Source organism: Psychrobacter sp. 1Y4, from assembly GCF_051847555.1.
Map to the genome: position 1 here is coordinate 1 of NZ_JBPYDE010000010.1, position 57,671 is coordinate 57,671.

Consider the following 57,671-nt stretch of genomic DNA (forward strand, 5'->3'; position numbering starts at 1 on the left):
ATGTTTGGCATATCTATTAAGTAAGTAGAGTTCAATAATATACGTTGTGTCTTATAATTACTTTTGCAAGAGGTCTAATTTATTTTTAGCCAGCCAATACCATTTTTTACTTCTGACGTAACAACCATTGATACAAAATCCTAAATTTGTAATTTAAGATTATATAGGCTTATGGGTTTTTATAAAAACATGAGTGATGAAAGTTAACTATTATAAATAACAGTTTGATAGTAAGTTCTAAAAATAAATTTAATAAAATTATTAAAGGATAGTATAAGTATGGATATAGTCGTTTAATAAAAATTATGACTATATCCATGCTATTTTTATATATTATTCCATAAAAGTTAATCTTTAAAAGTAGGTTTGCGTTTTTCTATAAAAGCATTAACGCCTTCGATCATATTGTCTGTCTTAAATAGTTGAGCCCATTGTTCTGATTCTATTTCTAAACCTTTTTCTAAGGTTGTTGCCATACCTTCATTAACAGCTGTAATAGTTGCTTTGATAGATTCTGGGCTTTTATTGAGAGCAATTGATTCCGCCAGTTTTTTCGTTTCATCCATTAATTCTGCAAGTGGCACTGATTTATTAACGAGACCTATTTTTTCTGCCTCTTCTCCACTTAAAAATTGTCCAGTTAGTATGAGTTCTAATGCTTTTGCTTTATTTGTTATACGTGGAAGCCTTTGAGTCCCGCCGAACCCAGGTATCAAACCTAAGTTTAACTCTGGTTGACCCAATTTCGCTTCATTGGCTGCAATACGTAAATGACAGCTCATGGCGAGCTCTAACCCTCCACCTAAACAAGCGCCATTAATTGATGCAATAACGAGTTTTTTAGACGACTCAATTGTATTCATAACGGCTTGTGCATCTTGTGATAACTTCTTTCCTTTTTCTTCATCATGAAAAGCGTCAGTAAATTCTTTTATATCTGCACCAGCAACAAACATTTTCCCTTTACCGGTTATCACGATTACCTTAATGCTTTGTTCTGCTTCCACATAGTCAAAACACTCAGATAATCCGCTGATTGTTGTAGTGCTTAATGTATTAGCAGGTGGGCTATCAATAGTTATGTAGCCAATTCCGTTTTCTGTACTTAAATTGATATTAGAAAATTCTTTAGTTTCCATTGCTCTTTCTACTCCGTTTAGATTATATTTACCTGCGTACGAAAAGCCATAGCAGATCTTTTTGATAGCTGCATGCCTAGTAGTCAAAGGCAGAGGCAGCAACGTCCAGCCTTTAATACAGACCGAAGAATGAATCAGGATTTAGAACACCTAAGTAGGTGTTCTAGGATAAATGTTCTACGACATAGTCTAGCGCTGCTATTAGTACGATCCTTCAATTTGTGAGTCATCGACCGAATCCACAGTATCTGCTCTAGCATGACTGGTATCATAGAGAATGGCTTTTATAAGGGACACTCCCATGAGCACCATGACAAAACTAAAAGGTAGGGCACCGATCACCATAGCCGTTTTGATTGCGCCGAGTCCTCCGCTAGTCAGTAGAACTCCAACCACCAAGGCTAGTATCACGCCCCAAAAGATAATATGTGGACGGCCTTTTGGACCTTCGTTACCCGCTGAATTAATCGTATTGATAACTAGAATGGCCGAATCTAAAGTGGTAACTAAGTAGGTCAATAGTAAGATCAAAACCAAGATCGCCATGGCCCATGCGAAACCTGAGGACAACATCACATCCAGCATTGCCAATAGTTGAGCTTCTTGACCCACTCCTGAAATAGCATCACCAGCGATACCATTAAGCGTTAAATCAATCGCGGTGCCACCTACCACTGAGAACCAGATAAAACACATTAGGGCAGGTAAGACTACGGTACCAAATAGATAAGATCGAATACTACGACCCCGTGAGATACGCGCAAAGAACACCCCAACGAAGGGACCAAAAGCAATCCACCATGCCCAATAAAACACTGACCAGTCTTTTTGCCAAGTGGCAAGCGTGTCGCCGACTTGTGTGCCGTCTGGCTGCCAGACCGTAATTAGTAGCTCAGGAAGCGCGACGACATAGTCGAATAGACCTACGAAAAAAGCTTGTAAGCCAAAGAAGGTCGAACCAAATATTAAGAAAAATGCAAACAAAACAAAGCTCAAACCCATATTGATATTAGATAGCCATTTGATACCTTTACCGACCCCAGAAAGCGCAGATAGGGTCGCAACACCAACGATGACGGCAAGGGCAACGATGATAGCTGCTGTTGACGATTTGCCATCAGCGTTCAGTAACCAATCGCCCAATCCAACACGGTGCATGCTAGATACAAATTGTTCAACTCCAAATCCTAATGTTTGTGCAACGCCCAAAATAGTAGCAATGACGGCGACGATATCGATAGCATTACCAAGTTTGCCTGACAATCTCTTACCAAATAACGGCGCTAGACCTGAACGAATGGTGAGGGGTAGCTTACGTCGAAAAGCAAAGTAGGCCATAGATAATCCGACTAGGGAATAACAAATCCATGCGCTAAATCCCCAATGTAGAAAGGCCCATTTATAAGCATAGCGAACATTGTCAGCACCAGAACCTGTCGCCATACCCTGGATCACTTCAGGATTATTGGCAAAGTGATACATCGGTTCTGCGGTTGCAAAGGTCAACATACCAACGCCAATACCAGCTCCAAAGATCATAGAAAACCATGAAAAGTTGGAGAACTCAGGCTTATCCTCTTTATCTCCTAAAACCAGCTTTCCATAGCGCGGTATAACAGCCAGAACTAAAGCTAAAATTAAGAAAAAAGCGACGGAAAAGATATACCAGATTGAAAAATTATTAAGTAAAAAGCTATTGATTGACCCCAAAACAGCCATTGAGTTTTCTGGAAATACGACGGCCCAAACGATGAGCAGACCCAGTAAAATTTTAGCGGTAATCGTAACGTCTTTATTAAACCCCTCATAAAAACCTGATGTTGCGACTTCAATTGGCAACTTAGTCAAAGGTTTTTTATCTGTACGTTTCATGTCTAATCCTTTAGATAGTCTTTCACTCGTTTATTTAAATAGGTATCAAGCATTACAATCCTTTATTGACTTGATACCTATCGTTTCTTAACTCGGTAAAAACTCACTGCTCCAACTATCGCTCAGCTCACCACTCGCAATACTGGCTTCAATCTCTGCCTCGCTATAACCAAGCTCCAGCATTATTTGACGCGTGGATTGCCCAAACTTTTCAGGACGAGGTAGTGCATATACGATGCTATGCGAAGGACGAATAGCATAGGGATCAAGCTGCGTCACCTTATGACCACTGGGATGATTCTCATAAATTGAAAAAGAATAACTACCACGATCAGTACCTGACGTGCCATCTGCTACGCGACTATATTCAGCGCGTAACGCATTGATATCAGCACAGACTACAGCCGCAATATCAGCCGCTTGCAAGCGCTCAATCCAATCATGAGCGGGCGCTTTTTGAAAGGTATTCGATAAAAATACTGCACGCTCACTTTTGTCAAGCTCTCCAAACCCTTCTAAACCTTCAACGTTTTCAAAGTTTTTTATATCGATCTCATAAGCGTTTAATAACAAGTAGTTCCCTGAAGAGGTATAGTAAAAACGCGTCAACTCATCATGACCATTGGTTTCGCGGCCTGATGGCTCATCGAACAGACCACGTTTTTCAAAGTCATAACAATAGGGGATTTGAAGTAAGGCACTATTTGCGACTAACGAGGTACAACCGCGTCCAATACGACCTGTACGATATTTTTGATATAGCGCCACGCCAATACTCATCGCGCCACCAAAGCCGCACATCACATCAATAGTACCGACGTGAGCATGCTCCTCTGGCGTATCCATCGCGCCGCCGCAGCGTAACATGATGCCAGTAGACGCCTGTACCACATCGTCATAGCCTATAAAGTCACTACATGGACCCTTGCGGACACCGCTAAAACAATCAAGCTTGCAGAATATAGCCGTAGGGTTTAGGCTTTTTAAGCCTTCAGCATCTAAGCCCATTTTTTTGATTTGGGTATCTGTCGCATTCCAAACAATGATGTCAACGGATTGGACTAACCTCTCAAATACTTCTCGTCCTTTTCCGTGACGAATATCAGCGAGTATGGAACGTTTACCTGTCATTTGAGACATACCGTAAATAACAGTGTTCCAACTGTCATAAAATGGAGAGGCAGGATCAAGCTTAATGACTTCTGCTCCAAAACGCGCTAAATAAGCTGCCGAATGGGGACCAGCAATCACATTACAAAGATCAAGTACCTTAACGCCATCTAGCCAACCACTCTTTTCATTAAGATTATTGACTGAGGGCAACTTGGTTTTGATAGCCTTCAGTTCTCTCAACGCCGTATCAAAGTCAGTAGGCTCTGGGGGCTTGGGTTGTAACATCATCTCACCACATTCTTCTAACCAAACAATGGGGCCTGGCTGAATCATCTTGCCATAAGTCGGATCATCGACCTCAATCATGAGTCCTGCGGTTTCAGCATGATCATCACGGATCCATTCTTGTAGCCAACGCTGCGGCGCTCCAGGTATACCGCGTTTCCCAAAAATCTTTTGCCACTCTTTTGAGGTACGCTGTAAAAAAGCACCTTTCATTTTTTCAGCAATACGATCTGCCCAATGCTTTGGCATAGGATAAACGCCAAGCGAGGTATCAGACGTCCACTGACTTGAAGGCAAGTAGGTGTCTTCTTCTTCGGTCAATCCTTCCTCAATTAATTCATCGTATAACCCTAAGACTTGCAAACAACGCTTAGCATGATCCTTATGACTAGGGCATACTACATAGAGCATACGCCCATCTTTACACATATAACTGCGGTAAAAAGGATCGAGCAACTCTTGCAGTGCTTCGTAGTCCATGTTCATAGGAATACCTTCAACGCGGCGACGTTGAATCTCAACTTCACGTTGGGTCAAGTATCGCTTAGGTAGATCCTCGATCTCTATTGAGTTGTAGCAAAGGCCTTCCATGACAGCAGCAGCAAGAGGAACTTCAATAGCATCGCCGAGCCCAGTATTTTCACGTGCTTGTAGTGCAAAAACGACTGAAGAACCTGCCAGCATGGCACCATAAGCAGAGGGAAGCGGGAGAGGAGAAAACGATGGGTTGATTCCCATTAGTACACGGTTTAAACCCATGTCAGTAAACACACCTGAGCTCGCTGATACAATGCTTTCATAGGCACGTAGCTCACGGCGCTGTTCATCATTCGATGCAAATCCAGGGATGGACAATGTGATCAATTGCGGACGTTCTTCGCGCAGTGCTACCAGATCGAGCCCCATTTCTGCCATTTTCCCAGGACGGAAACCTTCAATAACGATGTCACTTTCCAAAATTAATTGCTTAGCCTGTGCTAGTCCTTCATTTGTTTTAAGATCGAGTCTCAGCATCAATTTATTACGATTTAATACAGCATTAGCTGGACTTTGCCATTTTGGACCTGACGGTGGGTCTATATGAACCACGGTTGCGCCTAAGTCGCCAAGCATCATACCTACAGCAGGCCCAGCGATATATTGACCAAAATCGATTACTTTGACACCGACGAGTGGCAATTCATGAGTTGCTTGCATAGTCATCCATCCTTAGAATTTTATTATGCTATTACTATTAAAAATTAGAACTATTAAAAATCAAAATTTAGTTAGGAGCGATATCATAGAGACCAGTAGCTACTAAACTATATATTCAGAGTGCCTGCGATCCATTCACCAGTGGGGTGAGAAAGAAGCAAGCACAAATTGTTCACATACAAACTACTGCGTTTAAGAGCACTTATAGAATAATGCTCTTAATAGGGGATATGATTAAGTTGGCATAGAGAATTGCTTTTCATCTCTCACTGCCGCGCTTGGCCAGCGTTGCGTTATGGTTTTGCGTCGAGTAAAGAATCTCACGCCATCTGGCCCATACATGGCCAAGTCGCCAAATAATGACCGTTTCCAGCCACCAAAGCTTTGAGACGCTACAGGTACCGGTAGTGGAATATTGACACCAACCATGCCGACTTCAATATTATCGATAAAGTGACGCGCCGCTTCTCCGTCTCGGGTATAAATACAAGTACCGTTACCATATTCATGTTCATTAATAAGCTGTACCGCCTCGCTCATGGTCTGAACACGGATGACTTGTAAGACAGGACCAAAAATCTCGGCTTTGTAACTGTCCATTTCTTTAGTGACATGGTCGATCAGTGTTGGACCGACAAAAAACCCGTGTTCATAACCTTCTGGAGTAGCATCAGAGCCATCAATAATCAATTCTGCACCTTGGTCGGCAGCACTGTTGATATGCTCTACTACTTTAGATTTATGCGCCTTGGTAATGACAGGACCGAAGTCGTTGCTTTTTTCTGAATGAACGCCAAATTTTAGTGCTTCAATAGCAGGCTGCAATGCTGCAATCATCTTATCGGCCGTTTCATCACCGACAGCTACTGCAACAGATAACGCCATACAACGCTCTCCTGATGAGCCGAAAGCTGCACCTAACAATGAGGTCACTACATTGTCTAAGTCCGCATCTGGCATAACAATCGCATGGTTTTTTGCACCGCCTAAAGCTTGGCAGCGTTTGCCTTGTGCGGCAGCGGTCGTATAAATGTATTCAGCAATAGGGGTAGAGCCGACAAAGCTCACAGCTTTAACATCCGGATGATGCAAAATAGCATCGACAGCTTCTTTACCACCATTTACTACATTGATTACACCTTCTGGAAGACCAGCTTTTTGCAATAGCTGGGCAATAAATAGCGTAGAGCTTGGGTCGCGCTCAGACGGTTTTAAGATAAAAGTGTTGCCACAAACGATAGCCATAGGGAACATCCATAGTGGCACCATTGCAGGGAAGTTAAAGGGTGTTATACCTGCGACAACGCCTAGCGGATGAAACTCACTCCAAGAGTCAATATTTGTGCTGACATTACGACTGTGCTCGCCTTTGAGAAGCTCAGGTGCACCGCAAGCATATTCAACGTTTTCAATACCGCGTTGTAGCTCGCCTGCAGCATCGTGAACAATTTTTCCATGCTCTTCGCCAATCAAGCGGCAAATTTCATCTGCATTTTGCTCGAGCAATTCTTTGAATTTGAACATGACACGCGCGCGCTTTAATGGTGACGTTTTGCTCCATGCGGGAAAAGCAGCTTTAGCAGCAGCTACTGCTTCACCGATTGTTTTTTCACCACCTAAAGCAACCTTCTTGCTAACTTCACCAGTTGAGGGGTTGTAAACATCTTGAGTCTGGATGTCATTATTTACTAAGCTACCGTTAATAAAGTGTCCGATAGTTTGCATAGTTTATTTCCTTTAAACATGTGTGTTATTGATGGGTTTGGATTAAATGAAGACGACTTTAGTTTTATGAGTGATTCGTACTACTGTTATCCCATAGCATGGTATAAAGCTGAGTCATTTCTTCATGATTGGGTATTCGAGGGTTGTTGTTGGGCGAGCCTGACGCGAAGGCTTGCTCACACATCGTATCGATGAGGGCATCAAAATCCGCTTTTTGAACCCCAAATTGTGCCAATGTGGGAACATGAAGTTCATCGTTTAAGTTTTTTAAGTAATTGACCAAACTGACGTTTGCCTGATCATCTGTTTCGCTATGATCAGATATTCCTAGTGCGCGCGCGCAGTCCGCATAACGATCGGGTGCACTAGAGATGCCAAACTCGGTAATCGTTGGTAGTAGCATGGCGTTTGATAAACCATGCGGTACATGAAAAAAAGCACCAATTGGACGACTCATACCATGCACTAAGGCAACTGACGAATTACAAAACGCAATACCTGCCAAAGTAGAGCCAAGCATCATCGCTTCACGAGCTGTTTCATCTTTGCCGTTGTGATAAGCAGTTTGGATATTGGGTCCAATTAAGCGTAGAGCTGCGAGTGCCTGTTGGTCGCTATAAGCATTACGTTTTGGGCTGATATACGCTTCGATAGCATGGGTCATCGCATCGATACCTGTATCCGCGGTAGTGCGCGGCGGTACGCTGAGCGTGAGGCTATAATCGATAATGGCCGCGATGGGCATAAATCCCATACCGACACACAATAATTTTTCGTTGTTATCGTCGTCAGTGATGATGGTAAAGCGTGTGACTTCTGATCCTGTTCCAGCCGTAGTAGGTATGGCAACAATAGGTAAGCCAGTTTCATCTACTTGACGAGGGAACTTATAATCACGCATGACCCCGCCAAACTTACCTAAGATGGAAATAGCTTTAGCACTATCGATAGGACTGCCGCCACCTAAGGCAATCAGACCATCATAATCTTGCGCTTTGACTTGAGAGACGCCTGCTTCAATAGAGCTTTCGGTAGGTTCGGGTACCGTATTTGAAAACACATCAGCATTGATTTGAGCTTCTTTCAAAATAGCCTGTACATTATCGACATAGCCGAGTTTAACCATCATTTCGTCAGTGATAATCAGCGGTTTTTTTATCCCTAAGCTGGCTAGTATTGCTGGTAGCTTTTTGCAGGCATCGCGTCCAATTTCCATCGTCCTTGGGAGTAGAATACTGTGTGACATAGTTATTCATCCTTGAATTAATGACTTCAGATATAAGCTTGGTAGTAGCTCAATCCTGATACGCACTATTCACAAAAGTGGATAGTATTTAAATATTAATTTCACATAATGATAAAAATCTTATCGTTATGTGAAAAGTAACAGAATATTTTTATAATAGCAAGACGCAAAAGCGTAAATTTTATCGTTATAATAAATAAATTTATTCGCTGAGAATCAGCTAGAGGTTTAAACGAAATAATGAGTAATACTAAAAAGAAGGGCTCAAGTGTTGAGCGTGTTTTACAGATAGTAGAAGTGCTTGCTCGCTCGCAAAGACCAATGAGTGTCAGCGACCTAGCTGAAACACTAGAAGTGCCGGTGCCTAGTATGTATCGGTTATTAGATCAATTGCAGGATCTTGGATTCGTTCAGTTAGATTTACCAGGGAAGGTAACTTGCGGAAAACGCACGTATAAGCTTGCCATGAACTTACTACAAAACAGTGATTTCAAAAACGAAAGATTAGCCATACTGAATGAGCTGTCAGCAAAAATAGGAGAGACGGTAGGTATTTCGATTTTACAAGACTTAGATGTGGTTTATATCGATCGCGTTATGTCGGATTGGCCGCTACAAATATTTTTACCGTCGGGCACTCATGTTCCTGTTTGGGCTAGTGCCAGTGGTAAATTATTGTTATCACAGCTATCGGATGAGAAGTGTGGGCGCATCGTTGAGAAAATGTCGTTACACGCACTAACGACCAAAACTCAGACCGATAAGAAGCAATTAATGCAAACGATCGCTGCAACGCGTGAGACGGGAGTAGGCGTAGATAATGAGGAGTTTATTCCAGGTATGGTAGCGTGTGCAGTCATGATTCCCAATGGGGATCAACAATCATTTGCCACAGTGTTTACACATGGTCCGACAGTGAGAAAAAGTCTAGAAGAGTTGCTCAGCTATGTACCTCTTATGCAAGAGGCTGCTAATGAGCTATCAGTTATTTTCAATCAAAACTATGAATAAAGTTATTGACGATATAATAGGATGATACGTTAAGAAAAATTCTAATCTACTCTTCATTAGCTAAGATGAGTAAATTTTATAGGGCTCTCGTTAACTGGTAGTTCTTTCTCTTTGTCATGACTTGGCCTTAAAGGCGTGAAGAGGTTTCAACAGTAAAACCTAAAATAGCAACCGTATAGTAATGCTGCCAAGTAACAATAACCTCTTGTAGCGCGTGGCATACAAGGGGTTATTATTGTGTATTGTTATATATAACTGGTGCGCCCACCAAGAGTAGGTGATGGTCTTAAGAGTCTTTGATATAAAGACATTATTCAGTTTCCTAAATAGTTTTAACAACATATTTATCAACTTTATAAAGCTCTCATACTCGCTCGAATCTTGATATTATGCTTGTTTTTACTCTTTTAAATTCAAGTTTATAATGAGTCAAAGTCCTAGGTTTTTTAAATCAAATACCTGACCCACAGGTGATACTTTTTTCTTTAGTATTAAATTTTAAAAAAGTATAAGCACCACTTATATGCTCATACCCTAAACTATTATTTTCAACGACCTCTGAATACTCATCTACCTTTGGAGGTTCAAACTGCGATCTTAGTTTTACAAAATCACTATCTTTAAAAAATAGTTTTATGCGACTTCACTCGTACCCTCCCAGATGTTCGATGCTAGCAATAGAATATCCAAAAGCTATTGTATCCTTTAACTTATAAGTAGTTGCAAAACTATCCTCTTCAAACCCCAATATTAATAAAGCCACCTGACTACTTCTAAAAACAATAAGAATCCGCTAAGACATGGCAGTAGATGCCTAGTGGTTTTATTTATATATATAAAAGAAGTCCATCGCTGTGATTTTGACAACGCTTTTATTAATTATTCTATAACCTCAAAAATCATGATGTTGCTATGGTCAGTCCTAAATAAAAGAAGTACATAAATTATAATGCACTACTGGAATAAATTTTCCTTGCTTGCTGTGCCTACGCTGCTCGATGCTGCGCAAAATTTATCTCAGTAGTGCTGTATTTATTTTATAGTGGATCTACTATACCTAAGAAGTAAGGATTGCGTTATAAATTTACTTTCTCTTCATATGTGAAAATTAAGTTTTATAATCTGATTTAATCAATGTAAGTACATTCTAAGCCTTGAAGAAATAACTTTTAAACTTCACTTTTTCAAAGTTTTTCATTATTTTTCTTATCTAGGGCGGCTCGTAGCAGTCTATTTTAAATAGTCTATGAGTAGAGATAAAGGGTACAAATTGCTAGTTCAATCTGAGTATATTCAGAACTACCTTTAATAATATCTGCCACTTAATAATGGCATAAGCCCATGTATATTAAAGATATCGATAGGTTTAAATTATAAATAAAATGGCTTTTTGAGGTATAAGCATGGATGTATTTTATGGTAGAAACACGGAAAACAGAAACTAGTAAATATAGGTCATTATGCTTATATCTAAAGGGTTTAAGGTATGTTTATGGTGGTATAGGACAATATAGGAAAACAGGGATAACTAAGATTGGTGTCAAATGAGGAAGGAGATAAATATATAAGCTGTTGATAAATATAGTTTATTTTTCCAATCAAAAGTATTAAAAGGTTACTTTATGTGCTAACTTTATAGGTGAACCAAGTAGACTTAATTCTGTATTAAGAGATACTTTGAGAAATTGCTCATTTTGAGCTGAGCTGCTCTTAAAGTTATACGAGGTGATTTATGCCTGACTTCAAAGAGACAACTTCATCCTCTGTAGATAATGGTGGAACCGACAACGCACAAAGAACCGATCAGCGGCAAGGCTCTGCTCCTACGCTCTCACTTCCTAAAGGTGGCGGTGCGATTCAGAGTATTGGAGAGAAGTTTGCTACTAACCCAGTGACAGGTACAGGTTCTATGTCTGTGCCAATCGCGACCAGCCCTGGTCGCTCTGGCTTTGGTCCTCAGCTCGCTCTTTCTTATGATTCTGGCTCTGGTAATGGAGTTTATGGGTTCGGCTGGAATCTTTCATTACCGTCAATCACGCGCAAAACAGCAAAAGGCTTACCACGATACCATGACGCCGAAGAATCTGATATTTTCCTGCTCTCTGGTGCAGAAGATCTAGTACCGCTATTGGAATCAGATGGTAGGCGCTTTGAAGCATCTGTGTCAGGTTACATCATTCACAGGTACCGTCCTCGCATTGAAGGGTTGTTTGCACGCATCGAACGTTGGACTCGGCTGAGTGACGAAGATGTGCACTGGCGCTCGATATCCAAAGACAATATTTTGACCCTATATGGCAAGGATCCCAGCTCCCGAATAGCTGATCCTGAGGATGCTAGCCGTATTTTTAGCTGGCTGATCTGCGAAACTCGCGACGATAAAGGCAATGCCATTCAGTACGGGTACAAGTCAGAAGATGGAGTCGGGGTCGATTTAACCCAAGCGCACGAAAGCAATCGAGGCGATCATAATGATCCTCGACGCACAGCCAACCGTTATCTCAAACGTATTCATTACGGCAATCGGACATCGTTGTTGGATGATACAGGATTTCGGCCGCTATTTTTGAGTGAGGCACAGATTCAGAATGCTGGTTGGATGTTTGAGGTGGTTTTCGATTATGGAGAACACGATACTGACATACCCACGCCAAAAGGTATTAAGCCATGGGTCTTTCGCGACGATCCTTTCTCAACCTATCGCGCCTGCTTTGAGGTGCGCACTACGCGACTGTGTCAGCGGGTGCTAATGTTTCATCATTTTGAGGGTGAGGAGGGCGTTGGCAACGATTGTCTAGTACGGTCCACCGACTTCACCTACTCCCACGAGCACGATCCGACCAGCGCCCACAATCCTATCTATACCTTTATGCGCGCCTTTACACAAACAGGGTATAAACGCAATGGTAACAGCTACCGAAAGCGTAGCTTGCCACCGGTTGAGTTCGAATACACCCAGCCCACCGTGCAGGATACGGTAGAGGAAGTCGATTCTAAAAGTCTTGAAAATCTTCCGATGGGTCTAGATGGTACAAGCTACCAATGGACAGATCTGCACGGTGAAGGCCTCCCTGGTATTCTAGCTGAGCAAGCTAATGCTTGGTATTACAAACGCAACCTCGCGCCAATCAATGAGATTGAAGAAGACGGAACAGTCCGCATCAGAGCGAAGTTTGCGCCATTGGAAAGAGTGGCCACGAAGCCGAATCTGGCGCTGGCCAGTGGCGCGCAATTCATGGATCTCGCCGGAAACGGTCAACCGGACCTAGTGATGCTGGGTGGTCCAATGCCGGGCTTCTATGAGCACGACGTCGCTGAGAGCTGGCAACCTTTTCGGCCGTTTACATCTTGCCTTAACCGTGCCACGCATGATCCCAACCTAAAATTTATCGACCTCAACGGTGACGGTCATGCCGATGTACTTATTACTGAAGATGAGGCTTTCGTTTGGCATTCGTCGCTAGCGGAGGAGGGATTTGGTCCAGCCATGCGTGTTGCTCAAGTGCTGGATGAAAACAAAGGTCCTTGTATCGTTTTTGCCGACGGCACGCAGTCCATCTACCTTGCTGATTTGAGCGGCGATGGCCTCACAGATCTGCTACGCATCCGCAACGGCGAGGTCTGTTACTGGCCAAATCTGGGCTATTGCCGATTCGGCGCCAAGATCGCCATGGAAAATGCGCCGCACTTCGACCACCCGGATCAGTTCGATCATAAGCGTATCCGCTTGGCCGACATTGACGGCAGCGGCACCATCGACATCATCTATCTGCACCGCGACGGCGTATGTCTTTATTTCAACCAATCCGGCAACAGTTGGGGCGCGCCGCAAGTGTTGCGCATTTTTCCACGCGTCGATGAGCTTGTCAGCATCGTGCCTATCGACCTGCTCGGCAATGGCACTGCTTGCCTAGTCTGGTCCTCGCCGTTGCCTAATGACGCGGGCCGGCCCATGCGCTACGTCAATTTGATGGGTGAGCAGAAACCCCATCTGCTTATCAGGACTGTCAACAACCTCGGCGCGGAGACCCATGTTCAGTACGCGCCTTCTACAAAATTCTATCTACAAGACAAGTACGACGGCAAACCCTGGATCACCAAGCTGCCTTTCCCAGTACATGTGGTCGAAAAGGTCACAGTGACAGATAAGTGGAATAAAACCAAATTCTCCTCTACCTATAGCTACCACCACGGGTATTTCGATGGACACGAGCGAGAATTTCGAGGATTTGGTCGGGTTGAACAAATTGATGCGGAAACCTATGGGGAATTTACCGAAGGAAATATAAACAGTCCTTACATTACAGACGACCACACCCTCTACCAGCCACCAATTAAAACCGTTACCTGGTATCACACGGGCGTAATGATTGATCGCAAAAAAATACTGCAACAGTTCAAGCACGAATACTTCCCCCAGTGGCTGGAAGACAGCAACCTAGGTGAAACAAATGTATTGGGAACTTTTCAGGAAGTCGAATTACCCGAGCCAGATATTAAACAACAAAACCTGAATGCCGAGGAAATGAGAGAAGCCTTACGGTCTTGCAAAGGAATGATGTTGCGCCAGGAAGTCTACGAACTAGATGTTGATGCATTTACACGGGGAACCCATCAACCCATAAAACTCTATTCAACGGCGTATCACAATTGCCATATTCAACGCTTACAAGTAGGCGGCACAAACTTACATGCCGTGTTTTTGGTGACAGAGAGCGAAGCCATCACCTATCAATACGAACTTGATTTACAAGCAAACACACTCATTCCTGATCCTCGGATTGCTCACACCTTTAATCTCAATACCGATGAATACGGTAATGTGTTACAAGCCGTTGCCATTGTTTATCCTCGTCTTGGTGAATATCAAGATGACACGCTCGAACGAAAAACTATTCAGCTTATTCAGGATGTCCAGAAAGAAACGCATATAGTCTACAGCGAAAGTCATTTCACGAACGATATTAATATCCAGGATAACTATCGTTTGCGAGTTCCTTGTGAGGCGTTGAGTTATGAGCTCACAGGTATCAGTCCAGCAGACGAGTATTTTACCTTAGCAGAATTACAAAGCTTTAGGTTAAACCTGTATTATCAAAGTACAGGACAAGCAGTAACAGACATTGAATACCACCAATTACCTGATCGCACTCGTCCACAAAAACGAACAGTTGAACATAGCAAAACGCTCTATTTTAACGACAAGGATAGTGCTACTCGAGAGTTTTTGAAGGAACCATTACCTTTTGGGGAACAGGGCAACTTAGGTTTACCTTACGAAACCTATACCTTGGCATTAACCGATGATTTGCTCAATGCCATTTTGGCTGAAAAATTCACACCAGACATACAAGCCGAACTGGAGAATGCATCAAAAAGCGGCTATCTCAGTGGCGCTGAGTTAAGGGCTCGTTTTGCTGGTATAGACACTACCGGACAATACTGGATTCGCTCAGGTATTGCTGGCTTTTCTAATGATGTCGCCGATCATTTCTTCCTGCCCGAACGCTATATTAATGCCTTCAACCAAACCACCACACTTAACTACGATCCGCTTGATCTCTATATCAAAACAAGCACAGATCCAATTGGGAATACCGTTTCGGTTGAAAAATTCGATTATCGTGTACTCGCCCTACGTGAACTAAAAGACATCAATGATAATGTCACAGAAGTAATATTTGATGTTCTAGGGTTGCCATCAGCTACAGCAGTTAAAGGCAAAGGCGATCAGGCAGATAATCTCACTGGGTTCACCGACGAGCTGCTAAATCCTGACAAAGCAACACAGATCAAATTTTTCACCGAACCACGTTTAACCACAGAAACAATAACTGATTACCAACAACGTCAGCAGGATGAAGCAAGGCGTTTATTGGGTAATGCAACCGCGCGGCATCTTTATTATTTTGGTGAAATTGAGGTTGAGACTGGGGAAATACTGGCAGATGGCAGTAAAGCTAAAATTATTAAGTGGGGCGAACACCCAGTCTCAGCTTGCGGCATAGTACGTGAACAACATCTTGCTCAATTGGGCACGGCTGAAACCAGTCCGCTACAACTGGCTTTTGAATATTCAGATGGTGGCGGCAATGTGCTGGTCACAAAAGTACAAGCTGAACCCCAAAAAGAGGGAGAATTATTAAGCTGGATTGCCAATGGCAAAACCATTTTGAACAACAAAGGCAAACCGGTTAAACAATACGAACCCTATTTCAGTGAAATCGAAACAGCCCTCAACATTTTTGAGCCAGATCATCGTTATGAAGAACCAAAAGAGGTGGGTGTTACCCCAATCATCTATTACGATGCTGCGGGTCGTGTCATCCGTACCGAAGCACCCGATGGGTCATACAGTCGAGTCGAGTTTTCTTCTTGGCATGTTAGTCGCTACGATCAGAACGATACAATACTTGAACCAGCAAATAACTGGTATCAGCGCATGAGTACTGGCACAGACGCCGGGCAAAGGGCAGCACGTATTGCGGCTAAACATGCCGATACCCCTGCAACCACTCTCCTCGATAGTTTAGGGCGAGAAGTAGTAAGTGTGGCTTTTAATCGTAGTCCAGAAGAGTCAGCAGCCTTAGCCAATGTTCCGTTTCTCGATCGTCCTTGGCTTGATCAACACTACGTCACCTTTACCAAGCTCGATGCAGAAGGTAAACCGCTGTGGATTCAAGATGCTCGCGATAATTTGGTCATGCGGTATACCGTGCCCGCTTCGCCCAGATCAGATCCAACCATTGATTATTTTCCTGCCTACGATATTGCCGGGAATTTACTGTTTCAACACAGTATGGATGGCGGAGATCGCTGGACAATTAACGATGCCTCAGGCCAACCATTCTATGCTTGGGATAAAAATGAAAATGAATTGGGCGTATTGGAACAGCGAGTTATTCATACTACCTATGACGACTTGCGTCGTCCGCTGGAACAACGTCTAAAACTAGCGAGTGATGAGTGGACGGTCGAGCGATTTATTTATGGTGAAGGGCAGCCAGACGATAAAGACAAAAACTTACGTGGTCAGGTCTATCAACACTATGGCTCCAGTGGCCTAATGACCAATGAGACGTTTGATTTTAAAGGCAATTTGCTTGCAGCAAAACGGCGATTAACCAGCGCTTATAAAGAACGCGTCATTCATTGGCCAGAAAGTCCGCCGTCTGATTCATTTACAGCGGAAACATTTATTCAAAGTGCAAAATACGATGCACTAAACTTTATGGTGCAGTTGGAGAATTGGCATCTTCAAGAGCGAGAGCCTGCCATCTACACGCCGCAATATAACCAACGGGGCGTGCTATTAAGCGAAACCCTTACCGTAAAAGGCCAAATTACGCAAGCGATACGAAAAATTGAATACGACGCGAAAGGCCAGCGCACTTCCATAGAGTTCGGTAATAACACTAGAACACGTTATGAATATGACCCGCAAACGTTTCGGCTCATCAAGCTAGAAACCGTCAATACGATCACCTCAGATAAGTTACAAGACCTCAGCTACACCTATGACCCCGTAGGGAATATTACCGAAATAACCGATGCTGCGATTGAACCGGTGTTCTTTCGTAATCAGCAAGTAAAACCGCGAAGCCAATATATCAATGATGCGCTGTATCGATTAATCGAAGCTGAAGGGCGGGAACAATACAGTGCATCAGGTCCGACACCACAACGACCTCCGTCTGTGGCTGACATTACTTTTCCAGTCAGGGTTGAAAATGACCCCAATGCCTTACGCGATTACACCCAGCGTTATCAGTACGACAGTGTCGGTAACATCATGCAAATTAGGCATATCACCGGAGTCGCAGACGGAAGTTGGACTCGCGATTATGCTTACGCAGAAGACAGTAATCGACTACTCAGCACCTGGACAGGTGGTGATCTTACAACCGCTGTTAACTACCAATACGATACGCACGGCAGCATGTTGAATTTGAATAATGTACCGGAAGCGTTCCATCTGCACTGGGACAGGCAAGATATGATTCATAATGTCGATCTGGGCGGCGGCGGGCACGCTTGGTACAACTACGATTCAGGTAAACAGCGCACACGAAAACGCATTGAACGTATTGGCGGATTTACTGAGGAACGCTTTTATCTGGGTGGCATGGAGATCTATCGGCGGCGCAATGCGGCTGGGGAAATCAAAGAAGAAATTGAAACCTATCATCTATTTGCGGATGACCAGCGGGTGTTGATTGTTGAGGATGTGTTAGTTGCCGATAGTGGTGAGCTGCCTGAAGGTGTTTTGTTTCGTTATCAGTATGGCAATCATTTGGGGTCAGTTGGGCTGGAGCTCGATGAAAGGGCAGGCGTGATTTCTTATGAGGAATATCATCCTTATGGGACGACGGCTTATAGCGCGAAGAATAAAGATGTTAAATGCGTGGCTAATCGGTATCGATATACGGGGATGGAGCGGGATGAGGAGACTGGGTTGAGTTACCACACGGCCAGATATTATTTGCCTTGGTTGGGGAGGTGGGGGAGTGCGGATCCTATCGGAATTGGAGGGGGTTTGAATAACTATGTCTACTCCTATAGCAATCCAATAATACATACCGATGTTAAAGGAATGCAGCCATTACACGTGACAGAAAGTCAGTTGCAAAGTTTACCCTATGAGGATATGCGAAATTTCTTGGCACGGCTTCATAATCGTCAAGAAAGGAATTATGAAGAGCCAACCTCAGTAGAAAGGGCGCGAGTTATTGATGAAGTTAGAAACATGCTAATTATAAATCATTCGTATGTCATGGAAAATCCAGATGAAAACTCAGTGGTTATAGGTGCTGACTCTAGAGGAAACGGACACCTTGCTAAGAATCAACAAAATCTTGATGACAGTATTGATAGATCAAATTTTGAACGGTCGTTGGCGGCTGGAGAACTTGTAGGCGATGGTCCTTTTGCCGCTATTGGAATGACCATTGGAACATTGCAAGCTGGAAGTCAGGAGGGCATTAGAGCGGCGGAAAACCTAGCAATAAATGACACTTTTACAGCTGCTATTGGAGGAGGGTTTCTTCAGGCGAATAGTGTTGCGGCTGGCTTAAGAGAGGGTATCCGACATACAGGAGATGGATCGCTTGCGCATTCTGGATTCTTCGTTCCTGTGGCCAAAAGACCAGCCGCTCCAGTTCGATCTGCGGTTGCTGAACCAGCCGATGCTGCTCGTGCAATAGTCGAAGAGGGCCATGTAGTCTCCAGAGGAAACGCTACGGTTCACGCTACCAATTTCGAAAATGCTCAAGGAACTCGTCGCGTGGTAGGTGCAGTTGTTGGGAATAATGGTAGCGGAACTACTGGTGCGGCGATTGCGGAAACAATTGAAGCAGCGCCGCTGTCTCGGGGCCAGAACATCGTGATGCTCGCATACTCAAACCAGAACCCAGCTTACCACGCAGAGCGACTTGTCAGAATGTTCTATAGGACTCTGGAATCTAGCGGTTTCCTGCCTGTTGGTAGTTGGTCAAATAGGGGTGGCTGTAGTGGTCCATGTAGAACGAGTCAAGTTGAACAAAATACTCAATACGTTGAGGGTGCGGCCTCTAGAGTTCCGATAAAGATAATTAGGATGATCGAAGCCAATGAAGCCAGAGATTAGTGATTCTTAGATTTACGTAACCCGTAAGGCGGAACTGGCGTAAGTTGGATGAGCGAAGCGTTATCCGACATTGATGACACAAGATTGCTTGACGCGTTTGGATATGGCGGAATGCGCTATCGCTTTCCCGCCCTGCAAGAGAAATTATGTCGAATGATTTGCATTATTGGATTGAAGGAGAGTGTTATTTTTTACGGTAAATCTGCTGGAGAGAAACAGGTCGTTATTAGTTGATCATATTGAATTGTTGAGGGATTTAGTGCGTTTATGTAGACAGAAATGACCGTTTAATATCGATGTCTGGGTGGTGTTGCCGAAGCGAGTACACCCAATTTATGAAGATACTACTAAACTTTTAGTGAGCATAGAAACATCCAATTGGCGCCTTTGTTAGACAGTTCTCAACGATCGTTTGATGCGTTTGACAGGTTGAACGAATTTCTTTGAATCATTACTTATCGGAGTGACCAATGAACGCAATCTCGTTTCCACTACAACCACAAATGTCGGGGCACCCCACATTTGATCTGCAAAATGTATTGCAATTGCTGCTCGAGCGTAACCTAATGATGGCCAACGACCCTTCTAACGTCGCAGATCTGGCCACTGAACTCAAAGCAGAACAGGCTCAGCAATTTTATGGCGGCATAACAGCAAAACTGGTTGCAATATTCCAGCAGGAAAATCAGCTAACCCCGTCAGGCTCGGTGGATGAATCCACTGCTAAGGCGCTCAATACGATACTGAAGCAGTTGGGCCTTCTAGATGCGTCACAAGATGACGAAGACCTACTAGTGCGAGGCACGATAGCTCATGCCGATGGCCGTGCCGCTGCGGATCTGCCGGTACAAGTCTATGACCGCGACATGCGTTCAGAGGAATTGCTTGGTGCAACCCGGACGGATGCGAAAGGTCGCTACGAAATTCGCTACACTGCCACGCAGTTCCGACGTGCAGAGAAAGACGCGGCTGACTTGCTAGTTAAAGTCGTGGACGACAACGGCACCGTGATCGCGACTTCAGACACTGTTTTTAATGCTACGCCAGAGCAAACCATCGACATTACCCTACAGCCGAGCCAAGATTATGGCCCGTCTGAATATGAGCGCTACCTGAGCGAAATAAAACCGCTCATAGGCACAGTCGAGGGTGCCGCGCTGACCGATGACGACCTTGAGTTTCTGGCTGGCGAGACGCAGATACCATTGGAGCACCTTCGCTACCTGCGGCTAGACACCCAGTGGCAAAAATCACACGATGTTGAAGAAGCCGCGTTCTATGGTCTGCTGCGACAAGGCCTGCCAACCAATCTCCGCCATTTGCTGGCAGAAAAGCCGATGCGCTGGCGTGTAGCGCTAAAGCAGGCCATCGCGAACCATATAGTGCCCAGCAGCTTAGGCAGCCAGCTCGACGACATTATGCAGCGCCTGAGCGAGTTGGCGTTGGATAACGCTTTCAAGCAAGAAGAGGGTGACGCGGTTGCGCCGCTCGGCCTGGTGGTGGCGACCGCGGCCGGTGTGACCCGACCACAGCAAGAGCAGTTCGTGCGCATGACGCTGGAGTACGAGCCAAAGCCAAGCACCGACTTCTGGCAAAAAGTGCAGTCTGAACTGAGTGATGAGAAGGCCGTACGCGCTATACAACGTAGCCTGCAAGCTAGCGTGCTTACGTTCCACCACTTGCCGCTATTAACGCAGGTGCAGCAGGAAACCCAGGGCGACTCGGTGAAAGCTGTGGCTGGCTAGTCGGAAACAGAATGGCTGAGTGTAATAGACCGCGCGAAGGCGCACGGCATGCAAGTGCCAGAAGCTTTTACAAATGCGCAAGACTATGCCAACGCCATTATAAAGAAGGTCGATGCCTATTTGCCTAGCGACCGACTTGTTGCCAGAGCCACTCGTACGGCGGAGGATTTAGACCTGGCGGCTGTTTCGCCGCTGTTAAAGCTCTATGCCCACTTGGGCCTCGACAATATATTGGCAACGCCCGGCCTCAATGCCAGCCAGCAGAATGAGGCCGTACAAGAGAAGTTAGGGTTGTTCGATAGCCTGTTCAAAGAAAACCCAGCGCTAGATCTGCGCCATGCTGATCTTATTCGAGGTCGCATGGTGTTTCAGAGTAAGGAGACGGAGCTGGAGTGGGGCGAAATTTCTGAGACTGATCGTCCTGAAATACTCAAACAAGCACGCGCCTTCCAGCGGGTGATGCCGCTCTCCAATAATACGGAAACACGAATAAAATTGCTGTCGGCCGGTTTTGACAGCAGCAGTAAGGTACTCGGCACGTCTGTCGAGCGCTTGGCAATTCAAGCGCAGCTGCCGGCTGCGGAGGCCGCGCAGGTTCGCCGCGCAGCAAGCGATAGGGCGACAAAATCTGAAGTCGCTCGGTACGGTTTGTTTGAGCTTTTGTACGGCCCAGCCATGCAGGTGGACAACTTGGAAAGGACCATACCTGCAACTTTCCGGGAGATGGATAACATTGAGAAACTGTTTGGCGCACAGAACTTCTACGATTGCGAGCACTGCAGCTCCATATTGAGCCAGTCCGCTTATTTTGTCGATCTGATGGCGTTTGTGGATAAGCATGTTTCCCAGGCGCCGGAGGCCTTTGGTGAAGAAGACGATCCGCGCCGAAATAGCGCGCTTTACCTGCGCAAGCGGCGCCCCGACCTCTGGTCGCTGGAACTCAGTTGCAAAAACATTCACAACCAGGTGCCCTATCTGGAGGTGGTCAATCATACGTTCGAGCAATTCCTGATTGGGCACATCGAAGAGGTGAGTAACCGCAACGACCTTTACCAAGAGCTGTCCGACGCTGCGAAGTACAGCAGCTTCAAACAGCCATTTTTGCCAGTGCAACAGGAATTGGACCTCTATTTGAGTCACTTCAGTCTGAAAAGGGCCGATGTGTTCGCGGTGCTCGGTCGTCCGGTCGCGGAGCAACGGTTGGCGTATCTGAACGTGTCGCAGTTAGAGCTTGCGTCAGAGCTTGCCATCATAGTAGAGCCCAATAGGAACAACGCGCACATGCGCCGCTTGTTTCATGCTGAGGGCAGCGGCAGAGATCCCGTACGTATTCCGGTGCCTCAGTTCATGCGCGCCACAGGGCTCAGTCGCGAGGAAGTCACCCAGTTGCGGGACGCGACAACGCTGTATTCATTTGCTTTTACCATTGAACGTACACCGGTGGACGAAAGTCTGGGGCAGTTATTTGAAGAAGAAGCGCTTATAGCTACCAATGCGCTCTCAGCAATCAATAAGCTGGATACCATTCATCGCTGGATCCGCCTCTGGCGCAAGACAGACTGGAGTCTGATTGATTTTGACTTTGTACTGAGCGCCTTGGGTTCAGTAGGTTTGGCTTTCGGAATCACTGACGCAACGGTGCATCGCGTTGCCGATCTCAAGCTACTGCAGGATCGCCTGCATCTGAATGTAGAAGAGCTGGTCAGTCTCTTCCATCAAATACCAGCACCGTTTGAGCGCCCTTCTGGTGATGATCGACCCAACCCACGCGCTACGTTTCTGACGGCTCATGGTGTGCTCTACCACCGACTGTTCGGTGAGCAGTCGTGGACAGACACGGTGAATTTCTCCAGTTTCGATACGGACTCGCCCACAGTGACGTTTACCAACGATGAAGGGGCGGGCTCGTCGGACGTGTACCGTATATTGGCCGGCCTGAGTTTGAACGAGTCAGAGTTGGTCGCATTACTGATCGATCTGCGGCAAGAGCTGGAGATACCCGGCAGCGGTGCCGAGCGCACCATGAAAATTACAGTTGCAAACCTCAGCGTGCTCTACCGTCATGCGTTATTAGCCCGCAAGCTCAAATGCTCTATAGCCGAGTTATTCCCGCTCATTCGACTGGTATTTGGAGCCGAGCAAACCGCGGTGCGCTCGCTAGAAGACATGTTGCAGCTCTCCACACAACTGCCCGAAATCAATGCGCTACCATTTAGCCTTGCAGAGATGCGCTGGTTGGTGCTGGATGAAGGGCACGATACTGTTGAGATGAAGGCGACCGAAGCTCAGTTGACGCAGCTTCGCGACAACCTGCCCGAGATGGACAGCGCTGCGTTGCACTCAACGCTTGGCAGCATCTATGGCTGGAAGACAGAGGTATCCGCAGAAGAGCGCGACGAAGGTGTGCCCCCGCAGGCGGAGGTATTACTAGCCTTGGCCGGTGTTACGCTTACGAGATTGCAAGCGGTAGTTGCCGATAGCGAACCTGAGAGCGCGTTACGTGGGCAGATCAGCCAACTGGAAAAGTGGTACCTGCTGCAGTCGAATCTGGAGCTGACCGTTGCCCATGAGCGTTTCATCGCCGATAACGCTATGTTGTTTGGCAATACGGAAGCGTTCGAGTTGTCGTTCATTCGTCGCTTGGCCATATACCGCACGTTTGCAACGGGAGAGGCCGAAGAACTGGAATTGGCGCATGCTTCTATGCGTGTGTTTGGCGCGGACCGCAGCGAATCGGTCGCACAGTTGTTGAAGGCTGACGCCACGCTTGTCGCGTCACTGCTTCAACCTGATGTATTGGAGCCAACGTCAAACACAATGGAGGCGCTCGCGCAATTGCAAAGCGCCGTGGCGTTGTGCCAGACGATCGGAGTAAATGGCGATGCGCTGGCAAAAATGACGGCTGCGGCCTACGCCGACCTTCAGATCGGGCGGGACGCAATGTTGGGGGCCTTTCTTGCCAAGTACCCCGATGAAGCGCAACGCAACAAACTACTGGAACCCTACACAGAAGCTGTGCTTGAGCTGAAACGTGACGGCCTAATGGACTACCTGCTCTCGCCAGCCTATTCATACCCTGTTCCCGCAGACCATGCTAATCCTCCGGTCATAGTGTTCCACGACCCGGTTGATCTGTACCGTTTCTTTTTGATGGATGCACAGATGGATGGCTGTGCCCGTACGTCTTGGGTTCTGGCAGGCATTTCCAGCCTGCAACTTTACGTGCAGCGCTGCCTGATGAACCTGGAGAAAAGCGGAGAGGGCGATGATCACGCTATCCAGGTACCACCCTCCGTCGTACCTCAAGCCGAGTGGGCGTGGCGCAAAAATTACCGCGTGTGGGAAGCCAATCGCCGGGTCTTTCTCTATCCGGAAAATTATATTTACCCGGACTTGCGCGACGATAAAACGCCGTATTTTGAAGAAGCGGTGGATGAGCTGCAGCAGCAGGAAATTAGTGACGATACGGCCGAGAGCGCCTACAAGAAATACTTTGACAAGTTTATTAAAGTGGCCAACATGAATTATGCGGGGGCCACTTTCCGCGATCAGCCCTATGGCGGCCCATTATATTTATTCGCTCATACTCATGAAGATCCACCTGAATACCATTACAGAACTTTGACGCCTACAACAGGTGATAAAAATAGCGATGTCTGGTCACATTGGCATCGAATTGACCTTCCGATTAACGTCGAAACTGTTTCGCCCATTTTGTATCAGGGCAAGCTGCATGTCTTCTGGGTGAATATAAAAACTCGTATGGTGAACGAGATGGTTGGAGGTAACTCAAAACTAGTTGCCTACAAACACACCATTGATTTGAACTATTCACACCAAAACGCCAAGGGGACTTGGGAGCCTCAAACGAAAGTTAGATTGAGGGATGCGTATGAGCCAGTCGTAAAATATGATAAGGGCTCTGCCGGGACACCCGTCTATCATTCCCCTGAGTCGACCTACGACTCCTATTTTAGGGGCTCGGAAACTGAAATACGAGAGTTTGCAACAGAAGAACATACGCTCATGGGTTATAAATGGGACAGAGTATATCCAATATTGGCAAACGACAAACTGCTTTTTCGATATTCCGGTACCGTTGACGTTACGGGGCAACGCGTGCCCGACAGTTCTCGAAACAGAGTTTCTGAGCTGGATAAGAAGGTATGGCAAGACCCTCAACCGATTGAGCGAGATCGATGGAAACATGTTGTTTATTTATTTGATGATACTGCGTTGGCAGAGGGCAAAGACATCGATGGTTTCTCGGATATTGGACTGCTTCGCCAAGAACTTTCCTCCACTCCCTATAGAGTCCGAGTTATAAATGGCGGTGGGCACCCTACTTACATCGCCTCACTTGGAACAGATTCGTATTTGCTGAGAGGTCGTCGTGATAGAAAAATTCGTACTAGACCTTTGGGTTCCACCATTGTTCAGCCCCTTGGCGCTGTTTTGCATGAAGATGGTCTGGATACCTTGCTTTCTGTTGAAACACAGACAAGATTCAAGGAAACTAGAAACCCTTGGCTCCTGCGCTCGGACATAGTAAGCTTGGATCCAGAAGACGCTGAAGCCAAACACATCGACTTCAAAGGCGCATGTGGCAACTACTACCGCGAGCTCTATTTCCACTTGCCGTTTCAGATCGCCTTCAACCTGAACGCTGATCAGAAGTTCGCTGAAGCACAACGCTGGTTCCATTACATTTTTGACCCAACGGCGGCAGATAGTGATCTGGACAAGCAGCCGGGCGACCGCAACTGGCGTTACTCCCCGTTCCGGGGGCAGGACCTGCCAAAACTACAGGACATGCTGACTGACGAAAGCACGATTGCACAGTACCGCAATGACCCGTTCAACCCTTGGGCCATTGCACGCCTGCGCCCGAGTGCACTGCAAAAAGCGGTGGTGATGAAATACATCGACAACTTGCTCGACTGGGGTGATTACTTGTTCACTCAGGATAGTTACGAGTCGATTAATGAAGCCACGCTGCTTTACATAACTGCTCTGGATATTCTTGGTGACCGGCCCGTGCAGATGGAGGCCTGTTCTGGGTCTGAGTCTACAACTTTTGCCGATGTCGCCGAGGACATAAAAGGTGAATCGGAGTTCGTGGTGCTCGAAAACTATATCGCGTCTAGCCGGCCTGACATTTCAGGTTTGCTGACCGCTGACCGCTTCGAGCAAGATGGTACGTTCAGTGTTGTGCCAACAAGGACTCAAGAGCGTCTCCGGGGATTTGTGGATGGAAATTTCGAGGCCGAAACGCTGCCAGATGAAACGTTAGACTCTAGCCCATTGAGCTCGCGGGCTGTCAGCGCCAGAGGCTCAAGGGTCGTTGGCGCGTTTCTTGCGGACATGTCGAAAGTTCGCACGGTATTTTGCGTACCGATGAACGAACACCTTTTGGGCTATTGGGATCGGGTTGAGGACCGGCTGTTCAAGATCAGGAATTGCATGAACATTCGTGGCATGCGCCGCGCACTGGCGCTCTATGCACCACGGATCGACCCGATGCTGTTGGTGAGAGCTAAAGCAGCTGGCCTGTCGCTTGAAGACGTGCTGCAGTCCGAATACTACGGTCAGCCCCCAATCTATCGGTTCGTAGTCCTGATAGAGAAAGCACGAAGTCTCGCTGCTACCGTGCAGGGTTTGGGCGGAGGCTTGCTCAGCGCGCTGGAAAAGAAAGACGTTGAAGAACTCACTTTGATGCGGGCGCGGCATGAACAGAACATCATTAGCCTAACCCGGCAGGTGAAAGAGAATCAAATCGCGGAGGCCCAACGGCAGCGGATGAGCCTGGAGGAAAGTCAGACAAATATCGGCAATAGGCTAGAACACTACATCAATCTTGTCGAGGGCGGTCTTTCGAGATGGGAGCGCACGCAGCAGGTCGCAAGACATACTGCCACCATTACCAAGTCTACAAGCAGCCTCTTTTATGGACAATCATCAATTCTTGCACTTTTACCCAATTTAGGAAGTCCGTTTGCCCTCACTTACGGCGGAGATGAGCTCAATAAAAGCGCTAGAAATTGGGGCCTCTTTCTAAATCAAATTGCTAGCATCTCGAATGATATTGCAGCTTCTGCTGGATTGGAATCCAGCAACCAACGCCGATCTGACGAATGGGTGTTTCAACGCGATACGGCACAGCAAGAACTGAATCAAATTAAACAACAAATTGAAGCTGCCAAGCTGCGAGAGGAAATCGCCCAACGCGATCTGGAGATCTACGAAAAGAACGTTGAACAGACCGAAGAACAGTATGACTTTGTAAAGGGGAAATTCACCAAGGTCGGGCTGTACAACTGGATGGCCCAACAGATGACGCGGTTGCATCGGCAGGCTTACATGCTTGCCTATGACGCAGCGAGACAGGCCGCAGTAGCCTATGGGTTTGAGCGTGGAGATGACGAACCCATCTTCATTGATCCGTCCCACTGGGAGCAGGATAAAGCAGGTTTGCTCGCCGGAGAGCATCTCATGCTGCAGCTCCACCAAATGGATCAGGCTTTTCATACCGCCAACGAGCGCGAACTGGAACTGACCAAACATGTCTCGCTGCGTCGGCTTGACCCACTCGCCTTGTTGAGCTTAAAAGCGACAGGGACATGCGAAATTCGCTTGCCGGAATGGCTGTTCGATCTGGATTTGCCTGGCCACTACATGCGCCGCCTCAAGAATGTAAGCCTCTCGATTCCGGCAGTCACGGGGCCTTACACCGGTGTAAACTGCACATTGTCGCTGAGCCGAAGCAGTATCCGCATCTCACCTTCTTTGAAAGACGACAAGTATACACGCTTGCCGCTAGGGGAAGAAGACGACCGCTTTAGGGATTATTCAGCTACGCTTCAGTCCATTGTCACCAGTAATGCCCAGAATGACAGCGGCTTGTTTGAGACTAATCTTCGCGATGAACGATTCCTTCCTTTTGAAGGGCAAGGTGTCATCAGCACATGGAATCTGGAATTACCTAACGAGTATCGTCAGTTCGATTACGACACTATCTCCGACGTAATCCTCCATCTCCGCTATACAGCGCGTCAGGGCAAAGACCTTCGTCAAAAAGCTGTGGATAATTTGCGCACGCTCGTCGAGGAGGCTGAAGGGTTCGACCAGATACAAATTTTTAGCCTGAACCAAGACTTTACGACCGAGTGGCACCATTTTTTAGCCGGCGACGAAATGTTCCGGGCAATGGTCAAGAGGGAACATTTTCCGTACTTGGTACAAGATAAAAATATCCGCATCAGCGGAGTAGAGCTTTATGCAATCGAGGAAAAAGAATTGCTGTCGAGCATGCCGAACATGGGCGATCTCCCAATGCTTTCCCAAGTCGGAAACCAAGAGTTCGAAATAGCACTGGCGCCGGATGATGTACTGAAACGAACACCGGATACGCACGTATTCTTAGTTGTTCGCTACGCTATCGCGTAGTTGCAATGCAACATCTCCGCGATAGCGAAGGATCGGCGTTCACTTAGCTATTCGTTAGTTAAGTAGAGACTGCAAAAGGCCGTTAGCCTTCCGCAGCCTTAAAGTCTTGTTATACGGACAATCGCCGCAGTAAACACCGTGTTTGGCTTTCTTTTTGGCTGCGGGAGCAGCTTCTACCGCAGCTTGCGCTTTCGGATCAAAGCTCTGCGCAGATTCCGGATCTCTGGCAGTAGTCCTTAGATTCCTAGCCTGACATATTTATATGGTATTTCGCCATTGCCAGAAGCGGGCAATGGCGAGTTTAACACTTACGCCATGAGCTGGGATCAGGATAGAAAAGGACGTCACCTTCGGCAACCTGCTCGTCGGCAAACTAACCAATATTGGGTTGCCTGCCAAACCCGACAGAACATTGAAGCTCTTTTTCGCTTTAGGTGATTGATTATGATGGCTACTTTGCGGTTTATAAAGGACAAGTATTGGCGGGTAGCTAGGTAGTGAACTAGATTATAGCCTGTTTTTCACCGTCTTGAAGTTTACGTAGCTCTGTTAAATTATGGCAGAAGACACTTTGAGGTAAAAGCTAAGTGTATTGAGAAGATTTTCTAGATATAACAAAGCCCATCACTTTAATATTTATAAAATTTTTATTGGTTTAATCAATGAAAATACCGCAAGTAGAAAAATTCATGAATTGGATTTAACCTTTTGAAACCTTTGCAAAAACTCTGTAAATGTAACTATTTCCTAAAATAATACAATGAGCGATAAATTAGATAACAATATCTGGTTCTTAGCCTTTAACTTGGTTGATGAGTATAACCGCGAAGTGTTGGGTATTCATATTAGTATGAATATACTGTTTTTAAGAGTGATTCGTTACATTAATCAATTAGCCGAGTGGCATTGCTATCCACAACAAATTCGCTTAGATAATGTCAGTGCTTTTACGTTAACTATCTTTAGTAACTGGACAGCTAAAATAGATAAAGGACATAAGGAATAAGTAGTTGTGCTAAATTCTTACATAAGTAACAGTACATGGGGTATATTGGACATATAAGATAGGTTAATCTCTGATTTAGTGGGGAGTTAATAATGTCTGATATAAGTTCAAACATATCGTTGCCGAAAGGTGGAGGAGCTATTGCTGGCTTGGGAGAGACCTTCTCACCAGACCTATTTACCGGAACGGGTAACTTCTCCGTACCTATTGACGTCCCACCGGGCCGAAACGGCTTCCAGCCTCAACTAAGCCTTGTTTATAGTACCGGTAATGGTATCAGCTCTTTTGGTTTGGGGTGGGATCTCAGTATTCCAGGTGTTAGCAGAAAAACAAGCAAAGGTATTCCTCGTTATTTGGGTAAAGATACTTTTATACTATCAGGCGCTGAAGACCTTGTTCTAATACAAGAAGATAAGGGCGTTACTCAATATAGACCTCGTACTGAAGGGCTATTTGCCAAAATTTTTAGATATTTAGATGCAAGTAACGATTACTGGCAGGTGCGTAGCAAAGGAGGGTTAACCAGCTATTACGGCCATGAGAAATCAAAAAAAACTGATTCTGCAGTTATAGCAGACCCGCAAAATAATGATAATACCTTTGCATGGAAGTTAACCAAAACTGAAGACACGTTCGGTAATCAAATGCGCTATAAATACTTTAATGACTCTGATGAAGACTATACTCAAAGCTACTTACATGAGATTCTCTACGTAAACTATGGGAAAGATTCTAATAATAAAAATCCAAAATTTCTCTTAACCATTCGTTTCAATTATGCAGACTTACCAGAACACAAAAGTATCTACCCATCATCAGATCATCGAGCTGGCTTCGAAGTTCGCACCGCTAAACGCTGCACGTCGATAGAAATCTACAGCAATCCCGATGCACTTCCACAAGACAAGCTCACAACAAATCAACTAACACGAAGTTACCACTTTAAATACATAGATCAATTAAGCTCAGAACAACGACAAGTCTTAAGTATAAAATTACCACAAAATGGTCTTTCCTACCTTCATCAAATTGAAGTCGTAGGTCATGACAATGGTAAAACGGAAACCTTACCTGCCCCCCGCTTTAGTTACAGCATTTTTGATCCTGAACAACGAAAATTCACGCCCTTAAATGATACAAACCTACCCACACAAACTCTATCAGATCCTGATCTAGAATTGGTCGACTTATTTGGCAATGGTTTACCGGACCTACTTGAAACCAAAGGTGCAATCCGTTATTGGCGCAACCTTGGCGATGGCAACTTTGATATGCCACGCATAATGAAAGAAGTGCCTATAGGCTTTAATCTTTCTACTGCTGGCGTACAATTATTGGATGCTAATGGTGACGGTAGACCTGATTTGATGGTCAGTAATCACCAAATGAATGGCTATTTCTCCAGTGAAGCCGGTGCATTGTGGGATCGTCATTCGTTCCAACCCTATCGCACAGCTCCTTCTTTTAGCTTACAAGACCCACAAGTTAAACTGATTGACTTGAATGGTGATGGCGTCACCGACGCAATTCAAAGTGGTAGCCGTTTTGAGTTGTTCTATAACGACCCAGACAATGGCTGGTCTGAAACCCAACAAGTTTCGCGCAAAGCACTAAAATATTTTCCTAATGTCAATTTCGCCGACCAACGCGTTAAATGGGCCGATATGTCAGGTGATGGACTAACTGACATTGTGCTTCTTCATGATGGCAATATCGAATACTGGCCATATCAAGGTTATGGACAATGGGGTGCGCGTGTACAGATGCATAACAGTCCTCGGTTGCCCTATGGTTACGACTTGCAACGACTCTATCTTGGCGACATCGACGGTAGTGGTAATGCAGATCTGATTTATGTAGACGATTACAAAGTAACACTTTGGCTTAATCAGGCAGGAAAAGGTTGGAGTGATCCATTAATAGTTAATGGCACGCCACCTGTTACTCATCCTACAGCAATTAGATTGATTGATTTGTACGGGAGTGGTGTGAGTGGTTTATTGTGGACGAATGACAAGAGTGGAGCAGGTAACCATTATTATTTCCTTGATTTTACCGGTGGCGTAAAGCCTTATCTGCTTAATGAGATGGATAATCGGCTCGGTGCTTTAACCCGTGTGTACTATGAGTCCTCTATTCGTTTTTATCTTGAAGATGAAAAACGGCCCGATACCCGTTGGCAAAGCACTTTACCGTTCCCTGTGCAGGTAGTGAGCAGGGTAGAGTCAGTTGATCTTATCTCTCAAAGCAAACTGACCACTGAGTACAGCTATCACCACGGCTATTGGGATGGTAAGGAAAGAGAGTTCCGTGGTTTTGGCCGCGTTGACCAACGAGATACCGAAAGTTTTGATAATTACCACAAATATACTAGCGACAGTGAATTAGCTTTTCTTGATATTGATTACACCCACTTTTCAGCGCCTACAGAAACACGTAACTGGTTTCATCAAGGCCCTGTGCGTAAAAAAGAGGGACACTGGAGTAGCTCTGATTTTAGACACGAATATTGGGCAGGAGATCCTGGGCAACTAGACGGACTATACGATCAAGAAAGCTTTTTAAAAACGTTACAACTGCAAGACAGACGCGACGCCATACGTACATTACGAGGAACTTTATTACGCTCAGAGACTTATGCGCTGGATGGCAGCGTAAGAGAAGCCATTCCCTACACCGTTTCAGAGTCTGCCTTTGAGCTTAAAGAAATAGCGGTTCCTACCCAAGTTGAGTCCGATAGACAACGCATATATTTTCCTTTCTCTGTAGCCAGTCGAACCACACAGTGGGAGCGCGGTGATGAGCCGATGACCCAGTTTAGTTTCACTAACGATTATGATAATTATGGTCAACCGCAAAGAATCTGGCAAGTTGCCTGTCCAAAAGGCTGGATAGATAAGTTTAGTCAGACAGAAGATTACCTTGCTACCTTTGCTCAAAGCTTTTTTGCACAACGTGATGACGAGCATGTTTATATCGTAGACCGACTCGCAGAATCTAAACATTATGAGTTAATAATACCAACGCCGCAGACCCTTCTCCAAATTGAACAAGCCGTTGAGGGTGAACAAATTAATAAACAGCTAATCGGTCATTCTCTTAATTTTTATGATGGTAATAAATATACCGGCTTGGCATTGGGGGAAATTGGTGAACATGGCGTACTTTCACGTAGTGAATCCTTGATATTAACGCAAGAGATTCTTAATCATATTTATGATAATCAAATACCCGATGTTTTTACCAAAAATGGACAGCCCAATTGGTCTAGTGAATATCCGCAACAATTTATCGATAGCCTACCTGTGGATAGCCCTCGTGATTTGACACGTCCAGACCTAGCTATTACACCGCTTGCATATGGCTTTGCCGATGGATTAACGCCACCCTATACCCATGGTTACTACGCTGCTGGGCAGCGTCAGGAAATAAACGCCCGTGGCATGGTGACCACTAGTATTAATCCTTTTGGGAGTGAGTCGCATATTGAATATGATCAATATGACTTTCTTCCTATCAAGGCAACTAACCCTAGAGAGCTTACTATCCAAGCAGAGTATGATTACCGTACTTTGCAAATTGCCTTAATGATTGATGCCAATGGTAACCAAAGCCAAGCAAGCTATTCACCGTTGGGAATGTTACAAAGCATACAAGTTAACGCTAAAGCAGGGGAAAATATCGGCGACCGAGCAGAACAACCTAGCATACGGTATCGATATGACTTTAATGCTTTTATTAATAGTCAAAAACAGGGACAAAACCCCCAGCCAGTGTACGTGCACACCCTTCAGCGGACTGAACATGCATGGCAGTTAATTGATGAAGAGAACGACAAAAGAGCGGCAGCAAATCTAGCAGAAATGACAGAGTCAGAAATCACTGATTTTTTCGATAACGAAGAAGATAAGTACCCCGAACGCTTTATACAAATGCGTGAGTATAGTGATGGTTTTGGTAGACAGGTACAAACACGTGTACAAGCGGCCGAAACTCGTTTTGGCGATAATAATTTTGGTCATAGCGGATTACCTGCCAATCAATCCGATGAACAAACAACAAAACAAATAGTAGCGGGCATAGTAAATAGAGCCAAATCACAACCTAATGTCATTGTTAGTGGCTGGCAAACCTTTAATAATAAAGGCAGTATAGTAGAGCAATACGAACCTTTTTACCATGTAGGTTGGGATTATTTAGATAGAAACGAGCATCAAGCTCAAAATGACAAACACGGTAAAGCCGCCAAAATGTTCTATGACCCTAGAGGTCAAGTGATTCGCACCCTTAATCCAGATGGCTCAGAACAAAGAGTGATTTACGGTATCCCTAAACGATTAGACAGTCCGGAAGACTTCATTCCTAGCCCTTGGCATGCTTATACTTATGATGGCAATGATAATGCAGGGCGCACCCATTTCAACGACAGTCAAAGCTATCAAGATCATTGGGATACGCCAACACATATTGAGCTAGATGCCTTAGGCAGAACCATCAAAGTAGTAGAACGATTAAAAAGTAGTAATGACCCAGTTGATTGGATAGTTACAAAATCGCGTTACGATATTCTGGGCAATCTACTGGAAGTGACCGATGCCTTGGGTCGTATTGCATTCAAATACAGCTATTCACTGATACCAGAATCGTCGCCGCTGCGTATCGACAGTATCGATGCAGGAGTGCGTAGAATAGTCACTGATGTGACAGGTCTGGAAGTGGAGCGAAGAGATAGCAAAGGCGCACTGATTTTACAAAACTATGATGTACTGCTACGGCCTAAATATTTTTGGGCACGTAATACCGAGCAAGGAGATATGACCTTGCGCCAGCGTAATCACTATGGAGATGATAACGTAGCTGATTTTGATGTCGCTAAGATAAGTAATACTTTAGGGCAATTAACCAAACACTATGATGAAGCCGGTAGCGTGAGTACGTCAGGTTTTGACTTTAAAGGTAATCCGCTAGATAGCACCCGACAAGTCATTGCTGAACAGCATCTGCTAAGCCTTTATGCTAGCGCTCCCAATAATGACTGGGACATAAAGCCCTTTCAGGTAAATTGGCAAGCACCAGCTGGCACTAGTGAACGAGTCTACGCAACCAGTCTATTAAACCCCTTTCAATATACCAGTAGCTCACGTTTTGATGCGCTCAACCGTGCAACAGAGATTGTCTATCCAGAAGATGTGACAGGCAAACGCGCCAAACTAATCCCATATTACAATCGCTCAGGCGCCCTAGAAAGTGTGGCGCTGGATAATGAGACTTATGTAGAACGCATTGCCTATAATGCCAAAGGGCAGAGAATTTTGATTGCCTATGGTAATGGCGCTCTAACCCGCTATAGCTATGATAATAATACTTTTCGTTTAAATCGTTTACGCACAGAGCACTTCGATTTAAATATTCATGCAGCAAATTCCGCAGCCTATAGACCAACAGGTAAGGTGCTACAAGACTTTGCTTACCAATATGACCTCAATGGCAATATTCTAAAAATAGCAGATCGCTCACCTGAATGTGGCGTGCATAATCCAGCACTAAACATCGACGAGCTCGATAGACTCTTTCAATATGATCCATTATCAAGACTAACCTCTGCAACGGGTAGAGAAAGTGACAGATCATTATCTACCCCAAATGGCCCTGAATTACCCCATCATAATGACGTTACAAAAACGCGTGCTTATACCCAAAGCTATCAGTATGACAAAATGGGCAATATGCAATTATTGAAGCATACCCATGTCACTAATAGAGGAAATGTAGTTAGCAACAGAGACTTTACTGTTGAAGCGAATAATAACCGACTTGAGCAAGTCAGTTTTAGCGGAACGGAATTTTCTTATGTTTATGATGTCAATGGCAATATGATAAGCGAAGGATTAGCTCGTCATTTTGAATGGAATCATAGTGATCAGCTGACAGTGTTTAGAACCCAAACAGGCTATAGTGAGTCCAGCATCCATGCCCAGTATCTATATGATGCTTCAGGGCTGCGTGTGATGAAACTGGTACGCAAACAAGGTGGTGGCTGGGAAAGCCGAGTTTACATCGGTGAGCTGTTTGAGCATTTTCGCTGGGATAATTCAGGCGCTAGCCCAAAAGAGAATAATGTCTTGCATATCATGGATAATCAACAGCGGATTGCATTAGTGAGAAGAGGAGACGCTCATCAAAACGATGCTGGGCCAGCCGTACAATTTCATCTAAGCGATCATTTGGGAAGCAGTAATCTGGTACTGGATGATGCTGGGGAAATGATAAATCGGGAAGAGCATTATCCCTACGGTGAAACCAGCTTTGGTAGTTTTGCTCGCAAGCGCTATCGGTTTACTGGTAAAGAGCGGGATGAGGAAAGTGGCTTAAGCTATCATAGGGCAAGGTATTATTCAGTTTCTACAATTAGGTGGATTTCTTGTGATCCTATTGGGATTGCGGGTGGAGTTAATCTGTTTTTGTATGCTAGTTCTAATCCAAATAATCGTGTTGATGGAAACGGTATGCAAGATAAGAAATCATCAAAAAAAAATAACGAGAGGAAGAACTTTTTAGTTATCCATGAAAAAGATAAAGATGTTAATAAAATTAAATCTGGGGTTAAAAGTCATATAGTTATAGAAGTTGATAGTTTTGACGATGTACCTAAGGAGATACTAAATAATCTGGACAAAAATGATAAAGTGGGAGAAATATTAGTTTATGCACATGGGTTCGGAGATGGAATAGAGTTTGATAGTAGCCAAAATCAAGATAGTGTGAACAAATTACAACTTACAGGTGAAAAATTGGAAGCAATATATCACAACAAACTATCATCAAAGACGAAAAGAGATTTATCAAAAAAAATTGATAAAAAATCAAAGATAAATGTTCATTCCTGCGAGACTGGGAAAATAACTGAAGGAAAGTTTCTTTATGCTATTGGAAAATTCTTTGGAGCAAATGGTGTTGAGGTAGAAGGGTATAAGGTTAATGTTAAGTTAACAATAGAGGATGATGGGGGGATTAAGCAAATCTTAACTATTGATAAAAAAGCAGTAAACAAAACTGATGATCATGCTAAAAATCAAATAACTACAGTAAGGGTTAGAGATAAATTTAAGACTCCTATAGCTACAGAAGACCTCAAAAGTGATGCTGAAAATAAAACGATGATGCTTCCTCCGATGCCAGCACCGTAGTAAAACTCACAATTAATAATAAACAATGGAAGTCAATAAATGTAATTAAACATAACCAAAGGATTGGGATCATGGCTAATTTATTTAATGTATCTATCAATCGGGTGCCATTACCGGCACAAAAACCTGTCACCGATGTTTTAAAGGTAATGCTAGGGCCAGACGCGATTGACAAAATCAATCAACTACTAGATGTAGGTGGTTTTGTACTAGGTGGCTTAAACGAACAGGCGGCCGATGTGTTTGCTACTAAGTTACGAGAAGCAGGAGCAACGGTTTCTATAGAGCTTAGCAATACAACCCTAGAATTATTCAGGGTTCGCCTGCTTTCCTTTGGTGAGCAAAAACTACAAGTCATAAAACAAGTCAGAGAGATTACTGGACTGGGCTTAAAAGAAGCCAAAACCTTAGTTGAGAGCAATGGCGTCGTCAAAGATAACTTAGATAAACCATCTGCTATAAAAGTTCATCAGAGATTATCTAGTGTCGGCGCTACCGTGGTTATTGAAGCTATGTCAGGCTCTGACAATGGTGAAGACCCTAAGAAACCCAAACCCGCCAAAGATGATAACTACTTGGTAACAGGTAAAGTCAGTCTTGCTAATGGAAAGCCTGCCAGCGGCGTGCTGATTCGAGCTTATGATAAGGACTTGCGCAGCGAGCAATACCTAGGGGAAGCCTCAATATCATCAACGGGCGACTACGCTATATCTTATAAACAAGAGCAATTTTCTCGCAGTGAAAAAAACAATACCGATCTGTTATTGCGAGTGTTCAACGAAGTTGGTATAGAGCTGGCGTTAAAAACAAAAATTAAAGATGAGCCAGATATATTTTTTAACAGTCCTAAAAAGATGGATATTGATCTACAGCTAGAAGCGTCAGCGGCTGTTAAAGCCTCAGAATATGAGCGTTTAGAAGGGTTACTAAGACCTGCGTTGGATAGTGCAGTACTCGCAGATCTATCTTTGCAAGATATTAGCTTTTTGATTAATGAAACGGAAATAAATGAATTCTCCGATGAGTTCCCTGCTGGTGCTAATAGCATTCACTTTATAGCCCAAAGTGCCAAACTCTCCTACGAAACGAATATACCTGCAGCAGCCTTTTATGGCTGGGCGCGTATGGAGTTTGGGCTTGTACGCAATGAAGCTACTGAACAGCCAACTTTAAATTTAGATACGTTACTGGAACAATCTGATAAATATCTAACAGAGGCATTAAAGCAGGCAATAGCAAAAATTATTATTCCAGCATGGTTAGCAGAGCAAATCGACTTAATATTAAGTCAACTGCAACGTTTACGTGACGAAAAAACACAACAAGAAAAAGACCATTGGATACTACATGAAGTAAAAGGAGTGTTAATAGACTCGGTAAGCGCTGAACCATTGGTCGGTTTGTTAGTAAATGCTCAACCTCTTGACGAAGACCGCTCGCTGCATTTGCAAGGAAGCATCACCAATGGGCAGGGTGAATTCATCCTCACTTATGCATTGCCTCCAGAGTCAACACTTTCAAATCTCTCATTGGTTTTAAATATTGAAGCCTCTAATGGTGATGAGCTTGATGAACAAGAGGTAAGCTTGCCAGTAGAGCAAAAAGAAGCTGTCATAATAAAGATAACTGTCCCTGTTCCAATAGAGCCCGGCGAAGCGTTACAGCTAACGGCATTACCCATAACGTTTTCCAATGACTTAAATACTTTTTTGAAAAAGAATAATCTGACCAATATCGCTGAGCTGCGTAAGCTTGGGAATCTTGAAACTGTAAAAGGATTGCCAGAAACACTGCGTGCAAGTGACGAGGTCAGACAATTACAAGCACAGGTTGATTTGTCTTTACTCTCTACTGACTTAAAGCCTGCAGAACAGATTAAGCAAAATCAATTGTTAATAGACAAAGGTTTCGCTAGTTTTTCTGCGATTGCTGATATGCCTGTAGAACAGTTTGTATCAGTCATTGGTAATGATGGGATTGTTTCACCAGCGATACAGCATGCACAAGCACGCTATCTAGATTTTCAATTGGCAAATGCCTATCTTGATATTAAAACAGGTGGTACGAATAACCCAGAAGAGCTTCAACAAGACTCAGCATTAAGCTGCCAATGTGAAGACTGTGTATCGGCACTAAGTCCAGGTGCATATCTAACAGATTTGATAGGCTATGTAACTTCGAACGTCACTCAAGCAAGCGGCACTGCCATTACGCTTGACTTTTTGGTGGATAACTTTCATCAACCTTTATCCAAACTGCCAATTAATTGTGCAGCAACAAAAACCCAATTAAGACAAGTTAGAATTGCCTGTGAAGTACTCCTTGCTGCTATAGATACCTCTCAATTAAATTTTGTGATTACTGACGAGCGCGTCGCTAAATATCGTCAGGCAGCCTACCAGTCATTGCTTAGAAATATAGGTACTTCCCAGTTTGACCTTGATAGAGCATCATCAGATGCCGATATCGAAGCCATTGCCAATCGTCTAGGTATTGACCCTAATTATGTAAAAGAATTACAGCTGCAATCGGGTGCTCACCAAATTTTAGCTAATGCGTTATCAGAGCATAATTTAGAGCGGATTTTTGGTTTGCCAGCTTATATGGAAACGTACATTGATATAGATATTCCACGGGTACGCTTACTTGATCCATTAAGGTTTTTAAAAGCAGAGCAAAAACGCCCTGAGCTTTATGACTGGCGATTAGAGCGTCTAAAAAAACAATGGAAAGAAATAGATTTTCCTGAAAGTCCGTTGTCACAAAACACACCGATTATTGATCCTGATGTGATCGGGCCTGATGATTTTCGTCATCCTGACGAGCTTAATACTGCTTTTGAGCTCTGGAAAACGAGGCGTGAATGGGTTGATGAACAGATTGCCCGTATTCATAGCAAGGTTATTTCCGATTCTAATAACCCCTATGGTCTAGCGACTGCTATTGCAGAAATTACTGTGCCCACGACGCTCGGTAATCTGATTGCTCAACAAGCGCTATTGGCAAACGATGCAAAGATTATCGAGGATGCAACATTTACTCAATGGCTCAGCGAAAGACAGTTAAGCGTTGAGGCGTTAAATGAGCTGGCAAGATTCGCAACCGATGTAGAAGTAGGTAAAGAATACAATGAGGAGGAATGGCAAACCTATGTAACCAATGCCACCAATATAATTGTCAATAGTGTAAAAAGAGCCGCTTATAACAGTTGGGTATTAGAAGAGGCTAATATTAGCTTGAATATGACGACATTTTGGCCGTCTTTGACGGAACCACAAGAAGGAGAATGGTCACTACTTTTGGAAAGTGAAAAACCACTGCTTGATCCTGAAAACATTGAACCAAAAAAGCTGCCAGACGGTAAGTTTGCGCTCACTGCACGCACATTATGGGACGAGCGCCGAATACAATTAAATGAGAAACAAAAAGAATACGCTGATATTTTAAAATCAAAAACGGCAGGTCGGTTAGACGCGATTATGAGTGATGCCTTTGGGACAGTACCTGATATTGAAAACATCAATACCAAGCTCAACAGTTTAGATCAGGCTGAGCAGTCAGAGGCAAAAGCACAAATATTAGCGTTAAATCTGGATCAAGAAAGCTTTATAACACTGGTATCTGCTAGTTTGATTTTAAAGGGTGACCAGCAAACATTATCTAATACAGTGCAAAACAATCTATCTGCCGCTCTAGTTTCTGCATATAAGTTTAATTTATTATATCAAGATTGGCTGTTAGAAGAAGCCCGTTTGCCATATTGGCAATCTCTCAAAGCGCGCTTACCAAGATGGCGGGCAAGCCAGTTACAAAGACAGCAATGGCAACAAACATTAAAGCAGGCGAGTACGCCGCCATTGATTGATCCTGATGTGATCTCTGGTGATGTGTTAATCGAGCCTATCATTGGCAACTTTGCTTATGATACTTGGCGCTCACGTACGAAGCTAATTGATATAGAGCTAAATACTATCCGAGATAGCATAGAACAAAACGGCAATGTTACCGATGATGTCATTAAGCCAGATGCTATAGAAAATTTATTTAGTGAAGAAAAATATCTAGGTATCTCTCATCAAGACCTGATAGCACTTAGTCAACTCGAAGAAAAAGGAGTTTCTATCACAAGCCGGCTACAGCAAATAGCGCTGGTAAGAGAGGCCTATTTATTTTTGTTGGACGTCGCTAAACGTATAGAAAAAGGATCGAAGGTATTAGCTGGTACACGTGAAAATATGTATGCCATTCTTTTGCAAATCTGGAAAATAAAACAGTTCGCTACATGGAGAGAAGAAGAGAAGAGCAGGCTTTCACTTAGCCCTGAGTTTTTTAAATATCCTACACAGCGTCCTACATTCACAGTGCAACAAGAGGCACAAAAATGGCGTATTGATACACGTAGACAACGCGAGTGGTATAGAACGCTAAAAGCAAGAATTGATCAACAAGAGGTGCTTGCATCTAGTCTTAAATCAATGGTCTCTGAGGTAGAAGAACAAACTTTACCGTTGCTTAGAAATGCTTTGGTAAACATCATTGACCCTTCATCTGATGATTTGACCATTAAATCAGAAAAGCTCACCAAGCGCTTTCTTATAGACCTGCAACAAAGTGGCTGCCAGATGACCACCCGTGTCAGCATGGCGCTGGAGGTCTTGCAAACCTTAGTATTCTCAATTAGGTCAGGCAAGATTGATATTGCGGATGTTGAGCTGAAAATAAGCTCAAAGCAGTTTGAACAAGAATGGAGATGGATGGGTTCTTATGCCACTTGGAAAGCGGCGATGGGCGTATTTTTTTATCCTGAGCAGATTTTGTATCCTTCTTTACGAGAAGAGCAAACATCTGAATTCAGTCGGTTAACGAGTAATACCTTGAATCAGCTTTCTCCTAAAGATGCTTGTAAAATAAGTGAAGCTTATTATGAGTACCTTAAAGACATTAGTGCTTTAGAAGTTAAGGCAACTTGCTGGGGAAGTACTTCGATTAAAAGCAAACAAGAATGTTTTACAGAAAGTATCTCGAAACAAAAAGTTAAAGACCTGTTTTATCTTTTTGGAATTAATAATGAGACCAAACACTGTTACTGGTCGACATTTGACTTGAAAGCTCAAGCGAGTGCAGCTTTAGCTGCTGCGTTTTTATTGAATGTAGAAAAACAAACATTTCAGTCTTCTTGGCAGCATTTACCTATTGGTGACGTAAATGTGACTGATATAGTAGGTGCAACAACTTATCAGAATAAAATGTATGTAGTTTTAAGAATTATCGTTAAAGAAAAGAATAAACTAGGTTCTCTACTGTATGACCTTGAAACGAACACATGGAGTGAGTTGGTTGAGTTGGGAATTCCTAGTAGCCCTAGAGGCGCTTCGTTTACCATGGTACAACAGGACCTTATGCATAATGAGCCCCAACCACCTACTATATGCTGCTTAGCTCTAACTGCTCCCAAAAAGTTTTCTTCTTATAAGTTTTCTGGAAGCGCTGGTTATATTTACTATAAGGAAAATATCGATAACCAATATTCATCTGTATTATATACAAACACCTTAACTAAAGAAAATACTTGGGTAAATAACAAATGGACGATTATTACTTATCTCGATCATCCTGTTTATCAAACAAATTATATTGTCGGAGAAGAGTCAAAGATTACTTCTGCTGTCCAATATAAAAATGGTTTATTAATTTCAGTAAATATTGAAAAGATTTATCAGTCAAGTACAAGTTCTAACTCTAGTTTACAAGGATATATATATGGCATAAAAGGTTCAAGTCTAACTATAGGTTTGAGTTTATTTTCTAATCAAACTAGAGACTTAGATGATTACCTAACAATAAAGTCTTCAATTAAAACTAAGAGCTCATACCTTAATGATGTTACAGGGCGTTCTGAAAAATCTATTAATGAGTTGAGGAATGAAATAGTTTCACTTGAGAAAAAGAAAGAAAGTATTATTTCAGAAGATGATTATACTAAATGGTTATCAGGAAGAAATGGACCTGGTTTGTATCCTATTGGTGCGTTACGCATTGATTCTAGCAAAAAAAATGTAACGAGGCTTCATGTTTTTAGTACGTATAATCTATCTTATGATGTTGAAGACCTACCAGATTCAGATGAAAAGTTAAATGATTTTGCTTCAAGTTTTAATGTATTTCTTCCAGAAAAAAAACTTTTGACAAGCTCTCAAAACAATAAAAGAATCTCACTAGCTACACATAATGGTAAGCCAATACTCAACTATAGTTACGACATCTTGTACAATATTGAAGTAGATACAAATTATTTTAGACCGGTATATTCCATTATAAACAGTAGGACTAATACTGGATTACTAGATGTAGTTTTCAAACTTGATATAGCTCCTAACCTACAATCAAATCCCATTCAAATCAGTACCGAAACAAATATTGAGAGCCAGCAATATAGACGAAATTGGATACACGAAAATAGCGTCTCGAACGACTATGCAAATAGAGGGTATTTAGATGAAGCATATTATTACTTACCTGTTTGGATCGCTGAACAACTCTCTCGCTATGGTCATTATAAAGAAGCATTAGAGTGGTACAGTCTGGTATTTGATTATAAATCTACTACTAATCGTAAAATTTCATGGGTTCTTCAGCAGGAAGACCGATTTGATCATGATTATAATAGGAATAGCGAATGGCCAGTGCAATTAAATCCTCATGCATTTGCCCAAAACAGAAAAAATACATATACCCACTTCACAATACAATCAATTATCCGCTGCTTGCTTGATTATGCAGACGCTGAGTTTACTTATGATACCAGCGAAAGCGTAGCGCGAGCTAGAAACCTCTATAATACTGCATTAGAACTGATTGAGTCAGAACTGCCTGTTCAACCTGAGAATAAGTGCTCAGCATTAATTGAATCGCTTAAATATACGGTCGAAGATATAACTTTACAGCCTTATTATGAGTATCTTAAATCAAGGTTGGGTGAGCTTAATTCAACACAGGTATTAAAAAACACACTGGTAGAGGTGCGTAATAAGCTAAACAGCAACTTCTCTGAAGAAAAAAGATTGGCTAATGCTTTAGAGGTTATACAAATGGCGTTGGGCGAGCGAAAAGCATCCTTAACTGCTACAGAGGTTATAACTAAATCTTTGCTAACCAAACAAGATTTTAGCCGGATACTACTTTCTAATTTAAATATATCTACTAACTTCTTTAAAACTGATCGCTTACTGTCAAGATTAGCCAGCTTAAACTCAAATATAACAGATAATGATAGTGCTGGAATTGAAACGGTTGAGATAGCTGATTTTAGCGAAATAGTAATAGGGTATTCCCCGCGCTTATCCTTTGAGTTTTGCATCCCCAATAACCCAACAGTTAAATTTCTCTTGCTAAGAGCCAAGCTTAATTTATTCAAAATCCGTAATTGTATGAATATTGCGGGAATGCAGCGTGAGCTTGAGCCATACTCAGCGCCGATAGACGTAGAGAGTGCATTGCCAAGTATGGGGGCTGGAGGACAGATAAATCTGGCAAGCGTGACGAGAATCAGACCGACACAATACCGTTATCCAGTATTGGTTGATCGTGCAAAGCAATTGACTCACTTGGCACAGCAGACGGAAGCTTCATTCTTTAGTACTCTGCAATCGTTAGACCAAGAAAAATACACTTTATTTAAAGCGCGACAGGACGTTGAATTATCACGAGAAGGCGTAAAATTACAAAAATTACGTGTGCGTGAGTCAGAGAATGGTCTTGGCTTGGCTGAGTTGCAGCTAGAGCGAACTGCTATTTTGGTTGAAACCTATGCTGAATGGTCAAGCGAAGATATGCTTGATTTGGAAAAGCAACTACTCGATCAGTATAAGTTTCATCAGGATGTGCAAATCCTTTCTGCCTTTGCAAATTATGCATCACATATAGCCGGTCTTGCTGTTACCGCTGCTGCAGGAGGTGCAACAGGAGGTGCCCCTGCCTCAGCAGCAGCTGCGGCGGCTATCATTCCAATATATGCTGAAACGGTTAGCCAAAGCGTGTTAGCAACAAGCCAATTCAAAATAAACACACTTTCACAATCAATCAGTATTGCACTACGCAATCGCGAATACCAACTACAGCATCAACTGGCAGAGCAAGATGTACAGATAAGTAATCAACAGATTAAACTAGCTAATGACCGCATTCAGATTACCGAACAAGAGCAAGCTATAGCCGAAATTCAGTCAGAACAAGCCAGCGGTAATGTTATTTTCTTACAAGAGAAGTTTACGAATGTAGAGCTCTACGACTGGATGAGCGGTGTGCTAAAAAGTATCTTCCGTTATTATCTGCAACAGGCGGCTGCTATGTCAAAACTGGCTGAAATACAGCTGGCGTTTGAGAGACAAGAGCCTTTATTCGGTGTCATTAAAGATGACTATTATGAATTGCCTAATTTCGATGGTAATAATTCGGCAAGTAGTGACTCTGCTACGGCTGATAGACGAGGGCTGACAGGTTCGGCAAGATTATTAAGAGATATTACCAAGCTTGATCAATATGCTTTCACCACAGATCAGCGCAAACAACAACTCAGTGTTAATTTCTCATTATCACAACTTGACCCCTTTGCCTTCCAACAATTTAAGCAGACGGGTATTTTAAATTTCGACACATCAGGTAAAGTGTTTGACCGACGTTTTCCAGGACAATATCTACGTCTGATTAAACAAGTTAGAATCTCGGTAATCGCGCTAGTTCCTCCTGTGCAAGGAATCAGTGCTACGTTGACTTCTAGCGGTATATCTCGTGTGGTAATAGCAGGTGATGTATTCCAGACTGTTGTTATTCGCCGAGATCCGGAGTCAATTGCCTTCTCCAATCCTATTGGCGCATCAGGTGTCTTTGAGTTGAGCCCTAATCCTGAAATGTTATTGCCCTTTGAAGGCAATGGGGTGGATACCAGGTGGGAATTTCGTTTACCAGAAGCCTCTAATCCAATGGACTTTAATACCATTGCTGATGTGTTATTAACTATTGAATATACGGCTTTGCATGATAGAACTTATCAGCAGCAAATACAGCAAGAGCTGGACACATATACCAGCTTCGATAGAGCTTTCAGCTTCCGCCAAGAATTCTCTGATGCATGGTATGATCTGCATAATCCAGAGCAGACGGACACTCCTATGAGCGTGAGTTTTGAGACGACATTGGCTGATTTTCCCTCCAACATTAATGAGCTAATCATTAGCCACGTATTAATGTATTTTATCGCTGACAGTGACTTGCCTAGTGTCTTCGCAGCTAAACTGTTCTTTACACAACATCAAGATAGCAACACATTAGGAGGCGAAGCATCACCGATTGATGGGGTAATCCGCTCAAATACGAACGGAACAAACTGGGCTGCCATAGGCGGGAGCGTACCAAAAGGGAAGTGGCAGTTGGAGCTGCCTAATATCCCCGTTATTAAACAACTATTTTCAGATGAAAAAATTAATGATATTTTGCTGGTTTTAACTTGTGAGGGTGAGCTACCTAGTTACCTTATGTAATATGGCTTCGGAAATTGTAATACCTTACATAGATATTTATAAATTTGCCATACATAAGGTATTAAAATTTATGATGGATTTTGAAAAGAATATGATTAATTCTAGTGGTTCAAATGTATTCAAATCCCAGTATTAACAACATGACTTAGAAAAAACACAATTCGAATCTTAGTCATTACCTGTATACAGGTAATGGTATATAGAGTTGTTTTGAGGTATTTAATTTATAGTCGTTTCGTATGTGTATATGCATTATTGATATTCTCAGCCCCTTGATGATGAGTGTAATGCATCAGCTTGTAATCGATGTGATTAGTCTAGTGGCAGATGATGACATCGATTAGTCGGTAACCTTTTCTCTTCATCATGAATTGTCCTTAAAGGTATGAAGAGGTTTCAACAGTAAAACCTAAAAATTTAACAACCGTATAGTATAGTACTGCTGCTATATAACAAAACCCCCTTGTAGCGCGCGGCATACAAGGGGGTTTTATTATGTATCGTTATATATGATAGTGCGCCCACCAAGACTCGAACTCGGATCGATCGCTTAGGAGGCAACTGCTCTATCCTGTTGAGCTATAGGCGCATTATGGAGTGCTATTGTAAAAAAAAGCTCGTATAAAAGCAATCAACAACGACAAATAAAAGTGATTTGACTTTACGCACCATTGCTAAGAGCGTCAGCTACTTGTACTGAGCTTTCATCTGCTGTAGGTTTGGCACGCGATGTCGGGTTAAACAAGTCATTTAAATTATTTCTGTAACCTTCAATATTTTCATAGTCATACTGTTTTAAAATGTCTTGTCCGACACTTGATAGTATGAAATTGCGAAAGCTTGTAGCAGCAGGGTTTTCGGTTAAAATCACGCCATCTACCGTTTCGGTGTTTTTTAGCGCATAGCTAAAAGAGGATAGGTTGCGCGCTTCTTTATTATCATTTGGCGTATCGGCATTTTCATGCTCATCGTTATCTAGGCTGTTGTTTATAATATCAGCAGTCTTATTATGCTCAGCTTGTAACGCTTTAAGAGATGCTTGCAAAGGTGCTAAGCGGTCTTTAGTGATTTTATCATCGGCCATAATAATATCAGTATTGACAATATATCTTGAATTTTTGTTAATTGCGCTATTGTCAGGAGTAGTAGGATTATTAGAATTCTTAAGATCTGGTAAGTCTAGTAATTCATCAGTATTTACGTAGCGTGCTAACACTTGCAACTTAGGATAGCGTGATTCAAAGCGAACAATGACATCATCTAACGGAACTTGTAGCTTATCTTCCGCCTGTACATATAAAGTTCTAGTAGTAACTGAGTCGTCCTCATCAGCAGAGGTGTCACTATTAGTACTTGCCATTATAGGAAGTGGGTCTATACTTCTGCGATTACTGTTCCATAGCCACGCAAAAACGCCAATAAAAATAGCCAGCAGTAATAAAACCAGTCCTGCCAATAGTAGCTTATAGTCTCTCATAGGTTACTGCTCATCTTATATTTCAATATATGGTTCAAATTATTTTAGTATTTTTTCTAATGGGGTTAAGAGTTCTATTTAGGGTCGATGATGCAATACCTCATTGGTTAGTTCCGCCAGCATATTATCAAAAGTATTCTCTTCAGTAGCTGATTTGGCAGACTCAAAGGTCTCCGTTTTTTCGATTGGGTTTACTACGTCTGTTTTTGTATTATCTAAAGACTGAATATTCGGAACAGAGGGTTTTACGCTTGATTGATGAGCGGCTAGCGGCGATTCGCCATTATTAAGTAGACTCTTTAACCATTCAAAACCATGAACCTCCCACCATGCTTCAAAGCGAGGTAAGGTGCTTCCACGTATAGCGGTCGGTAAGTTTAAGGTGCGTAATGTTTGTGCCAGTATGGGATCGGTAACGATTTGATTGCGACTAAGATAAAGCGACTTTGTGTTACCATCATAAGTCTGCCGGCGTTGCCAAGCCGCATGATCGACTTTCATACGAGGTAATTGCCACAGCTCACCGCGAAAATAAACGACATAAAGTCGCTTTTCGGGATGAACAAAAATAGCATCAATGGGACGCAGTGGCATAATAGGCAGTCATCTCGTATTTGAAGTTCAATTGGGGTTAGATATTAGTCAAGCTCACTGTAAATATATACCTTACGCAAGCTGAACGACACTGAATGTCGTAAGCGACTACGTGACTGAGCAATATGCTAGTAAATCTCTAGCATCGGTGGCACACTATGACACTACGCTATAGCGTATGTATCTTTTGTTTACGTTGTTAGATGCAAATGCCATAAATCAGCAACTAGTAGCAATCAATAACAATTGTTATTGATCACCAATTGAGGTCATCTTAGCAGAAATATATGATTGGCACGACCGCCAATATTGAGCTGATAAGTGTTGTCATTGGTGACTTTTATTTTAAGAGCCATGATATCAAGAAAACTTCTGTTTAGATATAATGCTTCTATATTATCATGAATGATCTCTCTGGATATTTTATCAGGTCATCTACGATCGATTAAATCTCTTTATACCGCCTCCATTGCATTGCTATTATCGTAGCGTGTACTAGGTATTGTTTATCTTATTTTAATTAGATTATTGTTTATGTTTAGAATTATTCAGTCCCATCGTACCGAGATTTTGGTTGAACAGTTATTGGCCGCTTACAAGTCCAAAAATCAGCCTATATTTGAAGAGTTTGTCGTTATTGTGCCATCGATGGTGCTGGGTGACTGGTTGGATAAGTCTATTGCAAGCCAAGCGGGTATCAGCACGTTAGTCACGACGACATTTTGGGGTCAGTATCAGTGGACATTGATGCAAAAATTGTTGTCTGAGCACAATACTTGGTTGGAGAATAATCAGCGCACGCAAGAAATTATTACCGTGCCAGAGGTGGCAGTACTGACTGGCTCGGTGATGCAGTGGCGCCTGTTCGGTTACTTTACCTATTATCAAACGCAGATTATGACGGACGATAAGCATCCGCTCTATCCGTTGCTATCAGCTTTAATAGACGATGAGGCTGATCGCAGTCAGCAAGATGTTCGGCTATGGTCGCTTGCGACTGATTTTTCGCGAGTATTTGGTCGCTATCTGAATCACCGTGAGGAATGGTTGACCTTATGGTCTGAAGGTAAAGCGCTAGACGTGGAGACGTTGGTTGCTGAAAAGGATAAGCTGACGTTAGAGTTTGATAAATACGCTGGCATGACACCTGAATGGTTAGTTGCGCATTATGTAGAGCTAGAGGCGGCGCAGCGACATCTATGGCGGTTATTATTTGCCTCTGTATATGAGCATCGCTCTTCTATTGAGCGCCGGTTTTGGGAGGTTATGACAAAGGATAGCAGTGAGACAGGCGTCGATATTAAGTCGATCTTGCCGACTCAATTGCATATTTTTACGATTCAGCAATTGCCGCAAAACGAGCTAGATTTTTTACAGCGCTTGTCAAAACATCTCGATATTACCTTGTTGCATTACAATCCATCGCAGCTTTTTTGGGCAGATATCGTCGATAAGCAATGGCTACAGCGCCAACAGGTAATTAATCCTGAAAGTGTGTTTTTGCGTGATTACGGGCATACCTTGTTATCACGTCTTGGCAAACAATCGCGTGAGACCTTTGCGATGCTGGCAGGGCTGTCTGGTAATGAGGATAAAGATGGTTTTGTATTGGACTGGCAAGATAAGTTTGATATAAAAGATGAGTATCAGGCTTCTTCAGTCAGTCGTAGTGATGAGCGGCCGATGAGTCTGCTTGCGCACTTGCAGCAAGATGTGTTGATGCTTGATGAAAGCTCAACTCAGCAAGTTACAGCAGGGCGGCTCAGTGCTGCGCTTGGGACACAAATGGCACTCAACCTAGAAGATTCAGAAAACCAAGCCGACGTTGATAGCCTCAATAGTAATGAAGTAAATAGCCTAAGCAATGATAATCATCATTCAAACCAGCACATAGAACAATGGTACAGCGACGATACGCTAAAAAATAAATATCATGAGCAACCGCGTCAGTGGAATATCTCACAATATGACAATAGCCTAAGTATTCACTCTTGCCATAACCTTCAACGTCAACTTGAAGTACTACGCGGAATGATCGGGCGCTGGCTTAATGAAGCCAATGACGATGGTAGCATGCGCCACTTATCTGACATCGTTGTGCTTTTACCAGATGTGGAGCGTCATCATGATTTGATTACCTCGGTATTCGTACAAGGCAGAGGGCAAGATGGCCTGACGCTCCCGGCCAAAGTCACAGGGGTGGTTGATAAGTCGATTCGCCAACTGTGGGAAGCTATTAGCGGATTTTATAGTTTGCTAGGTAGTGACATGGCACGTTTTGAAGCGGCGGTAGTCATGGATTGGTTAATGCTGCCGCCACTATATGAAAGTCTTGGCTTAACCCATGAGCAGATGAGCCGTGGCTGTGACTTGTTGGAACAGGCGGGCTTTGTACGCGGTTTTGATGAAGCGCATTTGCAGCAGACATTAGATGCCGCAGACTATGACTACCGCTTTAGCTTTGCTTACGCTTTGGACCAAATCGCCTTAGGCCTAGTGATGCCAGAGGCGGGTATCAGTGATTGTCTGTATCCGGACAATTGGCAAAACGATACCTTAGCGGAAAAAACCGTGCCTATTTCAGCGATTAGTTTAAATGATGCGCCTATCGTTGAGGCCTTATGCCGTGTCCATGCTGGGCTCAATATGTGCCGACATGACTATCAAGCAAGCTATAAAGCCGAAGAGTGGTTAGACCGTATAGAAAACCATATCATCCATCCATACTTTGGTGCGCTCGATCAAACCCGCCCTATGCGTGCTATTTTCAATGCCATGAACGGTTTTAAAAGTAGCTTAAGGGCCAACCGCCATTATCAACGCTATCATGCTCAAATAGATGATCAATTAAATATTGAGACAACTGCTGGTAATGTTTCTGCTGGCACTGACAAGCTAAATGCCGCTCAAGTGGAAGCACAGTTATCGAGAGTGAGCACCTTGCCATTAAAGCTTAGCTTCATGCTTAGCAGTATTGAGGACGAGCTAGAAAGCCAGCAAGTCAGTGCCGAGCCGACAGGGGTCATTACTTTTGGGCGTTTCGGTGCGCTGCGTAATGTACCGTTCGGACTGGTGGTGATGCTCAATATGGATTTGTCTGAATTTCCAAATCGCGACCGTGATAACCGCTATGATTTGATGAAAGCAGGACTGGCCAAGCGCGGTGATAGATTTAGCGAAGATGATGACAATGGGGCATTCTTAGACGCTGTACTATGCGCGCGCAATGCGTGCTGGATTTTTTATAATGGTCAACGTTTAACCGATACCCATGAGCATTTGCCTGCCAACCCAGTCAGTGAGCTATTGCAGTTTTTGCGCGGTGAAGTGCAATGGCAGTGGGATCCTCTTAAAAATGCTCAAAAAGAGGCGCAGGCTGATTTAACTGCTCAAGTGCAACGTTATCTACCTGAACTGATTGAGAAATGGCTTGTCACGCGCCATCCAGCGCTACCCTTTGCAGATGAAGTATTCGTACAGCCCGACTCTTTATCTACCAATTCTAGCTATGAAAATAATGTTGAAAGAAACAATGAGCAGGATGACGGTCAAGAGCTTATTCAGTCATTAACGCGCGCGATGCAAAGCGAAAAGCTTTATCAAAAAAGCACCAATGCGCCTGCAAAAGTCTGGCAAGCGGTGTTTGAGCGTCTGCAAGCGCAAATTGATACGGACACACCCAATCATGCTATCAAAGTCGTGCTACCTAATAGGGCTGAATACGCTGCTATTGCCGCCGCTATCACTCAACCTATTGAGCTAACCGCTGAGCACAATACGTTCCTTTTTGATGTTCAGCAGGTTGATATGCAGTATTTGTACTATCATGTACGTCATCCGGCAAAGCACTTCTTAAAAGAGCAGCAAGTGCATGTTGTGTTGCCAACAGAAGATACGATGCATCAGGAGCCGTTAGCGTTATCAGGCTTGGGTGCTTATGCGGTGAATGCGCAGCTACTAACTGACTTATACGCAAGCTCCTATACTAATAGTGATAATGCAGAAGAACGTCAGCAGACAACGAAACGTTTAAATGGTTTGCTATATGACCGAGTCATGCCCGCTGGCGTCGCCCGTCAATCGACCTTACAGTATCAACAGCTAAAGATTACCCAACAATGTCAAGACTTTGCCGAGCAGCTAACTGCATTGGGTATTGATGTTAATACTGGTATGAACAGTGATGTAAATACGGAGCAATGCCTGAAATTATTAACGCCATGCGCGGAAAAAATGGTCAGTGTGCAAGCACCTGCTATGAATGCACAAGGTCAATTGCAAATCAAAGGTGTTGTACCGCTAGAGATTAATACGCCAGATGCAGCAATTTCACCTAAGCTCTGGCTAAATATCTTACCCAATAGTGCTCGTACGCAGCATTTATTAAGCTTTTGGTTAGCTCATGTGTATTGGCAAGTATCGCGATGTACTACTGAGGCACAAGTCGCTGACGGTGATGGCAAAAGTATCTGGCGCTTTAGTAAAGGTAGTGATGAATATAAAAAGTTTAAAGGTAAAGCGACCTTTGCACTTGCGCCGATAGACTATGACACGGCATTAGCAGAGCTGCTCAAATGGGTTAGGTTTGCACAGATTGCCAGCAGTACACCGATGACCGTGTTACCTGTACACGCGATGACTTATTTGGATAAAGTGAGAGAGGCGCAAAAGGGGGATACAAGCTATCAGCCGAAGCGTAGTGACTTTGACAGCTGGTTATGGGCAGGCTTTAACAGTGATGTCATCTATGATACCTGTGCCCAGCACGAGCTTTGGCAGTATATATTACAAAACCAAGATGCCTTTAGTGCGCTTACCGATGCTTTGCCGTCTTTAGCTCAGCCATTGTTTGGGATGATGGATAACGCGTTAGAGCCGTTATAGAGCCTGTTTTATTGCTCTTATAAACTTCTTAACAATCTTCTCAAATATAGACCTTTTACAGTACTAATTTGTGTTTTTGTAGCATTATTTTAAAGCATTGAACAAGTGATTTCTTATGGATCAGTATGATAACGATAGCAGCAGTCTTAATAGCGATTTTAATAGTATGAGTCATGAAACGGATGCTTTTGCTAGCACTGCAACCGATAGCGTTAATGATGTTGATAAGGTGGCCGAAAAGTCTGAGCAACCGCCTGCAGTTCGAGTGCCGTTAACTGGTAAGTACTTGATAGAAGCTTCAGCGGGTACAGGTAAGACATGGACGCTGACGGGCATTGTCCTACGCTTACTGATTGAAGCCAAACGTGCTCCTGAACATATCATCGCCACTACCTTTACTCGGGCAGCGGCGGCTGAGATGCGCGAACGTATTCATGCGCGCTTGGTTGATTTTTATCAAGTACTGCAATGGCTCAATAAGCTGCAAGCTGATACCAATACTCATTCAATTTTATACCCGCAATTTAACAGTATTAAAACTGACAATATCAATACGAACAACAGCACCAAGAAAGCCGACTCAAAATCCACTGATAACGCCAAGAAAGCCAAAGAGACGAGTAAAGTAAGTCCTGAGCAGAAGCAAGCGCGCCTGCAATGGCTAGAGACGCAAGCCAAGCTGGCAGGAACCGCTGATCTCGTGACAGATCCTATCAATAGCCATCTGATTGAATACCTATTGGATCATACGGAAGAATATCCTTTAGCCGATGCTATCAGACGCTGTGCGTTGGTACTGACGACGTTAGATAAGCTATTTGTTGGTACATTAGACAGTCTGTCACAAAAATGGCTGTCTGAGTATAGCGCGGAAACGGGACATCAGCAGGGCATGCAAATTAGCGATGATGAGCAGACGGTGATAGAGAGTATTATTCATGATGCCGTACGTGCGCATCATAGTTATATGTACTATCAGCAGCCTGAGATATATCAATTACTACAGCATACCAATCGTCTGACCACACCAGCAGATCATCTAAACGTAGCACAAAAGTCCTTGCAATTTATCTCCACACCTATTGAGCCTGTTGATTTGGGCGAGCCAATAAACTTTACCGCTTACCAGCGAGCACTAGATGATTTTAAAGACTGTGATCTAACAGACGTAAAGCCGTACTTTGATAAAGACTATCGCAAAGCGCAAGGGATGACTTGGAATGCAAGTCTTGCTACTAAAGTAGATCATATAGGTAATATACAAATTGCCATTCAAAAAAACGGCGCGGCATTTTTTACCCATTTGGATGAGGAAACCCAAAAGTTTTATGATGCACTGCCTTATACATTTCTCAGTAAAGACGATGGCGGCAAAGGTTTTAATAAAGGTAAAGAGCTTGCGCGCCAAACCTTTATCAATCTAGACAGCATAAATGCTCTAAAAACGCTACATGATTATACTACGCAGATTGAGCTGTATCTTGATGGGCTCATTGAAAACCTAAATCGTGATATCGCGTTAAAGGTAAGACAAAAGCTACCATCGGTCTTAGAAGAGCGACGCGAGACGACTTTTGCTCTACAAATGGTACGGTTGAATCAAGCGCTAACCGGTAAACAAGGGCAGCGGCTGGCACGTTATATTCGTCATCATTATCCCATTGCCCTGATTGATGAGTCACAAGACATCAATGGTGAGCAGGCGCGTATGATTGAGCGGATCTATCTGTCTAGGAAGACTGATAATAAAGACCCTCGTGCGCAAGACAGAAGTCGCGGCTTCTTATTATTGGTAGGTGACCCTAAACAGGCGATTTATGGTTTCCGTGGTGGTGATGTGGCCAACTACAACGCCATGAAAGCAAGGTTTGATGATAAGCATATTATGAGCTTGAATGTGAATCGACGTTCAAATGAGCGCTTAATCACGGCACTGAATCACTGGTTTGGACGCACAAAACCTGCTACCGATGTGAATGAGTCTACAAGTTCAGGCGTTGTTGATGAGTTAGCCCAGTTGGGTAAGGGTATTTACTACCAGCATATTACTGCGGTTAATACGGAGTCGCGATTATCTTGGCAGCAATCAACCGCTGAACAAACTGTCAGCCTATCTTCTGAAACCGCTTCCATTGCATCAAATAGCCCAGTTAGTGTCATCCATCTGCCTTATAACAAAGAAGCTAAGCACAATGCTTGTGAGCTGACTGCCTTACATATTGCCGCACTTCTTGGTAGTGATCAGACCATAGAGGGACGACTATTAAAACCAAGTGATATCGGTGTATTGGGCCGTACCAAAAAAGATTTAAAGCAAGTCGAAGATATGCTCGCTAAGCTTGGCGTGCCGACATTAGAGACGGCGGAGAACAACGTCTTTGACACGCCTATAGCCGCTGATCTAGCAGCATTGCTAGAGGCCATGCTACGCCCGCATCGCCGTGACATTATCAATCGAGTGTTGACCAGTCATTTTTACCAATTAAGTCTCAACGATGTGCAAGCACTGATGCAAAGTGTGGATGACGAAAGCTTAGAGCAAGCTATTGGAATATCAGATACAGATGGTGAACAAGCTGCACTTAAGCAGCGTTATCAAGACTTCCAAAATTATATAAAGATAGCCGCTAGCCAGTGGCAGCATAATGGCATCTTGTCTGCACTGCATTATTTGTTTGGTCATAACCCAATGGCCTACAAGACAGAGAGCCATACAGGGCGTCCAACAGAACGTCAGAGTATTTGGGTAGGTCTTGCAGACTTAGAAGATGGGGCACGCCATCTGATGGATTTACGCCATCTAATGGATATCTTAGCTCAGTACGGGATGCATATTGGTGAGCATGAAATGCTGGCATGGTATAAGAAAAACATGAATAGTAAACGAACACCTGAATGGGCGAAGCAGCAACCATTGCCGACTGAGTCAGGTGTCCAATTGATGACCATTCATAAATCTAAAGGGTTAGAGTTTCCAGTGGTATATGTCATTGGTATGGATGGGACTAGCAAAAAAGCCGGTGATAGCAGTAAACATAATTTATTTTTATTCGATCACAAGAGTGCTGATAGTAGTAGTGATAACGATAATAATAGTGACGTCAACAACATCCATAATAACAAGACTGAACGTCGTCTATCTGCTTGTAAAGGCAAGCCGCATAGTAAATCAGCAAAAGGAGAGACGCCAACGGATTACTATGCTCAGTTTGAAACGACTGAGAATTATGAAGAGCTTAGACGCTTAGCCTATGTGGCTTTTACCCGCGCCAGTGAACAGCTGTATATGGTATTAGCAGATAGCTTTAACAAAACGGGTGCTGAACGTAAACCAAGCCTTAAATGGCTAAGTTGTGAAGATCACAAGTTCACACTGCCAGAGCGTTTATACGATCATATTGGCTGGCTAGAATATAGTACCGTTGCAACCAATGCTGAGACTATAGTTAAAACTAATGGAAAAGCTACAAAGACTGATAATAATGAAATTAAAAACGATGCTGATACGTTGCTGCGTATTGATTATCAAGATGCCTACGCACAGATTCGAGTAAATTACTTTAAGGGTTGGGCAAAAACCAGCTTTACTGCACTGTCTCGGCAGCTGAGTGAGCAAGGCAAAGCCTTAGCTGTGTTTGATGATGGTATAGAGGATGACTTAGACTTAACGGATAGTGTGGATTTAACAGATAGTATGAATTTGTCGGCTGCCTCTACATCTGGAAATATAACTAACGCAGAAGGTAACGAGAGTAGTGAGAATAACTCTGCTTTAATGACGGTAGATAATATTCGTTTTCGTTTTGTAAGAGGCGCCAATGCGGGTACATTCTTGCACGAAGTTTTTGAAAAGATAGATTTTAATAATAACAGTAAATGGTCAGCGATTATTGATCAAGGTATTCGCCAATATCAGCTACCAGTTAGCTATACCAGTGCCAGCAACCAACAGCGTCTGCTACAAGACATACCCTCAAGCGCAAGTGATAATGAAAGTGCCAGTGTAGTACCTATAGAAGAGGACAGTCAATTAGCCGTTGCTCATGATGAGCTGATGACATGGGTATCAGACGTACTAGCAGCGCCACTGTTAGCCTCAGGGCAGCCATTACAAGCCATCTCGCCCAAACAAAGTATTGCTGAGCTGAGCTTCAATATGGGACTGGCTGATGACTTTACCCCTGAACGTATTAACGAGGTCTTTAAGCAGCACCTACCTGACGATCCTGATAAGCATATAGAGCTCACAGCGCAGTACTCTGATCATATCTATCGCTATTTGCGCGGTGAGATTGATTTAGTATATGAGCACGCGGGTAAGTTTTATGTGGTGGACTATAAAAGTAATTATTTAGGAAATAGCCTAAGTAATTATGATTATGAAAACCTCAGTGCAACAATGAATAAGGCTGGTTATTGGTTACAAGCAACCATCTATCAAGTCGCGCTACATCGTTTTTTACGGTTACGCTTGCATGATTATGAAGGCAATGAAGAGCAGTATCTAGGCGCGGTAGAGTATCTCTTCTTACGCGGTATCGACTCTCAAGATAGCCAGAACGATGCTGTTGAAAACATTGAGA

General features: G+C 43.6%; 17 protein-coding genes and 1 tRNA gene (1 of these 18 running past the window's edge). 10 read left to right on the top strand and 8 right to left on the bottom strand.

Translation table 11 applies throughout. From position 1 onward, the window contains the following. Window positions 1-347: 347 nt before the first annotated feature. From ACS8FC_RS09795 to ACS8FC_RS09815, 5 genes are all read right to left on the bottom strand, one after another. Window positions 348-1,139: an enoyl-CoA hydratase-related protein gene (locus ACS8FC_RS09795; RefSeq protein ID WP_439296605.1), complete on the bottom strand. Its 792-nt coding sequence runs from the start codon at window positions 1,137-1,139 to the stop codon at window positions 348-350. Between the two features lie 201 nt (window positions 1,140-1,340). Beyond that, a complete protein-coding gene (locus tag ACS8FC_RS09800; RefSeq protein ID WP_439296606.1) occupies window positions 1,341-3,011 on the bottom strand; it encodes a BCCT family transporter in 1,671 nt (556 codons plus the stop codon). A gap of 87 nt (window positions 3,012-3,098) precedes the next feature. Further along, a complete protein-coding gene (locus ACS8FC_RS09805; RefSeq protein ID WP_439296607.1) occupies window positions 3,099-5,606 on the bottom strand; it encodes a CoA transferase in 2,508 nt (835 codons plus the stop codon). A 234-nt stretch (window positions 5,607-5,840) separates the two neighbouring features. Beyond that, window positions 5,841-7,331: a CoA-acylating methylmalonate-semialdehyde dehydrogenase gene (locus ACS8FC_RS09810; RefSeq protein ID WP_439296608.1), complete on the bottom strand. Its 1,491-nt coding sequence runs from the start codon at window positions 7,329-7,331 to the stop codon at window positions 5,841-5,843. 64 nt (window positions 7,332-7,395) lie between these two features. Then, window positions 7,396-8,577, bottom strand: a complete 1,182-nt coding sequence (locus ACS8FC_RS09815) for an iron-containing alcohol dehydrogenase (RefSeq protein WP_439296609.1) — start codon at window positions 8,575-8,577, stop codon at window positions 7,396-7,398. A 240-nt stretch (window positions 8,578-8,817) separates the two neighbouring features. Here ACS8FC_RS09815 and ACS8FC_RS09820 point away from each other — a divergent pair, with 240 nt between their 5' ends. From ACS8FC_RS09820 to ACS8FC_RS09855, 8 genes are all read left to right on the top strand, one after another. Then, complete coding sequence (locus ACS8FC_RS09820) at window positions 8,818-9,588, top strand: IclR family transcriptional regulator (RefSeq protein ID WP_439296610.1); 771 nt, start codon at window positions 8,818-8,820, stop codon at window positions 9,586-9,588. 1,732 nt (window positions 9,589-11,320) lie between these two features. Next, window positions 11,321-19,213: a SpvB/TcaC N-terminal domain-containing protein gene (locus ACS8FC_RS09825; RefSeq protein ID WP_439296611.1), complete on the top strand. Its 7,893-nt coding sequence runs from the start codon at window positions 11,321-11,323 to the stop codon at window positions 19,211-19,213. A gap of 48 nt (window positions 19,214-19,261) precedes the next feature. After that, entirely contained in the window at window positions 19,262-19,447 is a 186-nt protein-coding gene (locus tag ACS8FC_RS09830; protein ID WP_439296612.1) for a hypothetical protein, read from the top strand. A 236-nt stretch (window positions 19,448-19,683) separates the two neighbouring features. After that, window positions 19,684-20,958 (top strand): hypothetical protein, encoded by a 1,275-nt coding sequence (locus ACS8FC_RS09835; RefSeq protein ID WP_439296613.1) that lies wholly within the window; start codon window positions 19,684-19,686, stop codon window positions 20,956-20,958. Between the two features lie 48 nt (window positions 20,959-21,006). After that, window positions 21,007-28,404 carry a Tc toxin subunit A-related protein gene (locus ACS8FC_RS09840; protein ID WP_439296614.1) on the top strand — a complete coding sequence of 2,466 codons (7,398 nt, stop codon included), beginning with the start codon at window positions 21,007-21,009 and terminating at the stop codon, window positions 28,402-28,404. 760 nt (window positions 28,405-29,164) lie between these two features. Further along, entirely contained in the window at window positions 29,165-29,410 is a 246-nt protein-coding gene (locus ACS8FC_RS09845) for a hypothetical protein (protein ID WP_439296615.1), read from the top strand. Window positions 29,411-29,502: 92 nt separating this feature from the next. After that, window positions 29,503-36,597, top strand: a complete 7,095-nt coding sequence (locus ACS8FC_RS09850; RefSeq protein ID WP_439296616.1) for a SpvB/TcaC N-terminal domain-containing protein — start codon at window positions 29,503-29,505, stop codon at window positions 36,595-36,597. A gap of 71 nt (window positions 36,598-36,668) precedes the next feature. Next, on the top strand, window positions 36,669-46,133 hold the full coding sequence (locus tag ACS8FC_RS09855; protein WP_439296617.1) for a ribosomal protein L7/L12: 9,465 nt from the start codon (window positions 36,669-36,671) through the stop codon (window positions 46,131-46,133). A gap of 516 nt (window positions 46,134-46,649) precedes the next feature. On the opposite strand, the gene ACS8FC_RS09860 is transcribed toward ACS8FC_RS09855, so the two are convergent. From ACS8FC_RS09860 to ACS8FC_RS09870, 3 genes are all read right to left on the bottom strand, one after another. After that, a tRNA-Arg gene (locus tag ACS8FC_RS09860) sits at window positions 46,650-46,722 on the bottom strand. 72 nt (window positions 46,723-46,794) lie between these two features. After that, the gene (locus tag ACS8FC_RS09865) at window positions 46,795-47,610 is read right to left on the bottom strand and encodes a hypothetical protein (protein WP_439296618.1); all 816 of its coding nucleotides are present in this window, start codon (window positions 47,608-47,610) and stop codon (window positions 46,795-46,797) included. A 78-nt stretch (window positions 47,611-47,688) separates the two neighbouring features. Beyond that, window positions 47,689-48,204, bottom strand: a complete 516-nt coding sequence (locus tag ACS8FC_RS09870) for a hypothetical protein (protein ID WP_439296619.1) — start codon at window positions 48,202-48,204, stop codon at window positions 47,689-47,691. 534 nt (window positions 48,205-48,738) lie between these two features. On the opposite strand from ACS8FC_RS09870, the gene ACS8FC_RS09875 reads away from it, so the two are divergent. Together ACS8FC_RS09875 and ACS8FC_RS09880 are read left to right on the top strand one after the other, a co-directional pair. Beyond that, window positions 48,739-53,088, top strand: a complete 4,350-nt coding sequence (locus ACS8FC_RS09875) for an exodeoxyribonuclease V subunit gamma (protein ID WP_439296620.1) — start codon at window positions 48,739-48,741, stop codon at window positions 53,086-53,088. Window positions 53,089-53,203: 115 nt separating this feature from the next. After that, window positions 53,204-57,671 carry the 5' portion of a UvrD-helicase domain-containing protein gene (locus tag ACS8FC_RS09880; protein WP_439296621.1) on the top strand. Its footprint extends 122 nt past the window's final position, so the window shows 4,468 of its 4,590 coding nt (coding positions 1-4,468); the start codon lies at window positions 53,204-53,206; its stop codon lies beyond the right edge, outside the window.

What these genes read in the sequence shown, in the direction of transcription:
- ACS8FC_RS09850 (WP_439296616.1), top strand. Translation starts at nt 29,503, where the DNA reads ATGTCTGATATAAGTTCAAACATATCGTTGCCGAAAGGTGGAGGAGCT.
- ACS8FC_RS09870 (WP_439296619.1), bottom strand. Translation starts at nt 48,204, where the DNA reads ATGCCACTGCGTCCCATTGATGCTATTTTTGTTCATCCCGAAAAGCGA.
- ACS8FC_RS09825 (WP_439296611.1), top strand. Translation starts at nt 11,321, where the DNA reads ATGCCTGACTTCAAAGAGACAACTTCATCCTCTGTAGATAATGGTGGA.
- ACS8FC_RS09840 (WP_439296614.1), top strand. Translation starts at nt 21,007, where the DNA reads ATGCAAGTGCCAGAAGCTTTTACAAATGCGCAAGACTATGCCAACGCC.
- ACS8FC_RS09855 (WP_439296617.1), top strand. Translation starts at nt 36,669, where the DNA reads ATGGCTAATTTATTTAATGTATCTATCAATCGGGTGCCATTACCGGCA.
- ACS8FC_RS09820 (WP_439296610.1), top strand. Translation starts at nt 8,818, where the DNA reads ATGAGTAATACTAAAAAGAAGGGCTCAAGTGTTGAGCGTGTTTTACAG.
- ACS8FC_RS09845 (WP_439296615.1), top strand. Translation starts at nt 29,165, where the DNA reads ATGAGCGATAAATTAGATAACAATATCTGGTTCTTAGCCTTTAACTTG.
- ACS8FC_RS09830 (WP_439296612.1), top strand. Translation starts at nt 19,262, where the DNA reads ATGAGCGAAGCGTTATCCGACATTGATGACACAAGATTGCTTGACGCG.
- ACS8FC_RS09800 (WP_439296606.1), bottom strand. Translation starts at nt 3,011, where the DNA reads ATGAAACGTACAGATAAAAAACCTTTGACTAAGTTGCCAATTGAAGTC.
- ACS8FC_RS09835 (WP_439296613.1), top strand. Translation starts at nt 19,684, where the DNA reads ATGAACGCAATCTCGTTTCCACTACAACCACAAATGTCGGGGCACCCC.
- ACS8FC_RS09805 (WP_439296607.1), bottom strand. Translation starts at nt 5,606, where the DNA reads ATGCAAGCAACTCATGAATTGCCACTCGTCGGTGTCAAAGTAATCGAT.
- ACS8FC_RS09875 (WP_439296620.1), top strand. Translation starts at nt 48,739, where the DNA reads ATGTTTAGAATTATTCAGTCCCATCGTACCGAGATTTTGGTTGAACAG.
- ACS8FC_RS09815 (WP_439296609.1), bottom strand. Translation starts at nt 8,577, where the DNA reads ATGTCACACAGTATTCTACTCCCAAGGACGATGGAAATTGGACGCGAT.
- ACS8FC_RS09865 (WP_439296618.1), bottom strand. Translation starts at nt 47,610, where the DNA reads ATGAGAGACTATAAGCTACTATTGGCAGGACTGGTTTTATTACTGCTG.
- ACS8FC_RS09795 (WP_439296605.1), bottom strand. Translation starts at nt 1,139, where the DNA reads ATGGAAACTAAAGAATTTTCTAATATCAATTTAAGTACAGAAAACGGA.
- ACS8FC_RS09810 (WP_439296608.1), bottom strand. Translation starts at nt 7,331, where the DNA reads ATGCAAACTATCGGACACTTTATTAACGGTAGCTTAGTAAATAATGAC.